43 protein-coding genes and 5 pseudogenes are annotated in these 44,550 nt (G+C 71.7%); 16 read left to right on the top strand and 32 right to left on the bottom strand.

Going from position 1 to position 44,550, the window contains the following annotated elements:
* Nucleotides 1–132 precede the first annotated feature (132 nt).
* Nucleotides 133–510 (top strand): MerR family transcriptional regulator, encoded by a 378-nt coding sequence (locus tag KBY47_RS31795; protein ID WP_210927310.1) that lies wholly within the window; start codon nucleotides 133–135, stop codon nucleotides 508–510.
* Nucleotides 511–681: 171 nt separating this feature from the next.
* On the opposite strand, the gene secD is transcribed toward KBY47_RS31795, so the two are convergent.
* From secD to KBY47_RS31775, 4 genes are all read right to left on the bottom strand, one after another.
* The gene (gene secD / locus KBY47_RS31790) at nucleotides 682–2,937 is read right to left on the bottom strand and encodes a protein translocase subunit SecD (protein ID WP_210927308.1); all 2,256 of its coding nucleotides are present in this window, start codon (nucleotides 2,935–2,937) and stop codon (nucleotides 682–684) included.
* Nucleotides 2,938–3,015: 78 nt separating this feature from the next.
* Nucleotides 3,016–3,426 carry a hypothetical protein gene (locus KBY47_RS31785; RefSeq protein ID WP_210927306.1) on the bottom strand — a complete coding sequence of 137 codons (411 nt, stop codon included), beginning with the start codon at nucleotides 3,424–3,426 and terminating at the stop codon, nucleotides 3,016–3,018.
* Nucleotides 3,427–3,498: 72 nt separating this feature from the next.
* A complete protein-coding gene (locus tag KBY47_RS31780) occupies nucleotides 3,499–4,182 on the bottom strand; it encodes a response regulator transcription factor (RefSeq protein WP_210927304.1) in 684 nt (227 codons plus the stop codon).
* A gap of 2 nt (nucleotides 4,183–4,184) precedes the next feature.
* Nucleotides 4,185–5,138: a sensor histidine kinase gene (locus tag KBY47_RS31775; RefSeq protein WP_210927302.1), complete on the bottom strand. Its 954-nt coding sequence runs from the start codon at nucleotides 5,136–5,138 to the stop codon at nucleotides 4,185–4,187.
* Nucleotides 5,139–5,517: 379 nt separating this feature from the next.
* Between KBY47_RS31775 and KBY47_RS31770 the strand changes: the two genes are divergently transcribed.
* The 4 genes from KBY47_RS31770 (at nucleotide 5,518) to KBY47_RS31755 (ending at nucleotide 7,760) form a co-directional block, all read left to right on the top strand.
* Entirely contained in the window at nucleotides 5,518–5,829 is a 312-nt protein-coding gene (locus tag KBY47_RS31770; protein ID WP_210927300.1) for a TraR/DksA C4-type zinc finger protein, read from the top strand.
* A gap of 46 nt (nucleotides 5,830–5,875) precedes the next feature.
* Nucleotides 5,876–6,250 (top strand): TraR/DksA C4-type zinc finger protein, encoded by a 375-nt coding sequence (locus tag KBY47_RS31765; RefSeq protein ID WP_210927298.1) that lies wholly within the window; start codon nucleotides 5,876–5,878, stop codon nucleotides 6,248–6,250.
* Entirely contained in the window at nucleotides 6,247–7,065 is an 819-nt protein-coding gene (locus tag KBY47_RS31760) for a rod shape-determining protein (protein WP_210927296.1), read from the top strand. Before KBY47_RS31765 ends, KBY47_RS31760 begins: the two co-directional genes overlap by 4 nt.
* A gap of 125 nt (nucleotides 7,066–7,190) precedes the next feature.
* On the top strand, nucleotides 7,191–7,760 hold the full coding sequence (locus KBY47_RS31755; protein ID WP_210927294.1) for a hypothetical protein: 570 nt from the start codon (nucleotides 7,191–7,193) through the stop codon (nucleotides 7,758–7,760).
* A 57-nt stretch (nucleotides 7,761–7,817) separates the two neighbouring features.
* Here the strand turns inward: KBY47_RS31755 and KBY47_RS31750 are convergent, their stop codons facing one another.
* Complete coding sequence (locus KBY47_RS31750) at nucleotides 7,818–8,705, bottom strand: NAD(P)H-binding protein (protein WP_308405366.1); 888 nt, start codon at nucleotides 8,703–8,705, stop codon at nucleotides 7,818–7,820.
* A 62-nt stretch (nucleotides 8,706–8,767) separates the two neighbouring features.
* Between KBY47_RS31750 and KBY47_RS31745 the strand changes: the two genes are divergently transcribed.
* Entirely contained in the window at nucleotides 8,768–9,364 is a 597-nt protein-coding gene (locus tag KBY47_RS31745; protein ID WP_210927292.1) for a TetR/AcrR family transcriptional regulator, read from the top strand.
* Nucleotides 9,365–9,384: 20 nt separating this feature from the next.
* Here the strand turns inward: KBY47_RS31745 and KBY47_RS37290 are convergent.
* The 5 genes and pseudogenes from KBY47_RS37290 to KBY47_RS31720 form a co-directional block, all read right to left on the bottom strand.
* A pseudogene (locus KBY47_RS37290) lies at nucleotides 9,385–9,600 on the bottom strand (pyridine nucleotide-disulfide oxidoreductase); the annotation flags it as partial.
* 592 nt (nucleotides 9,601–10,192) lie between these two features.
* The gene (locus tag KBY47_RS31735; RefSeq protein ID WP_210927290.1) at nucleotides 10,193–11,035 is read right to left on the bottom strand and encodes a carbohydrate ABC transporter permease; all 843 of its coding nucleotides are present in this window, start codon (nucleotides 11,033–11,035) and stop codon (nucleotides 10,193–10,195) included.
* Between the two features lie 7 nt (nucleotides 11,036–11,042).
* Nucleotides 11,043–12,035 (bottom strand): carbohydrate ABC transporter permease, encoded by a 993-nt coding sequence (locus KBY47_RS31730; RefSeq protein ID WP_210927288.1) that lies wholly within the window; start codon nucleotides 12,033–12,035, stop codon nucleotides 11,043–11,045.
* An 82-nt stretch (nucleotides 12,036–12,117) separates the two neighbouring features.
* On the bottom strand, nucleotides 12,118–13,461 hold the full coding sequence (locus KBY47_RS31725; protein WP_210927286.1) for a sugar ABC transporter substrate-binding protein: 1,344 nt from the start codon (nucleotides 13,459–13,461) through the stop codon (nucleotides 12,118–12,120).
* Nucleotides 13,462–13,558: 97 nt separating this feature from the next.
* The gene (locus tag KBY47_RS31720) at nucleotides 13,559–14,578 is read right to left on the bottom strand and encodes a LacI family DNA-binding transcriptional regulator (RefSeq protein WP_210927284.1); all 1,020 of its coding nucleotides are present in this window, start codon (nucleotides 14,576–14,578) and stop codon (nucleotides 13,559–13,561) included.
* A gap of 207 nt (nucleotides 14,579–14,785) precedes the next feature.
* Between KBY47_RS31720 and KBY47_RS31715 the strand changes: the two genes are divergently transcribed.
* Nucleotides 14,786–16,159 (top strand): mucin-1, encoded by a 1,374-nt coding sequence (locus tag KBY47_RS31715; protein WP_210927282.1) that lies wholly within the window; start codon nucleotides 14,786–14,788, stop codon nucleotides 16,157–16,159.
* Between the two features lie 472 nt (nucleotides 16,160–16,631).
* Here KBY47_RS31715 and KBY47_RS31710 read toward each other — a convergent pair whose 3' ends face one another.
* On the bottom strand, nucleotides 16,632–16,838 hold the full coding sequence (locus KBY47_RS31710; RefSeq protein ID WP_210927280.1) for a DUF5988 family protein: 207 nt from the start codon (nucleotides 16,836–16,838) through the stop codon (nucleotides 16,632–16,634).
* Between the two features lie 185 nt (nucleotides 16,839–17,023).
* Here KBY47_RS31710 and KBY47_RS31705 point away from each other — a divergent pair.
* Nucleotides 17,024–17,571 (top strand): annotated as a pseudogene (locus tag KBY47_RS31705) (GNAT family N-acetyltransferase).
* A 120-nt stretch (nucleotides 17,572–17,691) separates the two neighbouring features.
* Here KBY47_RS31705 and KBY47_RS37425 read toward each other — a convergent pair.
* On the bottom strand, nucleotides 17,692–18,186 hold the full coding sequence (locus KBY47_RS37425) for a HEAT repeat domain-containing protein (RefSeq protein ID WP_210927278.1): 495 nt from the start codon (nucleotides 18,184–18,186) through the stop codon (nucleotides 17,692–17,694).
* A gap of 452 nt (nucleotides 18,187–18,638) precedes the next feature.
* Here KBY47_RS37425 and KBY47_RS31695 point away from each other — a divergent pair, with 452 nt between their 5' ends.
* Nucleotides 18,639–20,801, top strand: a complete 2,163-nt coding sequence (locus KBY47_RS31695) for a SpoIIE family protein phosphatase (protein WP_210927276.1) — start codon at nucleotides 18,639–18,641, stop codon at nucleotides 20,799–20,801.
* Nucleotides 20,802–20,914: 113 nt separating this feature from the next.
* On the opposite strand, the gene KBY47_RS31690 is transcribed toward KBY47_RS31695, so the two are convergent.
* Both KBY47_RS31690 and KBY47_RS31685 read right to left on the bottom strand, forming a co-directional pair.
* Nucleotides 20,915–22,099 carry a type III polyketide synthase gene (locus tag KBY47_RS31690; RefSeq protein ID WP_210927274.1) on the bottom strand — a complete coding sequence of 395 codons (1,185 nt, stop codon included), beginning with the start codon at nucleotides 22,097–22,099 and terminating at the stop codon, nucleotides 20,915–20,917.
* Nucleotides 22,100–22,376: 277 nt separating this feature from the next.
* A complete protein-coding gene (locus KBY47_RS31685; RefSeq protein ID WP_210927273.1) occupies nucleotides 22,377–22,958 on the bottom strand; it encodes a hypothetical protein in 582 nt (193 codons plus the stop codon).
* A 140-nt stretch (nucleotides 22,959–23,098) separates the two neighbouring features.
* Here KBY47_RS31685 and KBY47_RS31680 point away from each other — a divergent pair, with 140 nt between their 5' ends.
* Nucleotides 23,099–23,365 carry a hypothetical protein gene (locus tag KBY47_RS31680; RefSeq protein WP_210927271.1) on the top strand — a complete coding sequence of 89 codons (267 nt, stop codon included), beginning with the start codon at nucleotides 23,099–23,101 and terminating at the stop codon, nucleotides 23,363–23,365.
* Between the two features lie 11 nt (nucleotides 23,366–23,376).
* On the opposite strand, the gene KBY47_RS31675 is transcribed toward KBY47_RS31680, so the two are convergent.
* Nucleotides 23,377–24,051 carry a TetR/AcrR family transcriptional regulator gene (locus KBY47_RS31675; protein WP_210927269.1) on the bottom strand — a complete coding sequence of 225 codons (675 nt, stop codon included), beginning with the start codon at nucleotides 24,049–24,051 and terminating at the stop codon, nucleotides 23,377–23,379.
* A gap of 130 nt (nucleotides 24,052–24,181) precedes the next feature.
* On the opposite strand from KBY47_RS31675, the gene KBY47_RS31670 reads away from it, so the two are divergent.
* The gene (locus KBY47_RS31670) at nucleotides 24,182–24,925 is read left to right on the top strand and encodes an NAD(P)-dependent oxidoreductase (RefSeq protein WP_374103140.1); all 744 of its coding nucleotides are present in this window, start codon (nucleotides 24,182–24,184) and stop codon (nucleotides 24,923–24,925) included.
* Between the two features lie 91 nt (nucleotides 24,926–25,016).
* Entirely contained in the window at nucleotides 25,017–26,027 is a 1,011-nt protein-coding gene (locus tag KBY47_RS31665; RefSeq protein WP_210927267.1) for a helix-turn-helix domain-containing protein, read from the top strand.
* A 284-nt stretch (nucleotides 26,028–26,311) separates the two neighbouring features.
* Here KBY47_RS31665 and KBY47_RS31660 read toward each other — a convergent pair whose 3' ends face one another.
* The 6 genes from KBY47_RS31660 to KBY47_RS31635 form a co-directional block, all read right to left on the bottom strand.
* Nucleotides 26,312–26,743: an ankyrin repeat domain-containing protein gene (locus KBY47_RS31660; RefSeq protein ID WP_210927265.1), complete on the bottom strand. Its 432-nt coding sequence runs from the start codon at nucleotides 26,741–26,743 to the stop codon at nucleotides 26,312–26,314.
* A gap of 35 nt (nucleotides 26,744–26,778) precedes the next feature.
* The gene (locus KBY47_RS31655) at nucleotides 26,779–27,606 is read right to left on the bottom strand and encodes an aldo/keto reductase (RefSeq protein WP_210927263.1); all 828 of its coding nucleotides are present in this window, start codon (nucleotides 27,604–27,606) and stop codon (nucleotides 26,779–26,781) included.
* 38 nt (nucleotides 27,607–27,644) lie between these two features.
* Nucleotides 27,645–28,856, bottom strand: a complete 1,212-nt coding sequence (locus KBY47_RS31650; protein WP_210927261.1) for an MFS transporter — start codon at nucleotides 28,854–28,856, stop codon at nucleotides 27,645–27,647.
* Between the two features lie 170 nt (nucleotides 28,857–29,026).
* Entirely contained in the window at nucleotides 29,027–29,485 is a 459-nt protein-coding gene (locus KBY47_RS31645) for a MarR family winged helix-turn-helix transcriptional regulator (RefSeq protein WP_210927259.1), read from the bottom strand.
* Nucleotides 29,486–29,591: 106 nt separating this feature from the next.
* Complete coding sequence (locus KBY47_RS31640) at nucleotides 29,592–31,799, bottom strand: PI-PLC domain-containing protein (protein ID WP_210927257.1); 2,208 nt, start codon at nucleotides 31,797–31,799, stop codon at nucleotides 29,592–29,594.
* Between the two features lie 115 nt (nucleotides 31,800–31,914).
* Nucleotides 31,915–32,799, bottom strand: a complete 885-nt coding sequence (locus KBY47_RS31635; protein ID WP_210927255.1) for an NAD(P)-dependent oxidoreductase — start codon at nucleotides 32,797–32,799, stop codon at nucleotides 31,915–31,917.
* Nucleotides 32,800–32,924: 125 nt separating this feature from the next.
* On the opposite strand from KBY47_RS31635, the gene KBY47_RS31630 reads away from it, so the two are divergent.
* From KBY47_RS31630 to KBY47_RS31620, 3 genes are all read left to right on the top strand, one after another.
* Nucleotides 32,925–33,521 (top strand): TetR/AcrR family transcriptional regulator, encoded by a 597-nt coding sequence (locus KBY47_RS31630; RefSeq protein WP_210927253.1) that lies wholly within the window; start codon nucleotides 32,925–32,927, stop codon nucleotides 33,519–33,521.
* Nucleotides 33,522–33,602: 81 nt separating this feature from the next.
* A complete protein-coding gene (locus KBY47_RS31625) occupies nucleotides 33,603–33,788 on the top strand; it encodes a hypothetical protein (RefSeq protein ID WP_210927251.1) in 186 nt (61 codons plus the stop codon).
* The gene (locus KBY47_RS31620; protein WP_210927249.1) at nucleotides 33,785–34,096 is read left to right on the top strand and encodes a type II toxin-antitoxin system PemK/MazF family toxin; all 312 of its coding nucleotides are present in this window, start codon (nucleotides 33,785–33,787) and stop codon (nucleotides 34,094–34,096) included. Before KBY47_RS31625 ends, KBY47_RS31620 begins: the two co-directional genes overlap by 4 nt.
* 21 nt (nucleotides 34,097–34,117) lie before the next feature.
* Here the strand turns inward: KBY47_RS31620 and KBY47_RS31615 are convergent.
* The 10 genes and pseudogenes from KBY47_RS31615 to KBY47_RS31575 form a co-directional block, all read right to left on the bottom strand.
* A pseudogene (locus KBY47_RS31615) lies at nucleotides 34,118–34,539 on the bottom strand (cytidine deaminase).
* Nucleotides 34,540–34,640: 101 nt separating this feature from the next.
* Nucleotides 34,641–35,615, bottom strand: coding sequence for a BadF/BadG/BcrA/BcrD ATPase family protein (locus KBY47_RS31610; protein WP_210927247.1), 975 nt, complete (start codon nucleotides 35,613–35,615; stop codon nucleotides 34,641–34,643).
* Nucleotides 35,606–36,871, bottom strand: coding sequence for a 6-phospho-beta-glucosidase (locus KBY47_RS31605; RefSeq protein WP_210927245.1), 1,266 nt, complete (start codon nucleotides 36,869–36,871; stop codon nucleotides 35,606–35,608). The genes KBY47_RS31610 and KBY47_RS31605 overlap by 10 nt, the downstream gene beginning before the upstream one ends.
* Before the next feature lie 10 nt (nucleotides 36,872–36,881).
* A complete protein-coding gene (locus KBY47_RS31600; protein WP_374103139.1) occupies nucleotides 36,882–37,778 on the bottom strand; it encodes a carbohydrate ABC transporter permease in 897 nt (298 codons plus the stop codon).
* Nucleotides 37,775–38,773 (bottom strand): carbohydrate ABC transporter permease, encoded by a 999-nt coding sequence (locus tag KBY47_RS31595; protein ID WP_210927242.1) that lies wholly within the window; start codon nucleotides 38,771–38,773, stop codon nucleotides 37,775–37,777. Before KBY47_RS31595 ends, KBY47_RS31600 begins: the two co-directional genes overlap by 4 nt.
* Before the next feature lie 17 nt (nucleotides 38,774–38,790).
* A complete protein-coding gene (locus KBY47_RS31590; RefSeq protein ID WP_210927240.1) occupies nucleotides 38,791–40,128 on the bottom strand; it encodes an ABC transporter substrate-binding protein in 1,338 nt (445 codons plus the stop codon).
* A 129-nt stretch (nucleotides 40,129–40,257) separates the two neighbouring features.
* Nucleotides 40,258–41,481, bottom strand: coding sequence for an ROK family transcriptional regulator (locus KBY47_RS31585; RefSeq protein WP_210927238.1), 1,224 nt, complete (start codon nucleotides 41,479–41,481; stop codon nucleotides 40,258–40,260).
* A gap of 209 nt (nucleotides 41,482–41,690) precedes the next feature.
* Entirely contained in the window at nucleotides 41,691–42,956 is a 1,266-nt protein-coding gene (locus KBY47_RS31580) for a cellulase family glycosylhydrolase (RefSeq protein WP_374103138.1), read from the bottom strand.
* A gap of 3 nt (nucleotides 42,957–42,959) precedes the next feature.
* Nucleotides 42,960–43,229: pseudogene (locus tag KBY47_RS37420) on the bottom strand (carbohydrate-binding protein); the annotation flags it as partial.
* 131 nt (nucleotides 43,230–43,360) lie between these two features.
* On the bottom strand, nucleotides 43,361–43,810 hold the full coding sequence (locus KBY47_RS31575; protein ID WP_210927234.1) for a helix-turn-helix domain-containing protein: 450 nt from the start codon (nucleotides 43,808–43,810) through the stop codon (nucleotides 43,361–43,363).
* A gap of 107 nt (nucleotides 43,811–43,917) precedes the next feature.
* On the opposite strand from KBY47_RS31575, the gene KBY47_RS31570 reads away from it, so the two are divergent.
* Nucleotides 43,918–44,280, top strand: a complete 363-nt coding sequence (locus tag KBY47_RS31570; RefSeq protein WP_210927231.1) for a DUF4180 domain-containing protein — start codon at nucleotides 43,918–43,920, stop codon at nucleotides 44,278–44,280.
* 169 nt (nucleotides 44,281–44,449) lie between these two features.
* Here KBY47_RS31570 and KBY47_RS36820 read toward each other — a convergent pair.
* Nucleotides 44,450–44,550: pseudogene (locus KBY47_RS36820) on the bottom strand (IS5/IS1182 family transposase); the annotation flags it as partial.

Raw genomic sequence — 44,550 nt, 5'->3', positions numbered from 1 at the left:
GACCGCAGTTCTCAATCAGCAGTCGGAGCGTCCCGGAGGACCGGGCGGCCATTCCTTCCGAGCCACAAGCGGCAGACCACCATCAGCCACACCCGGTCCTCCCGGACCGCCTCACATTCTTAGGGAATCACCATGGCCGTCCCGCAGACCGCGGCCGAGCGGCTGATCCGCATCGGCGAGGTGGCGCGAGGCGCCGGCGTCTCGGTACGCGCCGTGCGCTACTACGAGCAGCAGGGACTGCTCACCGCGGAGCGCAGCCCGTCCGGCCAGCGCCTCTACCGGCAGGACGCCATCGCCCTGGTGCGCTTCTTCCAGCAGATGTACGCCGCCGGCCTGACCAGCCGAAGAATCGCCGAACTCCTTCCGTGCTGGGACTCCGGACACACCGATGCCGAGCAGCGAGCCATGCTGCGCGCCGAGCGCGACCGCATCCAGGCCAAGGTCGACGACATGCAGGCCGCCCTGGACCGCCTCGACGAAGTCATCAGGATCACGGACGCCCACCCGTAGACGCCGGTCGGACACCGCACCGGCGATCTGCGGTCACGCTCACCGGGTTTCGCGGTCTGCCCGGTGGGTTCTCGAATGCGACGCGCCTGCTCTCGCTTGGCAGTGCGAGAGGGACGCGAGGTGGTTCCGGACGGCGTGGACCTCATCGACCTCGGCTCTCGCCTCCTCGTATCAGGGGCGCCGGGGTCCGCGGATCCCGGCGCCGCGGTGGTGGAGTTCCAGGGCCACCGGCGTTGCCGTGAAGACGGACGAGTACGTGCCGACGGCGAGGCCGATGAGGAGGGCCAGGGCGAAGTCGGTGAGTGAGGAGCCGCCGAGCACGGCGAGGGCGGCGAGGATGAAGGCGGCGCCCACGCCGGTGTTCACCGTGCGGGGCAGGGTCTGGAGGAACGCCTGGTTGGCGATGCCGGGCAGGGGCGCCCTGGGCGACTTGCGGGCCAGTTCCCTGACGCGGTCGAAGAGGACCACGGAGTCGTTGACCGAGTAGCCGATGACGGTGAGCAGGGCCGCCAGGAACACCCCGTCGACGGGCTTGCCGAGCCAGGCGAAGACACCGACGAGGATGACCACGTCATGGGTGAGGGCGACGACCGCGGCGGTACCGAACACCCAGCGGAAGCGCGCCGCGAGGTACACGAACTGCGCGCCGAGGGCCACGGCGAGCGCGATCAGGGCACCCCGGCGCAGCTCCTCGCCGAGGCTGGGGCCGATCAGTTCGTCGCGGACCTTGTCCGCACCGCCGGCGAGGTCGCGCACGACGCCGGTGACCTCGGTTTCCTCGGCGTTGGTCAGCGGTTCGGTGCGTACTGTCAGACCGCTGTCGCCGGAGGACTGCACGACGGCGCGGGGGAACCCGGCGTCGGCGAGCGCGGTGCGGGCCCGGTCGGGGTCGACGGGGGTGGTGACGGCGTACTCGATGAGGCGGCCACCGGTGAACTCCACGCCGAGGTCGACGCCGCGCACCGCGACGCCCGAGCCCGCCAGCACGAGCACGGCGGCGGAGGTGGCCAGCAAGCGGCGCGGGCGGCGCATCAGCTGGGGGTTGCGGCGGGTGAGGCGGTCGCGGACGGCGCCCGTGGTCGCGATGCCGGTGAGGCGGGGGCGGCGGCGTACCCGGGGGCGGCTCGTGGCGTACTCGGCGAGCACCCGGGTGACGACCAGGGCGCTGAACATCGAGGCGAGTACGCCGATGCCGAGGGTGACGCCGAAGCCCCGCACCGGCCCGGAGGCGAGGAAGAACAGCAGGGCGGCCGCGATCAGCGTGGTGATGTTGGAGTCGGCGATCGCGCTGAAGGCGTTGCGGAATCCGGCCGCCAGCGCCGAGCGGGGGCTGGGGCTTCGGCGGGCCGCGTGCTCCTCGCGGGCCCGTTCGAAGACCAGCACGTTGGCGTCCACGGCCATGCCGATCGCCAGAACGAAACCGGCCAGGCCCGGCAGGGTCAGGGTGGCGCCGAGCGCGGCCAGGGCGGCGTAGGAGACAAGGCCGTAGCAGGCCAGGGCCACGACGGCCAGGCCGCCCATCAGCCGGTAGACGACGATGATGAACAGCGCGGTCAGCGCGGTGCCGATGGCTGCCGACCAGGCGCTCGCGGTGATGGCCTGCGCCCCGAGGGTCGGGCCGACCGTGCGCTGTTCCACCGTCTCGACGGGGACGGGCAGGGCACCGCCGTTGACGAGCAGAGAGAGTTCGCGGGCTTCCTCCGGGCCGAAGGAGCCCGTGATCTGGGTGGCGCCGTCGCGGATGCCGGTGCCGCAGGCGACGGAGGGGTCGACCTGGGGCGAGGAGATGACCTTGTCGTCGAGGACGATGGCGACCCGCCGCGCAGGATCGCCCGCCGGGTGACAGGCTGCCTCGCCGGTCAGCCGGGCCCATCCGTCACGGCCGGTGCCCTCGAAGTCGACGGTGACATGCCATCCGGCGCCGCCCTGCTGGTCGAACCGGGCGGCGGCTTCCTCGACGTGCTCGCCGGTCAGGGCCGCGGTCCCCAGGCGCAGCGGCGTGCCGGACTCGTCGGGCAGGACCCGCTCGCGGGGCCGCTTCGGCAACGGGCGGGAGGTGCTGTCGGTGCTGTCGGCGGTGCCGAGCACCGCGTGGAAGGAGAGCTGCGCGGTACGGCCCAGGACGTCGGCGGCCTCCTTCGGGTCCTGCACACCGGGCAGTTCGACGATGATCCGGTTGTCGCCGGAGCGGACGAGGGTGGGTTCGGCGACGCCGAGCGCGTCGATTCGGCCGCGCAGGACCTCCAGGGTGCGATCGGTGGCCTCACTGTCGGCGTCGGCGGTGGCTGTGGAGCGGGTCTCGAGCACGATCTGTGTGCCACCGCGCAGGTCGAGCCCGAGGCGGACCGGCACGGTGACGGCGATGAACAGGGATACGGCGATCACGACAAGGGCGCACAGCGCCCTCACCCGGGCGGAACGGGTCACAGAAAGCCTCCGGCAGGCGCACCAGGACCACCGCGGGAGCGGTCCGGATGCTTCGAGGAGAGGGAAGAGGGTGGTGTATCAGGTGCCGGAGGTGTGAGGTGGTGCCCGCCCGCGGTCATGGGATGCGCGGGGCTCTGAGGCCGAGGTGTGTCCGGTCCGCGTCGAGAGCCGTGCCGGGCCGGGCGGGGTGACGGCCGTGCCCTGGCCGCAGGTGACGGGGTGGCAGCGAGGGGCGGGACGCTCCGGGTGCGGCTCCTGTCGCGTCGTGGCGCGGACGGTGCAGGTGGTGCCACATCCGTCGTCGGCGCGTGGGACGGTGTCGCGGTGGTGGCCCGCCGCTGCCGCCAGGTCGGCCGTTGGGCCGCCCGTCCCCGCGGGTCCGGCGAGGCCGAGCGCGGTCAGGAGCGTCAGGACGACGGCCGCCAGCATGGCGACGCCGGGGTGCCGGACGCCGCTGGTGCCGGGGGTGGTGCGCGCGGTGTGGTGCATGCACCGTCCCCCTTCATCGTCGTATGCGGTGCCGGCTTCCATCCCTCGGGGCGCCGTTGTCGGGCCGGGAGGTCAGGGTTCGATCAGGCCGACGCGGATGGCGTAGCGGGTGAGTTCCAGACGGTCCCGCAGGCCGAGTTTCTGAAGCAGGTTGGCGCGGTGCCGCTGGACCGTCTTGATGCTGATGAACAGCAGGTCGGCGATCTCCTTGGAGGAGTGGCCCTCGGCGACCAGCTTCAGGACCTCCTCCTCGCGCGGGGTGAGGATCTGGTCGGGGGTCTCCTCGCCGTGGCGGGCCCGGGTGAGGTAGTTGCGGATCAAGGCGGTGACCGCGCCCGGATAGAGGAAGGGCTCGTCCCGCATGGCGGCCCGGCAGGCGGCGACCAGGTCCCGGTCGGCGACGGACTTCAGCACGTACCCACTGGCCCCTGCCTTCAGAGCCTGGAAGAAGTACTGCTCGTTGTCGTGCATGGTGAGCATCAGGATCCGCAGGCCCGGCTTGAGGGCGGCGAGTTCGCGGGCGGCCTGGAGTCCGGTGAGGCGTGGCATGGCGATGTCGAGGACGGCCAGGTCGACGTCGTGGGTGCGGGCCAGCTCGATGGCCTCGGCACCGTCACCCGCCTCGGCGACCACCTCGAGGTCGGCTTCCTGGTCGAGGATGAGCCGCACACCGCGGCGGACCAGCGCGTGGTCGTCGGCGAGCAGAATGCGGATCGTGCTCGTCCCCGGCCCGGCGGGCGTGGTCGTCTCAGGCATGGTCAGGGCTGCTTCCTGGGAACGGGTGCGGTGAGCTGGACCCGGGTGCCGGCGCTGGGCGCCGGGGTGATGTCGAGGCTGCCCCCGATGAGCAGGGCCCGTTCGCGCATGCCGCGGATGCCGGCGCCTTCGCGGGGGGCCTTGATGCCGGAGCCGTCGTCGGTGACCGTCAGCACCACGCGGTCGTCGGTGTGCCGCAGGGCGACGGTGACCCGCTGGGCGTTCGCGTGCCGGGCGACGTTGGTCAGGGACTCCTGAGCGACCCGGTAGAGGACCAGTTCCGTCTCCGGCGCGAGGACCGGCAGGTCGGCGTCGAAGCGGCGGGCGACCCGCAGCCCGGTGTGGACGGCGAAGTCCTCGGTGAGCGAGGTCAGCGCGCTGACCAGACCCAGGTCGTCCAGCACGCCCGGCCGCAGCCTGCGCACCAGGCGGCGGACCTCGTCCAGGCTCTCCCGGGTGATCTCCCGCACCTCCTGGATCTCCTCGCGCAGGGGCGCCGGAGCGTCGTCCGCGGCGCGTTTGAGTCCCAGCAGGATCGCGGTCATGGTCTGGCCGACCTCGTCGTGCAGTTCCTGGGCGATACGGCGGCGCTCGGCCTCCTGGGCCAGCAGCGCCCGGGCACTGCTGGTGGCCCTCTCCTGCTCCAGCCGGTCCAGCATGGCGTTGAACGTGCGGATCACCTCGGCGACCTCGCCGCCGCCGGAAGCGGGCAGGCGCTGCCCCGGACGCAGCAGGTCCACCGTGGTCATCAGCTTCGTGAGCCGGTCCAGCGGGGCCAGGCCGAACCGCAGCAGTGCGGCGTTGGCGACCAGCATCACGGCCAGACCGGCGACCAGGATGACCGCCTCGGTGAGCAGCACCGGTACGGAGACGGTCACCGGAGCCCACAGCAGCAGCGCCGTGGCCGTGCCCAGCACCACCGCGTTGAGGGCGAAGATCCGCCAGAACAAGGACACCGGCCGTGCGCCTTCCCTTCTACAACCTCGGTTCACCTCCACCGTCGGGCACCGCGCAGCCCACCGCGTCCACGGCGCCGGGACGCTCCAGTGGGCCTGCGACCAGCCTGCCCCGCCCCGAGTACGCCGTCGATGGGACCCAGAACCCATTTCCCGGCGCGCGCGGCACCCACGGCGTCGTCGCATGGATCCTATGGCCCCGCGTAAATGGGGCCCGTGCCCGATAGGTATTCGCCGCCCGTCCGGCCACCGTGGAAGACACCGGACCGGTCGGCCGACGGGCGGCCCGCCAACGCCGCCAGGCAGCTCGCCGTCCGTCGCCCACCGCACGACGCCGCGCAAGCGGCATGTACGTACGTTCTTCAGGAGGGGACTGACCATGTCGCTCGACACCACCCGCGCCGAACCCCACCCGCATGAGGCGCGCCAGCGCCTGGAACACGCCCGCCGCTCCCGGCTGGCGCAGCTGGAGGCACTCAAGGAGACCGGCCAGACCGCGGACGACCACCTGCTGTCCGAGCAGAGGACCGCGATGGAGCGAGCCCTCAAGGAGATCGAGGAAGCCTTCGCCCGCGTCGAGGACGGCACCTACGGGACCTGCCTGGGCTGCGCCAAGCCGATCCCCGCGGAACGGCTGGAGATCCTCCCGTACACCCGCTTCTGCGTGGCCTGCCAACGCCGCGCCACCTGACCACCGCACGTTTCGACCACCCGCGCGTTGCCCTCAAAGGGGTGAAGTGGTGAACCACCAGACCATCAGCCAGAGCACGGCACAGTTGTCGGCCGAGGACCTCGCCGCCCTGCGCGAGAACCTGCACGAGCAGCGCCTGTTCCGTCAGGAGCAGCTGCGGCAGCTCGCCGGACCGGTCACCTCCCGCACCGGGGACCGGCTCCAGCAGCGGGCCGCCTCCCAGATCGAGGTGCACACCAAGCTCGCCGCCTCCGCCCGCATGGTCCTCAGCGACGTAGAAGCGGCCCTCGCCCGCATGGACGACGGCTCGTACGGCATCTGCCACCTGTGCCGACGCCCCGTCGACCGGGAGCGGCTGATGATCGTGCCGCAGGCCCGCTACTGCGCCCGCTGCCAGCAGGTCAAGGAGGCGCTCCCATGACCGGCGCGTCCCACCCTCACCCCGCCGCTCCGCACCGGCCCTGGCCGATGTGCCGACGCTGCTGCGGCATCGCCCTGGACATGGGAGGCGCCCGCACCCGCGCCTGGATCTCCGGCGAGGGCGTGGTGGTCGACGTGCCCACGGTGACCTTCCCCGGCACCGGCGCGCTGTACCCCGTCCAGCGCGGCACCATCGACACCCCGGGGTGCGCCCGCATGCTGCAACGCCTGCTCGGCAACCGCCTGCCCCGTCTCACCCGCCCCATGGTCATCGTCACGGTTCCCGTCCTGGGCGGCGTCGCCTACCGCACCCGGGCCCGCACCGCGGTCGACGTGCTGCGGCCGCGCGGCGTCCTGACCGTGCCCAGCGCCCGGGCCGTCGCCGTGGCGGCCGGTGCGGACCTGTCCCGTCCACTGATGGTGGTGGACATCGGCGCCCACCTCACCGAAGTGGTACTGCTGTCCGACGGCACCGTCACCGACGCCCGCCGCACCGCACTGGGCACCAGCGACCTGGACGGTACGACCACTCCCGAGCAGATCGCCGGGACGGTGGCCACGATGCTGACGGCGATGCTCCGCCAGGACCGCACCACGCTCACCGTCGACGCCCTGCACCGCGGCATCCTCCTGGCCGGGGGAGGCGCACTTCGTCCCGAGATCACCCACCACCTCACCGGCCGACTGCACACGCCGGTGCGCGTGGTCCCGGCGCCGCACACCGCAGCCGTCCGCGGCGCGGCCAAACTCCTGCACACCGCCCACACGCACCCCTCCGCCACCGGCCGGCGCCCGCCGGCTGTCCACCCTCACTAGGCCGCGCCGTCGTCACCGCTCTCCTCGGCACTCCGCGCCCCCTGCGTCCCTCGCCGAAAGGAGGACACGTGCCCGGCCGCGTACCCCCGTCCCCACCTCCGCCTCCACAGGAGCTGCCCCGGGTCATGCTCTGGCGCCTACGGCGCAACCCCCTGCGCCGCCGCAGCGACCTGCTCCAGGCATGGCTCGGCCTTGGCCTGCTGCTGACCGCACTGGCAGTGACCCCCCTCGCCATGCTCCTGGTCGGCGACGCGACCCACGACCACTACAGCCGCACCGCCCAACACCAGGCCAAAACCCGCCACCACACCACCGCGGTCCTCGTCGAGGACGCCCTACGCCACCCCGAACCGGGCTCCGCCGAAGCCAAGGAGACCCGCTACCCGACCAAGGTCCGCTTCACCGACCCCGACGGGCACACCCACACCGCCACCGCCGACGTCCCACCCGCACTGCCAGAGGGCAGCACCATCCGCGTCTGGGCCAGCACCGACGGAAGGATCACCGGCCCGCCCCTGACGCCCAACCAGATCCGCGACCGCGCCGTGGGCTCAGCCATCCTCTCCGCCCTCGGCGTCCATGCCACGGCAGCCACCGCCTACGGCACGGCCAGCCACCTCATCCACCGGCGCAACCTCACCGCATGGGACACCGCTTGGGCCGAGACAGCACGCCGCTGGGCGGCGTCGCCCTGAGCTGGTTCCTTGAAGAACCAGCGGCGCAGCGAGCGCACAGGCTGCGCGTTGAGGACGTTACGAGCCCTCGGGGCCCTCAGTGAACGCGGTGGCGTGGTCGGCGGCCCACTGGCGGAACGTTCGCGGCCCCGTCCCGAGAACGTCGGCCACCGCAGTGGTGACGTGCGCGGGCTGTCCGACCGCCGCGCGCCACGCCGAGAGCAGCATGTCGACGACCGAACTGGGCGCCGTACCCTCCCACAGCCTGCGGAACTCGTCCGGCGCGACCTCCTCGAAGGGGATCCGGCGTCCCAGGGTGTCCCCGATGACATCCACCTGCGCGGCCTGGGTCAGTGACTCGGGGCCGGTGAGGACGTAGTCGCCTCCGACGTACCCCTCCTGCCAGAGCGTCCGTGCCGCGACGGCTGCGACATCGCGGTCGTCGACCGGCGCCCACTCGGCGGCGCCGTAGGGCCATCGGACGGCCTCGCGGGTCCGGACCGCGGGGCCCCACCAGGCGAGGGAGTTCGAGGAGAACATCCCCGGCCGGATGATCGTCGCCTCGATTCCGGTGGCCGCGATGAGCCGCTCGATGCCGGCGTGCAGCACCGCCATGGGATTGGGCTGCTGGAAGAAGGGGTGCGGCGTCTGGTGCGGGGAGGAGAGGAAGACGACCCGCCGCACGCGGTCTGCCAGCCGCTCGACGACTGCCGCGGCGGTCTGAGGCGGGGCCGTCCACACGAGGAAGACAGCACCGGCGCCGTTCAGTGCCGGGTCGAGCGACTCGGGCACCGTGAGGTCGCCGGTGAAGACCTCCACCTTCGTCGGCAGCGTTGCCGCCGTCTCGGCGCGGCGTGTGAGGGCGCGGACCGGAACGCCCGCGTCGAGGAGTTGGTCGATGACGAGGCGGCCGATCCGGCCCGTCGCCCCGGTGACGAGCACGGGAGGAATGTCTGTCTGATGCACGCCGCCATGAAAACGTTACTCGGTAAAAAATGCAACCTGGTTATGAATGTTACGGTGGTTGGGTGAGCGAGTCGACGGGACTGCGGGCCCGCAAGAAGGAGCGGACGCGCGAAGCCATCGGCGACGTGGCCGTCTCGCTGTTCCTGGAGCGCGGCTTCGACCGCGTCTCGGTCAACGACATCGCCGCGGCGGCCGAGATCTCCAAGCCGACCCTCTTCCGGTACTTCCCGACCAAGGAAGACCTGGTGCTGCACCGGTTCGCGGACCACCAGGGCGAGGCGGCACGCGTCGTACGTGGCCGCAGGTCCGGCATCGAGCCGGTGACGGCGCTGCACCGGCACTTCCGCGCCGGTCTCGACCGGTACGACCCCGTCACCGGCCTCAACGATCACCCCGAGGTCGTGGCGTTCCACCGGCTGGTGTTCACCACACCGAGCCTCGCGGCACGGCTCACGCGGTACCAGCTCGAGGACGAGGAGGCACTGGCGGACGCCCTCGGCGAAGGCATCCAGGCACGCCTGCGAGCCGCCCAGGTGCTCGCTGTCCAACGGGTGCTCGCCCGGACCAACTGGCAGCGGATCGCCGACGGCCGGACCGCCCGCGACGTGCACCCCGAGGCCGTAGCCGATGCGGACCAGGCGTTCGGCCAACTGCGGTGACAGACGACGTGCCGGTAGCTGCTGATCGTCGGAAAGGCGGGCACGGCGTGCCACAGACGCTCGTCGACCAGGATGCGGGCCTTGCCCCGGCAGCCCTCGGCGTACTGGTGGGCTCCCGAGACATGAGTCAGGCCGTAGTCGACCCCATGGACGCTCCGTCCGGACTGTTCGGCCTCCCGTGTGGTCAGGCCGACGGATGCCACCTCTGGGTCGGCGAGGACGACCTGCGGGACGGCCTACGGCCGACTGCTGGAGCAGTGGCACGACCACCCGTGGAGTGGCCGGAGCCGGCCGTGAATCGCCCGGGCCCTGATGATGCCGGTCTCCCGGCCGGGGCCGCTGGGCCCGCGGGGACTCGTACGACGACACGCCCGCGGTCCGGGCGGGAGGCGCGGCCGGAAGCACCCGCGCCCGCACCGTCGGCGCGCGAGACGACCGGTCAGCCCCCGTGGAGCCGGCGCGGCCACCGGCCGAGTCGGAGCGGCCCGCGTCCCGGATGCCGGGCTGCGTGGAACGCGGGCTCCACTCCCGTCTCGCGCGCCGTCCGCCGCCTGTGGCCGGAGGCCGACGTGCCGACAGAACAGGGCTGCTGCGGCGCGCCGCAGGCGCACAGTGGTGACTCGGAGGCCTGAGCGAAGGACGGCATGCCCGACTGCTCGGCTCGGGCGTACCAGCGTCGACGCGGGGAGAGACGGAGGAGTGCGACTCCTTCTCACATCGGCTCCGTGGGCGCGGAGTCAGACCCGGGACATCTCGGAAGGGTTGGTCGGCCGCGCTCCGGTTGGCCAGGTCTGACCGCCGCCCGGCCGCCCCCGCGCGGCACCGCGGTCAGCCCTTGACCGCGGAACTGGCGACCCCTTGGACGAACCAGCGCTGGAAGAAGGCGAAGACGACGAGGACCGGCAGGACCAGCAGCACGCCGAAGGCGAGGATCTGGCCCCAGTCGGGGGGCTGCTGCCCCTGGAAGACGCTCATCTCCAGGGGGAGGGGACGCACCGACGGGTCGGACACCATCAGCACCGGCCACAGGAAGGAGCCCCACTGGATGAGGAAGGTGAGGATCGCGACCGAGGCGAACACCGGCCGGGACATCGGCACGATGATCGCGAAGAAGGTGCGCCAGGGCCCCGCGCCGTCCAGCCGGGCCGCTTCCTCGATGCTCGGCGGGATCTTCCGGAAGAACGTGTGGAACTGGTAGATCGCGAAGGCGTTGGCGATGAACGGCAGGGCCTGGATGAACAGGGTGTTGCGCTGGCCGTTGAACATATAGAACAGCGGCACCGCCACCGACTCGAACGGGATCAGCATGAGCAGTAGTACGAGGGTGAACACCGCTTTCTGCCCACGCCACTTCAGCCGGGTGAGCCCGTACGCCGCCATCGAGTTGACGATCAGCCCGCCCGTGACCACCACGAACGCCAGCAGCACCGACACGCCCATGAACTGCCAGAAGTAGCCGGTGCTCTCCGAGTTCAGGCTGTCGAGGACGGCGGCGTAGTTGTCGAAGGAGAGGTGGGTGGGCAGGAAGCCGGACAGGCCGTTCAGGACCTCGTCGGACGGCTTCAGACTGCCGAGGAAGAGGTAGAGCGCGGGCAGGGCGAAGACGAACGCCAGGACGCTCAGGACGGTGTAGTCGAGCACGCGGCGCACGGGGGTAGGTGTCATGGCCATGGTTCAGTCAGTCCTCGTTGTCGGGCCGGACGACGCGGCGCTGGACGATGGTCAGGGCGACCACGATCAGGAAGAACACCACCGTGACGGCCGAGGCCTGGCCGATGTCGTTCTGGTCGAACGCGGTGGTGACGGCCTGGTACATCACCGTGCGGGTGGCGTCCTCGTCCAGGCCGCCGCCGCGGATGAGGATGTACACCTGGTCGAAGACGCGGAAGGACAGCACCGAGGTCAGCATCGCGACGAACACCAGGGTGCCGCGGATGCCGGGCAGGGTGACGTGCCGGAACCGCTGCCAGCGCGAGGCCCGGTCCAGCGCGGCGGCCTCGTAGAGTTCGCCCGGGATCTGCTGGAGCCCGGCCAGCAGGATGACCATCTGGAAGCCGACGCCCTGCCACACCGACAGCACGATGATCGAGCCCATCGCGGTGAGACCGTCACCGAGCCAGTCGAAGGCGCCCCAGTTGCCGAAGGTCACCGCGTCGAGCGCGGAGTTGAGCATGCCCTGCTCGCCGCGGGCGAGGATCAGCCGCCAGATCACGGCGACCAGCGCCATCGGGAAGACGACCGGCATGAAGAAGAAGGACCGGAACAGGCCGATGGCCTTCAGCTTACGGTTGAGCAGGATCGCCAGCGCCAGCGCGAGGCTGGTCTGGAGCGGTACGACGACCACGGCGAAGGTCAGGTTGTTCAGCAGTGCCCGCAGGAACGGGCCGGACAGGTCGGGGTCGGTGAACAGCCGCCGGTAGTGCTCCACGCCGAAGAAGGCGGGCTCCAGCGGGGAGCCGAGGCGGACGTTGTAGAAGGAGAGCACGACGGCGTAGCCGAACGGGATGCCGACGAAGGTGATCAGCCCGCCGACGGCCGGGGCGGACATCAGCAGCCCGTGCAGCCGGTCGCGGTTGCCGCGCGGGCGGCGCGAGGGGCTCGCGGGGGGCATGGACGAGGCGGCCGGCGTACGGTGTGAGGTCGCGGCGTGTGCGGGTTCCACGGTTTTCACGGGAGGTTCCTGTTCCCGGCCCGGGCGGGCCCGCCGGCGTGTCGCCGACGGCGGGCCCGCCCGGGCCGATGCGTCCTGCGGGCTACGGGATCTCGTAGCCGGCGTTGTCGGCGAAGTCCCGGTCGATGGCGCGGGCGGCCTTGCGCAGGGCCTCCTGCGGGTCGGCACCGCCGTAGATCGAGTTCAGGGCCGTGTGGAACTTGGCGGTGACCGTGGGGTACCCGGCGGTCACCGGACGGGTGACGGCGACACAGGAGTCGTCGACGGCGCTGTCGCCGCAGGACCGGGCGAGCTGGTCGGCGAAGAGCTGGAGAGGCCCGCCCTCCCGGTACAGCTCGCTCTTGGCGAGCGCGGTCCTGGTGGCGGGCACCGCGCCGTTGGCCTTCGTCATCGCGCCGACGTTGGTGTCGTTGAGGAGGTAGTCCAGGAAAGTGCCCGCGGCCTTGCCGTTCTCGCTGTGGGCGCCGATGCCCCAGGCCCACGAACCCTGCCCGGTCCTGGGACCGTTGCCGAAGTCCGGCAGCGGCAGGACGACGAGGTCGTCACCGAGGGCCTCGCCGTAGGCGGGGTACATCCAGTGGCCGACCCAGCTCAGCGCCACCTTGCCGTTGGTGAAGGCGTTGCCGTCGGTGTTGGGGTCGACGTACGCCTTCCAGGACTGGAAGGTCTTCATCGCGGAGACGACCTTGGGACTGTCGAGGGCGCCCTCCGCCTTGCCGTCCTTGAGCAGGGCACCGCCGGCCGACCACACGATCGGGGAGAAGCCGTAGGTGCCCCACTCGGTGGCCAGGCCGTACTGCTCCGATATGTCGAGGACCTTCCCGTCGGGGTCCTCGGCCTTCAGCGCCTTCAGCGCCTGGCCGAACTCCTCGGCCGTCCAGGCGTCCTCCACACTCTTCGGATACGTCACACCGGCCGCGTCCAGCTGTTTCTTGTTGGCGTACAGACCGAGCCCGGAATCGAACATGCCCAGGCCGTAGTGCTTGCCGTCGATCTCGCCCTGCGCCTTGACGGCGTCGGTGGCGTTGCCGAGGGTCCGGGTGGAGACGTGGTCGTCGACCGGGGCGAGCTTGCCGTTGTAGACGAAGTTCGCCATCGTCGGGCCGTCGAACTCCAGCACGTCCGGCAGTTCGGAGGCGTCGGTGGCGGTGATGGTCTTCGTGTAGTCGTTCTCGGGGATCAGCTTCAGCTCGGCCTTGATGTCGCTCTGCGAGGAGTTGAAGGACTTCACCGCGTTCTGCAACGCGGCTGTCTCGCTCGCCTGACCCTGGTGGGCCCAGATGCTGATCGTGCCCTTGCCGCTGCCCTCCTCGGCCGAGGTGTCGCCCGTGCCGCCCCCGCCGCCGCAGGCGGCCAGCGCGGCCAGCGGCAGGAGGGCGAGGGCCGTCAGGCCTGTCCGGCGGTGTCTTCCGGGTGCGTTGGTCATGGTGGTACCTCCGAGCGGTGTGCGGTGGGTGCGTGGACGGTGGAGCCGGGGGCGGATCGGCCCTCCGGGAACGGATGGTTGACGAGGCGTGCGCGGGTTACCGCTGCCGCCGGCTGTGCGGCGGAGCGGTGGTCTCGCGGAGGACGAGGCGGATGGGCATCTCGACGGGAGCCGCCGGCCCGGCGTCCGGGTCGTCGAGCTGGGCCAGCAGCAGCCGGGCCGCCTCCCGGCCCTGGGCGGCGACCGGCTGGGCCACGGTGGTCAGTCCGACGACCTCGGACAGCTCGTGATCGTCGAAGCCCACGACGGACACGTCGTCCGGCACCCTCAGCCGGTGTCGGCGCAGGGCGCGCAGCGCACCCATCGCCATCTCGTCGGACTGGGCGAACACGGCGGTCGGCGGGTGACGCAGCGCCAGGAGCTCGGTCATGGCCCGCTCGCCACCCTCGACGGTGTATCCGCCGTCCGCCTCCAGGCCGCTGTCGTGCTCGATCCCGGCGTCGGCCAGCACGTCCAGGTAGCCCTGGCGGCGGTCCAGGGGAGTGGTCCAGTGCAGCGGCTCGCTGGCCCCGGAGATGATGCCCACCCGGCGGTGGCCGAGGTTCACCAGGTGCCGTACGGCGCTCTCCGCCCCGCCCCGGTCGTCGATGCCGACCACCGTGAAGCCGGGTCGGGCGCCGCCGACCGTGGTCGCCAGCGGGACGTCCAAGGAGCGCAGGGCGGCTGCCTCCTGCGGGTCCGGGATCAGCAGGGACAGCACGGCGTCGACCCGCTTGCGGATCGGGAGCTTGGTGAAGAAGCGCTTGCGTACCTCCGGTGAGCCGAGGTTGTAGAGCAGGACGTCGTAGCCGGCGGCGCTGAACACCTTCTCGGCCGCGTCCAGGACGGTGCCGAAGAACCAGCGGCCTACGTACGGGACGACGACGCCGATGGTGTAGGTGCGCCCGCTGGCCAGGCTGGACGCCGAGCGGGACGCGGTGTAGCCCAGGTCGGCGGCGACCGCGACGATCCGGGCCCGCATCTCCTCCGACACTCCGGGGCGCCCACGCAGAGCGCGGGACACGGTGGACGCCGAGACACCGGTGGCCTCGGCGACATCGGTGATGCTGACCGTCACGGGACGCTCCTTGTTCTGGTACGCGCCGCGTGGCCGGGGTCCGGCAGCACGTCGGCGTGAGGGGGAGTGACGAGACCGTAGACCCGCCCCAGCAGTTGCGCAAGCGTTTGCGTTCGGATTTACTGCGGCTGGTCACCAGAGGAACTCTCACCAGCTAGAGCACAGCGCACACGCTTGAGTGCCGCTGTCGGCAGACAGGACCCGTCCATGCGATACGCGCCGCCCGGCCTCTGCGTGAACGATTTCGACCTCCTGCGCCACGGGGACGGCACCTACACCGTGCTGCACCTGCAGGGCCCGTGGACGGCCGAGTTCGACCACCTGCGCATGGAGACCTCCTACGGCCGGGCCACCTCCGCCGACCTGGTCCACTGGGAGCCGCAGGGCACCGCCTTCGGCAACGGCCTGCCGGGCCGCTTCGACCAGCAGGCGGTGTGGACCATGCACGCCTTCCCGCACGGCCCCGGTATGGCGATGCTCTACACCGCCGTCTCGGGACTCACCCCCGATGGTTGGCCCCTGCAGTCGGTGGGCCTGGCGTACTCCGACCGCACCGACGGCACCGGCTGGCGCCGCCACGGCACGGGGCCGGTCGTCGAGGCCGACCCGCGCTGGTACCGCACGGGTGAACGCATGGGCTGGCGCGACCCCTTCGTCGTACGCGACGACGAGTCCGACGGCTGGGTCATGGTGCTCTGCGCCGCCGACGCCGCCCTGCCCGCCGACGTCAGCGGCTGCGTGGCATGGGCGACCTCCGACGACCTGGAGGACTGGACCGTCCAGCCTCCGCTCGTCTCCCCGGGAGACGTCGACGAGTTGGAGTGCCCCGTGCTCGAACGCCTCGACGACGGCAGTTGGCTGCTGCTCGGTTCCATCGGCGCGACCCGGGGTTTCGAGGCGTGGACCGCGCCCCGCCTGCGTGGCCCGTGGACGCGTCGCGGCCCGCTCGGCCCGACGGGCGCGTACGCCCCGCGTGTCGTCGCCGCCCCCGACGGCTCCCGCGTCGTGCTGCACACCACGCCGCGCCGCGTCGGCCTCACCGACACTGGTGACCGCTGCCGCGGCATGCTCGCGCAGCCCAAGAAGCTCGTCGCCCTGCCGGGCGAGGCGCCGCACCTCGCGTGGTGGCCGGGCCTGGAGCCCTGGCTCCGGGAGGAGAGCCACGATCCCGCGCTGCACGCGGTCGGCGACGTCGAGGTCAGCGACCGCGTCGAGGTCGTGCTACGCGCTGAACATCCCGGCGACGACCGCGTCGCCCTCGCCGTGGTCTGCGACGGCACCGATCTCCGGATCACCGGGCCCGGGGGAGAGGCGCTGGCCTGGACCGCTCTGCCGAGCCTCCCCGCCACGCTGCGCATCCTCACGGTCGGTGAGTACGTCGAGGTCTACGCCGACGACACCTTCGCACTGACCGCTCTGAGCTATTCCGGCCGGCCCGTCCCCTGGACGGCGGTCACCGGCGAGGGTGCCAGTCCGGTCCCGGTCCGCCCGATCCGCTTGCCCGACCCGTTCCGGGACGACGCCTCCGCGGTGTGGCCCGGTGTGACGGCAACGCCCGTGGACGCCGCTGGTCGGAGGTGACCTCCGGCGACCGTGTGCCTGAGCTGCTCCTGAGTCCGACCTCCGTGCCACCGAAGAGTGTGATGTCCGCCCGGGGCGGGCCTGCGGCAGCGTCGACGGCGGGGTTCACCTCAGTGAACCCGGCGGGTGTGGCGACATCGCGTCGAAGACCCGCCAACGCTCCGGCCGTTGGCACCGTGAGGCCGTCCGGCTATCGGCGGCTGCCCCGGCCTCCAGCACGTGACTCCAGCGTCACGGCGACCATGCCCTCGACCTGGTGGGGCAGTTGAGCCTGACTCCTTCTTGCCTGTGCCGACCCGCATGCGGCTCGCCCGCGAGTCCGGCCGTCCGCCGGTCGGCCAACCCCGAGCGCCACTTCCTCGCCGTATCCGCGGATACCGTGGGCTCCGCAGCCACACGACTTCGGCGGTACCAGGACCCGAGACACGAGAACAGGCTACGGACTTGGGCCCGGGATCTCCGGCGCACGACACTAGCCCGGCATCTCCGTCCGCTCCCACCACTCGTAGACGGGGAGGCGGCCCTCGGGCGTGTCCGCCTGGCGCGCCGTCGGCCTGAAGTGCTCGTAGCCGTTGCGCAGCTCGATTTTCACGTCCGGCCCGGTGGACGGGGCCAGGACGATCCGGTCGGGCAGGTCATCGGGGCCACCCTCGAGAAACACCTTCGACGTGTCGTTCATGAGTTCACCGGTTCCCCTCGTCAGAAGCCTGTGTCCCACGCCGTGCGCAGGATCAGCCGGGTGGGCGATCCGACCGGCCGGTTCCCGTCGGTCCGGCGTCCGCCGCCGTCCACGGATCAGCGTATGGCCGGCTTCCGTCCCCCGCCCTCCGTCCGCCGGTGACGGCGGATACTGGTCGAACGACCATGGCCGCGTCCGCCGTCACCCCGCGTACCGCGCACACCGCCGACCTGGTCGCCGCCGAACTACGAGAGGTGCGCGCCCGGTTGGACGACGCTCTCGACGTCGACTTCGCCGACGAGGACTAAGATCAGGGCCTCGGTGGCATGCACGTCCTCATGCACGGCGGCGGCCGGCTCCTCGCGCACGGCGCGGTGGTCGTGCGGCGCATCCGGTACCGGGACCGTCGGCTGTGGGTCGGCCACGTGGCGGCGGTCGCCGTACGGTCCGACGCGCGCCGCTCGGGGCTCGGCGGTCGGGCGATGGCGGAGCTGGAGCGGGTGATCGACCGGCCCTATGACGCGGGGATGCTGTCCGCTACCGACGTGGGGCCGCGCTGTACGCCGCCCGCGGCTGGAGGGTGTGGGGCGGGCGGGTCTGCGCGCTGGGCCCGCAGGGCATCGTGCGGCTGTCCGGAGAGGAGGAGGGCCTGTTCGTGCGGCCCGCCCTCGCCGGTCTGCTCGACCTCGCGTCCGAGCTGGTCTTCGACTGGTGGGACGGGGACGTGCTCTGACGGTTCGAGGGGTTCCGCACCGTGGCCCAGCGGTTCGTCCGCAGATCATCAAGCCCCAGGCGCGGGGCGTCGTCACGACGGGCCGAATCGAATATGGGGCAGGGCTCCGGCGGCGGGCGCTCAGCGAGGGCGCGTTCGGCCTTGGCCTGGACGGACAGCGGGTAGGGCGGGTGTGCCAGCTGGGCCAGGACTGTGGCGGGCCCCGGCCCTGGCCGGGAGGGGCGGCTGCCGGGGGCCGATGCGCGCCAGGGAGTCGACTGCCGCCTCTGCGGTCTTCGGTTCCGCGTCCGCCGCCAGGTCTGTGAGGGCGGTGATCACTTCCTCCGTGCGGAAGCTGACGAGTGTTTCGGCTGCCCGCAGTCGGAGCGTCTCGGAGTTCGACCGGGCCGCGCCCAGCAGCACCGGGATGGCTTCCCCGCCGCCGATCCGTCCCAGTGCCGTGACCGCGCGCCCGCAGGGGGGTGGCTCTTCCTCGTCCCCGGCCAAGGTCACGAGAGCTGGGACGGCTGGGAGGTGACCGAGCGGGCCCAGCGCCTCGACGGCGGCGCGGCGCAGGGCGGGCGGCTCGTCGGGTGTGAGGGCGGCGAGCAGCCCGGGGCGGCGCCCTCGTGCCACAGCGGGCCGAGCGCGACAGCCACGTCCCGCCGGGACACCGGAGCACCCTCGTATCCGCGCCCGCCGCCCGGCCGGTCCTCGTTCCGTCGAGCAGCCGCAGCTCCGGCATGGCCACGTACAACGGCCTCCCGACCACGACGCAGCCGATACAGCGACGGCAGCCACGAATGCCCCACCCGCCCCAGCTCCGGCGCCGCACACGGCATGGCGGGGCTCGCCTCGCCCCCCGTCGGCATCTCCTTCAGCGACATCTCCAGCCGTCGCCGAGCCGGCGACTCTGAGTCACGCCATCATCCATCACTGAGGGTGACCATCCGTGGCTGTCCGCTCTCGTCGTGTGATCAGCTCGTGTGGGCGAAGCCGCCCGGGTGTTATTGAATGAGGTGTGCGGTCAGGAATGCCGGGACCCTGTCGCCGAGGTTCCGGTACGGCGAGCGAGATGAGAGAGCCGCATGGAGTCCACGCCTTCCGCCTCGTCCGGGTCGCCGTTCGACATGGTCAGCGGCGCGTTGGGGCGGTACATCCCGCGCGGTGCGGCGGCACGGGCCGCCGGCTCCTCCGACTCGCAGGGAGAGGGCCCCGGCCGTCACCGGGTACCCGCCGGTTCGACCCCCGGCAGCGCGGAGCAGATCCTGGGCGCGGTCAATCTGGACCGGGACCTGAAGATCACCCGTTCGAATCTGGAGGCGCCCGTCTTCGCGGGGGTGGAGGTCGCGATCGGGAGCCCTTTCGTCGATCTTCTGCCGCCCTGGGACGTACCGACGGTCACTCGGCGGTTGCGGCAGGTACTGGAGACCGGTGAGCCGCATGTCGCCCGGGTCCAGCGCCTGCGGCGCGCCGACGGCTCGGAGCTGGTGGTCTCGATGAGCATCCTGCCCGCCGCGGCGCCGTTGGAGGGCCTGACCGTCTCGCTGATCGCCATGGCCAAGAGGCTGCACCTGTACGCGGCCGAGACGGCGATCGGCACCTCGCTGGACATCGGCGAGACCGCGCAGTCGCTGGCGGAGTCCCTGCTGGCCTGGGGAGACGTGGCCGCCATCGATCTCGACCTCGCCGTGTGGACCGGTGAGGTGGTCACCGAGCAGCCGCGGCGGCGCATCCGGCTGCGGCGAGCGGCCCTGGTCCCGGACCGCGTGTGGCCCGACGGCTACGTGACCCCGGGTGACGATCTTCCCAGTGACGCGAGTCGTCTTCTGTCGCAGGCGGTACGGCGTGACGATGTCGCGCGGGCCATCGTGCTGCCCGACCGGGCGGCGATCGAGCGGGTGTTCGCCAGCGCGCGCCTGGTACGTGCCCTGGTGCCCGGTGACCGGGCGGCGAGTGTGGCGTACATACCTCTGGTCCTGGACGGCGCGCCGCCTGTCGTACTGGGAGTGGCGGAGGTCTGGCGGCGTTCGGGCCGTCCCTTCGACGACAGTGAGCTGCTCGACTTGCAGGAGCTGGTCGCCAGGACCTCCCACCACGTGGACCTGGCCCGGCAGCACCAGCGCGAGCACACGCAGGTGCTGGCGTTGCAGCGCCGGCTGCTGCCGCGGTCCAGCGGCGACACCATCGAGACCGCCAGCATCTACCAGCCCACCACCCCCGACAGCGCGGGCGTCGGCGGTGACTGGGTGAACAGCTTTCCGCTGCCGGACGGCCGTACCGCGCTGGTGGTCGGCGATGTCGTCGGACACGGCCTGGGGGCCGCCGCCACCATGGGACAGCTGAGCATGGAGGCCCGCGCGCTGCTGTCCGCGGGGCTGGGGCCCGACGAGGTGCTGGAGCACCTGGACGCGACGGTGACGTTGCTGGACGACGCGGAGTCCGGGCTGGCGGCCGGGTACAGCGCCCTCGGGTCGACCTGCTGCATCACCGTCTACGACCCGGTCAGCCACCACATCGCCCTGTCCAGCGCGGGTCACCTCCCCCCGATCCTGGTGCCCCCGGACAGGCCGGGCGGACCGGTCGCGGCACGTCCCCACCCCGGGCTCGGTGCCGAGTTCGCGCTGCGGGAGCCGTTCGACGTGCACACGTTCGCCGCGCCCCCGGGCTCGCTGCTCGCCCTGTACACCGACGGCCTGGTGGAGGACCCCGCCCTGTCGATCGACGAGGGCATCGGCCGGCTGTCGGACGCCGTGTCCGCGGTGCACCCCTGGGACGCACTGGACCAGGCCGCGCGGCGCGTGGTCAGCGCGCTGGCGCCTGCGCGGCACCGCGACGACATGACCCTGCTGCTGGCGCGCATGATCGGGTACCGCAAGGAGGACACCGCGACCTGGCGGCTACCTGCCCGCGCTGACGCGGCGGCCCGCGCCCGCGCGGTGGTGTCCGGGCTCCTGGGGCAGTGGCGCGTCAGGGACGACACCAGGGTCAGCGTGCTGCTGGTGGTCAGTGAGCTGGTCGCCAACGCGGTCCGCTTCGCGACCGGCCCCATCACCGTACGGCTGATCAGGACCGGGCAGGGACTGCTCTGCGAGGTGGGTGACACCGGCAACGGCAGGCCGCGGCTGGGCCGCGACGGGCTGCTCGGGGACAGCGGTCGTGGCCTGCACGTCGTGCACGGGCTCACCACCCGGTGGGGGGTGCGGTGGACGGACACCGGCAAGGTGGTGTGGGCATCGGTCGGGAGGTGACGCGGCTGCCGGTGGGGGCGGTGTGCGCACGTCCGGCGGCGCCACCGGCGGTACGGCGGCGACCGCGGGCATGGCGGTGATCGTGGGGACGGTTGGCAGGAGCCCGGCCCGCCCTACAGCCACTCACCCTCCAGGGCGGTGGCCGTGAGGCCCGGGGCCGCCGCGTAGAGGACGGCGCGGCTGCCCGGTTCCTGGCCGGCGTCGTGCGCCCTGCGCATGATGTCGAACACGGCGGCGCCGCCGCGGTTGCCGGTGGTGTAGCTGTCCCGGCTGAAGTCCAGCAGCCCCGACGGCCAGGCCTCGGGCATCGTCTGCTCCATGTACTCCAGCACGCGCGTCCCGCCGGGGTGCGCGAGCAGCACGTCGGGGTGCCAGGCGCTGGGGTCGTCCTGGTAACGGGCGTGCAGCCACTCCCACATGGCGGTGACCGTCTCCTGCACGGCGCGCGGTCCACGCCGGTCCATCACGAAGTGGGTGCCGTCCGCCTGCGTCTCCAGGCGGTGCAGCGCCTGGGTGCCGGGCAGGGTGTGGTTCCAGGCGGCGTCCAGGCGCAGCACCGACTCGGGCCTCGGGCGGCCGGTGACCACGGCGGCGACCGCGGTGTCCGCGAACAGCAGGCGGACGATCAAGGACTCCAGGGTGTCGTCCGCGGGCTGGTAGGTGGTGCTCAGCGCCTCCGCGATCACGACCAGGACGACCCGGTCGGGGTCCGCGGCCACGAGATCCGCCGCCAGTGCCAGGGAGCGGGTCCCGGCGATGCAGGCCCACTGCGTGGCCGGGAGCAGCAGTACGTCGCTGCGGAGCGGGAGCTTGTTGGCCAGGCTGACGTCCAGCCCGGGCAGTGCCGGAGTGGTGGAGTTGCTGGTGATCAAGCAGTCGACGTCCGAGGTGTCCAGCCCGGCGATCTGGAGGGCCCCGCGTGCCGCGCGCTCACCGTAGGACTGTACGGCTGCCCAGGCCGGGGCGGTGCGTTCCTGGACGGTCTGCGGCGCGGGTATGGACTCCAGGGCGGCGATGACGCGATCCACGTCCTGCTCGGAGAACCCGTCGTCGGCCAGCGCCTCTCGGGTCGGCCCGATGCCGGCGGTCGGCAGGCCGTTCCCGGCGCCGGGCGCGACGGCGGTCTCCAACGGCACCATCCAGCCGCGGGTCTCGATGCCCGTGCTGGCCGCGATGCCGTCAATCCGCGGCGCCCAGGCCGCGTTCGGGTGCCGGTCGCGTACGTCCGTGACGATCTGGCTGGTCTTGACGGTGTTCTCGCCGTGGATCACGGCGGGCGGGCACAGGTAAGCGGGCATGGTGGGCACCTTTCGATGGGAACGCGGAAGACCGTCATGAACGCTGTGTCATGGGTCACTTCGGCAGGCACGTCCAAGTCAATGCCGGTGCGCTCTGCTTCGGACTTCTGTATCCGCATCGAGCATGGGCCATAAACGGGCATTTAAGCTGTGACCTGGGCAACGCGGGCAACTACTCATATGCGTGACATCGCGCACACTGCTGCGGGAAGCTCGACCGGGCGCCGTGCCGACCTGCCACACCGTCAGTCCGGTTCAGGTGACGACCATTTCCGGATCAGTGCCCCGTGGGCGACAGCGCCAGACCGAAGAGTGACCCCACGGCCTTCGCGAGGCCGGACGCGCAGGGCTCGGCCGACTCCGTGGGGACGGACAGCCGTCGCAGCGCACCGCACAGCGCGTCCTCCAGCAGCGCGACCTGGCCGCCCAGCATCCGGGCGCCCGGCGCGGCGCCGCGCTCGCGCCGCGCCAGGTAGGTGAGGACCTCCTGCGCGTCGGACTGGAGGTCCTGGAGCACCTGCCACTCCCGGGCCGCCGTCTTCTGCCGGTTCAGCACCTCGGGCAGCCGCTGGATCAGCTGCCCGTGCCACAGGGCCAGCGTCCCCTCCATCTCCGCCCGGAGCCCGTCGAGGCAGATCCGCAGGACCAGCGCACCGGTCGCCACACCGACCACCGCGGTGCCCGCTCTGACGGTCGTGGGCGCCGGTCTCCCCGCGCCCAGGTAGTTGCGCAGCACCACCGGCATGACCTCGGCCTCGCCCGGAGCGCCGTGGGCGTCGGGCACCAGCGCCGAGCAGACCGGGGTGAGGCAGTGCGCGGCCTGCTCGGCCGCCGTGTGGCATGCGTAGTCCGTGGGCACGATGAGGAGTTCCTTTCCCAGGCGCTGCCTGGCCGCGGCCGGTCTCTGACGGGTTGCACGCCGTGCACGGCCTTTCGGTTCACCGCCGTGGGGTGTGGATCACGGGCCCGTTGTCAGTGGTGGCTGTGATCCTCTCCGGTATGGACGAGCTGGAATTCATGCGGGGCCGGGTCTACGGCGCCGACCATGACGACCCCGCCCCCCGCTCCGGACGCCGTTACGCGGAACTGGTCGGAGGCCCGCTGGACGGCCTGCTCCTGGACGTCACCGACCGTACCGCGCCCGAACTGGACGACGGTGTCGTCCTGCCGACCGAGATAGGCAGCCACGGACCGGGCGGCAGCGCGGTCTACGTGCCGCGCACGCCCGGCGCCCGGCATTTCGACTGGCGGGGTGACGTGCCCTGATGGCCGGTGCGTCAGTCCTCGTCCGGGTGCAGGGCGTCGAGGATGAGCGCGAGGCCGAAGGCGAACTCGTCGCCGTAGTCGTAGCCCGGTTTGAGCGCGTGCTCGGTGGCGAGTTCGGTGAGGTGGGGGTAGGCGTCGGCGGGCATGTCGCGCAGGATGGCGCCCGCGACCTCGTCCAGCTCCGCCGAGTCGCTGAACGGCAGGGTGAGTTCCTGGAGTACGAAGCCGTAGAGGTAGCTGTCGATCAGTGAGATGGCGTGCGCCGCCATCGGCACCGAGAAGCCCGCCCCGCGCAACGCGCCGAGCACGGCGTCGTGGTGGCGCAGGGTGGCCGGGCCGGGCCGGGTGCGGGAGTCCATCAGGCCCACCGCCCACGGGTGACGCCGGAGCGCGGCACGGGCGGAGTTCGCTCGCTGTCGCATGGCGCTCTTCCAGTCCATGTCGCGCGGCGGCAGTTCGATCTCGCCGAACACCGCGTCCACCATGCCGTCGAGGATGTCCTCCCGGCCCGCGACATGGTGGTAGAGCGACATCGCCTCCACGCCCAGCGGCGCGGCGATGGCCCGCATGGTCAGCGCGGCCGAGCCCTTCTCGTCCGCCACCGCCATCGCCGTACGGATCACCCGCTCACGACTCAGCGGAACGCGCGCCGACGCGCTCCGACGGCCCCTGCCTTTCTCGGGCATCCACCCTCCCTCGTAGCGCCCTTGACCGCCTTACGGCATAAGGCTAGCTTGCCTTACACCATAAGGTGAAACCGGTCGGCGAGGGGGCTGTGCCATGGACAGGGAAACGGGCACGGAGATGGGCGGGGACATGAGCGGGGGAACAGGCGGGGGAGCGGGCGCGGAGCGGATGCGGAAGGTGTGCGTCGTGGGGGCCTCGGGCAAGCTCGGCCAGTACATGGTCCGGCACGCGCTGGAGCGTGGCTACGAGGTGGTCGGTGTCTGCCGCGAACGCAGCGTGCCGAAACTGGCCGCGTTCCAGGGCCGGATGACGATCGTCCCCGGATTCACGAACGACCCGGAGGTCATACGGCGGGCGGTCGCCGGGTGCGACGGGGTGCTGACGGTGCTGGTGCCGTGGGGAGTGCGACAGTACGCGTCCGGCACGGCGCAGGCGGTGCTCGACCACGCCCGCCCAGGCGCCCGCCTCGTCTTCTCCTGCGGCTGGCACATCACCCGCGACGGCAAGGACACCTACTCACGGTGGTTCAAGGCGGGCGTCTGGCTCGCCGCCCGGCTGGGCAGGCTCTTCCGCGCCGTCGAGATCGACGACCAGGTGGAGGCATGCCGCCGGGTGTTCGCCAGTGACACCCGCTGGACCGTCGTACGCGGCAGCAGCCTGGAGGAGGGCAAGAGCCAGGGCCTGCCCGTGTGGAGCGGCCACGTGGGCGACCCGGTCCTCGGCAGCAACCTCACCCGCCGTGTCGACTTCGCCCTGTTCATGGTGGCCGCCCTCGCCGACGACACCCTCGTCCGGCAGGCCCCGGCGATCGTCGGCCGCCTCACCCCGAGCGCGCTCGCCCACGCCGGGGGCCTCGACGTGCCGCGGGACTGACGGGCGCACGGACGTGGCCGGTGAGGCGCTTGCCGCCCGGGGTGCCCGTCTGGTCACCTGATCCTCGCCCTACGGCTCAAAGGGGGACGGGGTGGCGTTCCGGCTGCACTTCACGCGTGACGACCTGCTGCGGGTGTCCCTCGCACCGGGACCCGATCCGCTGCACGAGACGGTGATCAGCCTGCGCACCCTGCAACGACGCCGACCGGGCGCCGCCTTCGGCCCCTGGCAACGGTGGGCGCGTACGCGGATCCCGCGCTCGGTCCACCAACTGCGCTCCCTGGTGCCGCCCGAGAAGTTCTGTCCGGACTTCCTGATCCCGCCGAACACCGGCGATCTCGACACGGGCCTGGACGAACTGCTGTACACGCCGAAGTCGTTCCTGCGCAGGGACCTGGAGACCTTCGCCCGGTTCGGTGACGGACCGTTCCCGGCCTGGGCCCGATCGCTCGCCGACGGCTCCCCGCGGGCGCTGGAGACCGTCGGCCGCGCGGTGCGCGACTGGCACCGGACGGCGATCGCGCCCGTTCAGCGGCATCTGTACACCCGCGCCGAGGCGGCCCGTTCCGCCGCCGCGCGCACCCTGCTGGACGAGGGACTCGACGCCATGCTGTCCCGTCTGCACCCCTCCATCCGCTGGACACCCCCCGTGCTCGAACTCGCCCGCCCCGACCTGAACGAGGACTTCCCTCTGGACGGGCGTGGTCTGCGGCTGATGCCGTCCCTGTTCTGCGGCAACGCGCCCGTCGTCTCGCTGAACCCGCTGCACACCAGCCCGCCGGTGCTGGCCTTCCCCGTCGCCCACGACACCGTATGGACGCCGGAGCCAGGCCTCGGAACACCGGCCGCCCCCGGCACGCTCGCCGCGCTCCTGGGCCGTACCCGCGCCACCGTGCTCCAGGCCATCACCACCGGCTACGGCATCACCACGACGGACCTCGCCCGCCACACCGGCATCTCCCCGGCCACGGTCTCCCATCACACCAGTGCCCTGCGCGAAGCACATCTCATCATCACGCACCGCACGGGCCCGCACGCCCACCACCTCCCCACGGCGCTCGGCACCCAACTCGTCAACGGGGCACCGAGCCCGTCCCAGTGACCGCACTCGGACGCCCGACCAGCACCGTTCGAGCACGGTCGAAGCGAGTAGGAGACGGCGGGCGGGGCGCCCACCATGAGGTGTGTCCGACCGGGCGGGTCCCGGCGACCGATCCGGTGACACCGAACGACACCATCACACCGAAGGAGTGACCCAGTGATCAACCTCAGGCTCACCACCGCACTGACCGCGATGGGGTTCACCGTTCTGACCATGTCCGTGGTCCCCGGCAGCGCACAGGCGGCGGAAAGCGACCGCGAGTACGTGCTGAGCCGCGCGGCGGATCACCCGGCCGGGGCAGACGGCCGGGCGCCCGCGGCGCGCAGTACGGCGACCGTCTCGGGGTAGAGCCCGGCCATCGCCCACTCCAGCGGCGTACGGCCCACACCGTGGTCCTCCCGCAGGTCGGGATCGGCGCCGTGGTCGAGCAGCGCCCGCACCGTCTCGGTGTGCCCCCAACAGGCCGCCGCACACAGTGGAGTTCCCTCCGAGCCGTGCCCGCTCTCGGTGTCGGGCAGCGCCCCGGCCGCCAGCAGGCACCGGACGGTGTCGGCGGCGCCCTGGACGGCGGCGGCGTACAGCGGCGTCGTGCCGTCCTGGTCGCTCGCCTCCGGCGGTGCCCCGGCCCGCAGCAGCGCGGTGACCCGGGAAGGGTCACCGGACATCGCCGCCGCGACCAGGCGCTTCGTCAGTTTCTTCCGCCGCCGCCTGTTCATGACGGCTGAGCCTAGCGAAGTGCCTCCTGGTGCCCTCAGTTGAGGGTGTCGGGGTCCGGGCCGGTGCGCAGTCCGCGGTCGAGGGCGGCGATCGCGGACATCTCCTCCTCGGACAGCGTGAAGTCGAGGACGTCGATGTTCTCCCGGATACGGGCGGGCGTGACCGACTTCGGGATCACCACGTTGCCGAGCTGGAGGTGCCAGCGCAGCACCACCTGCGCCGGGGACCTGCCGTGCCGGCCGGCGATCGCGGTGATCGCGTCGTCACCGAGCACGGCACCCTGGGCGAGCGGGCTCCACGCCTCGGTGACGATGCCCAACTCGGCGTGCAGGGCGCGCAGTCCGGCCTGCTGGAGGCCGGGGTGCAGCTCGATCTGGTTGACGGCGGGGACCAGTGAGGTGTCGTCCAGCAGCCGCCGCAGATGCGCGGGCTGGAAGTTGGAGACACCGGCGCTGCGCACCCGGCCCTCGGCCACGAGCCGCTCGATGGCCTTCCAGGACTCCCGGTACAGATCGCGGGCCGGGGTCGGCCAGTGGATCAGGTACAGGTCGACGTAGTCCAGGCCGAGCTTGGCCAGGCTGGCGTCGAAGGCGCGCAGGGTGGCGTCGTGTCCCTGGTCGGCGTTCCACAGTTTGGTGGTGACGAACAGGTCCTCGCGGGGCGTGTCCGAGGCGGCGAGCGCCTTGCCGACACCGGCCTCGTTGCCGTAGACCGCGGCGGTGTCGATCGAGCGGTAGCCCGCCCGGAGCGCCTCGGTCACGGCGGCGGTGGTCTCGGCGTCCGGGACCTGGAAGACACCGAAGCCGAGCTGGGGGATCTCGACGCCGTTGTTGAGGGTGACGGTGGGGACGGAGGAGGTCATGTGGGGTTCCTTGCTGGTGGTACGGGTTCTGGATCGGTTCAGTGGTGTACGGCGGGCTGCCGCTCGACCGGCGGCACGGCGCCGGCGACGACGCGTCCCGGGGCGCGGTTGCGGCGGTCGAGGAAGGCGGCGAGGAAGGACAGCAGCAGCGCGGTGCCGGACAGCAGGGCGCCCACCCAGTTCGGGGCGGTGTAGCCGAGGCCCGCGGCGATGACGATCCCGCCGAGCCAGGCGGCCAGGGCGTTGCCGAGGTTGAAGGCGCCGATGTTGGCGGCGGAGGCCAGGGTGGGGGCGGCGGAGGCCTGGTCGAGCACCCACTTCTGGAGCGGGGGCACGGTGGCGAAGCCGAGCGCGCCGATCAGGGTGAGCGTGATCGCGGCGAGGACCTTGTCGTGGGCGGTCGCCGTGAACAGCAGCAGTGCCGCGGTGAGGGCCGCGAGGGTGGCGAACAGCATCGGCATCAGGGCGCGGTCGGCGAAGCGCCCGCCGAGCAGGTTGCCGAGGAACATGCCGATGCCGAACAGTACGAGCAGCCAGGTGACGGCGGCCTCGGTGTACCCGGCGACCTCGGTCATCATCGGCGTGATGTAGGTGATCGCGGCGAACACACCGCCGTAGCCGAGGACGGTCATCGCCATGGCGAGCCAGACCTGGACGTTCCTGAAGGCGGCGAACTCGGTGCGCACGGTCTGCGCCTTCGGCCGTCCGGCGTCGGGGACCAGCCTCGCGACGCCGAGGAAGCCGATGACGCCGAGCGCGGCGACGAGCGTGAACGTGACGCGCCAGCCCGCGGCCTGCCCGATGGAGGTGCCGCCGGGGACACCGACGATGTTGGCGACCGTCAGGCCCATGAACATCAGGGAGATGGCCGAGGCCTTCCGCTCCGGGGCGACGAGATCGGCGGCGACGACGGAACCGATGCCGAAGAACGCGCCGTGCGCGAGCGAGGCCACCACCCGGCCGACGAGCATGAGGCCGAAGGTCGGGGCGACAGCGGAGAGCGCGTTGCCGACGACGAACAGCGCCATCAGGAACATCAGCATCTTCTTGCGGGACACCTTGGTGCCCAGGACGGTGAGGAGCGGCGCACCGACGACGACACCGAGGGCGTAGCCGGAGACCAGCCAGCCTGCGGTCGGGATGGTGACCCCGAAGTCGTCCGCGACCTGGGGCAGCACACCCATGATCACGAACTCGGTGGTGCCGATCCCGAAGGCCCCGATGGCCAGGGCCAGGAGCGCGAGGGGCATGGACGTACCTTCCAGATGATTGCGTGAGGCGCTTACAGCCCAAGACAATAGTTGCAAGCGCGGGATAATTGCAAACGCTGGATATGCTGGCGTGCATGTCTGTGGGCGGGCATGCCGAAGACCGGCTCCCCTGGGAGCCGGTGGTGGGGTCACTGGGGGCTGAGCGGGTCTCAGGCGGGGATCGTGCCCGACTCCACGACCTTCACCAGCGGCGCAAGCTCGGGCCGCTCGCTCGCCTCGTCGAGTGCCTGCCGCAGCGCGGAGTCATTGGTCGGCCGCGCCTCCTCCAGAAGCTTCAGGCCGGCATCGGTGACATCGGTGTAGATGCCCCGGCGATCCGTCGGACACAGGTAGCGGGAGAGCAGTCCGCGGTCCTCCAGCCGGGTGACCAGGCGGGTCGTGGCGCTCTGGCTGAGGACTACGGCGTCGGCGACCTGCTTCATCTGGAGGTGGCCGCCCTCGCCGTTGTGCTGGCGGCTCAGCACGTCGAGCAGGGAGTACTCGCGCACGCTCAGGTCGTGCTTGGCCTGGAGGGCGCGCTCGATGTGCGCCTCGATCCTCCCGTGCAGCAGGGAGAGGGCGCACCAGCCCTGGGCGAGGGCGGTGAGAGCCGGGTCTGTGGCGGTCATGGGGTCTGGAACCTCCGGGTGCGGGCGGCTGTGGTCCAGGATAGGTCATGTGTGAAATTGTCAGCGAGTGCATGTATAGCGCGCTTGCAATTAACTCCGCGGGTCCTCACGGGGTGACCGCGGCGTCGCCGTCGTCCCGGAGCCGTTCGGTGTTGAGGGCGTCCACGGCCGCTCGCGCGTCCCCGATGGTCGCGTAGTCGACCGCGATGAAGTTCACCGGCCTGCCGCGCTGCTGTTCGCAGGCGTGGGCGCGGTCCAGCACGAAATCGCGTGCGTTGACGGTGCCCGCTTCCAGGCGCCGGCCACCGCCCGCCGTGACGAAGTGGTTGAGCAGGAACAGCCGCTTGTCCGTGCCGCCGCGGTTGGGCGCGCAGGTCATCTCCTCGGGGCTGCGGACCGCGAAGGGGGTCTCCATGCCGTAGCGGTAGAAGTTCCGGTACCACGGGGCGGGTCCGTCCGCCTTCTCCGCGAAGACGACGAGGCGCCTGCCGCTGTCGATCATCTCCTCCAGCCGCGGCCAGGCCTGGTCCGCGTCCTGGTCCGGTTCGTACAGCAGCTCGGTGAGGCCCGCCCGCTCGAAGGCGCGCTGGGTCTCCGGCGCGCCGACGCCGTCCTGGAGGATCAGGGTGACGATCTCCGAGGGGTGCGCGCGCAGCCAGTCGCCGATCTGCCGCAGCGTGGCCTCCAGTTCCAGGGCTCCGGCACCGCACACCGAATGGCACAGCCACAGCCCCGGCCGGTGCGGATCGAGACGGGTCAGGGCGTCGGTGAGCTGGCGGCGCAGCTCCGGTGAGAACTCGGAGTCGGCCAGACGGTCCGTGATCTCCGCGGGCCGCTCCCACCGATGGGTGTCGAGCAGCAGCACACGCACCCCCGCGTTCAACTGGCCGACGATGTCGGGGTCCTGGAGGGGGCCGATGAACCGGTCCGTCGTCGTGGCCATCGCGTTGTGCGCGGCGAGTTGGGCCAGCTCGTCGTAGCGGACGTCGCACAGCCGGGAGCTGCCCTGGCAGACCCGAGGGGCGGGCCCGGTCAGCGCCACCGGCGCCAGGGTCGCCCCCACGAGCGCGGACGCCGACACCGCGGCGGCCAGGACGAGACCGTGCCGTGCCTCCACGCGGGTCTGGAGTGTGGGTGCGGTCGTCCGCCGGGCCCAGCCGAGGCCGACCAGCAGCGCCCCCGCCACCAGCAGGATCAGCGCGACGACGGTGGCGGTGTGCAGCACCCGGTCGACCGCGTTGGCCTGGAGATCGTCGAGGAGGCGTGCCGCCGCCGGGGGCCAGGAGGACGGCGGACGGTACGGCCGCTCGCCCACCAGGACCCGCAGGAGGAACACCGCCAGCGCCGTCAGCGTCGCCGCTCCGGCCAGCGCCCAGCCCAGCGGGACCAGCCGCCGAGTGGCGGGCAGGGGAGTGGCGTGCCACAGCAGGACCAGCGCGGCCACGGAGAGTACGGCCGCCGCGGGCTCGACGACCTCGTGGAACAGCCGGGTGACGGAGCGGATCCGGTCGACCGCCGAGACGGTGTCCGAGGGGCCGAGATCGGCGCGGATCACCCAGGTACGGCCCCCTGCCTCCCGCAACAGCTCCGCGACCGCCGCCCCCACCCCGTCCGAGACGGCCACCGGCGCCACCGCCGCCAGCGCCGACGCCGCGTCCCCGTCCTCCAGCGCGGCTTCGACCTCCGGCCGCAGCTGGGCACGCTCCGCCTGCGGCACCAGACGCAGCAGCATGGTCGTGGCGGCGCGCGCCTGCTCCTGGGAGAGCGCCAGCGTCGGCAGCTCCCCGCGCGGTACCTCGCCCGCGACGAGACGGACGGCCAGATCGGCCAGATTCTGCCGGAAGACGTCGAAGTCCGGCTCGGAGCGCTGCTGGAGCGAGGCGACGGCGGTGCCGAAGTAGATCTGGCTGAGCCGGTCGATGTTCGCCAGCACCGGCCTGAGATCGACGGCGAGCCGCAGCCTGGCACGGTCCCCCTCCAGATAGCGGACCACCTCGGTGATCTGCCGGTCGCCGATGGCCCGCAGCGTCTCCGGCGGGAGGACGACCTTGACGTTCGAGGTGACCGTGGACTGCGGGACGGGCAGTCGGCCCAGCAGGTCATGGAGGACCGGAGCGAGCCGCGGATCGACCAGCACCTCGTCGTAGACCCGGTGATAGGCCCGCTCCTCGTCGAGCACCCGGCCGTGGAAACCGGGGTTCAGCGCGGTACTGCGCAGCACGGCGGCAGCGGCGAGCACGGTCAGACTGAGCACGGCCAGAACCCAGGCCACGACCTGGACCCACCGCGGCTGCCCTACGGGTGGTGCCTCCATGGCCCCATTGTCGATCGTCGCGGACGGTTCCCCGCGCGACGGACACCACGACCGGGAAGCCGATGAGTTCGGCCGTGCCCTTCGCGGTAGGTCCGGCGACCTGACTGGAAGCCGGTCAGCCGGCGGCCGGCTGCCCGCTCCGGGACTCCAGCGCCCGTACGACGGCGGTCATGTCCTCGCCGCCGTGGCCCAGCTCCACCGTCTCGCCGTAGAGGGCGTGGCACACGTCGAGGAGGGGGGAGGGCAGGTCGGCCTTGCGGGCGGCCTCCGCGATCAGGCGGTTGTTCTTGAGGACGTCCGCGGAGGCCGCCTGGACGGTGAAGTCACGGGACAGCAGCTTGGCGCCCTTGGCGCGGGAGACGGCGCTCGCCATGGGGCCCGCGTCCAGGACGTCCCGGAGCAGGCGCTGGTCGAGGCCGTGCCGGTCGGCGAAGTGGAAGGCCTCGGCGAGTCCGGTGACCAGGGTGATCAGGAACAGGTTCACCGAGAACTTCATCAGCAGCGCGCCCGGTACCGGGCCGCACTCGAACGTCTCCGCGCACACCGGGGCGAGCACGGGCCGTACGGCGCGCACGGCGTCGTCCTCGCCCGCCAGCATGCCCACCAGTTCGCCGCGTTCGGCGGGCACCCGGGAACCGGAGACCGGCGCCTCGACGTACCGGCCGCCCGCCGACCGGACGTCGTCCTGGAGTCCGGCCGAGTACTCGGCGGAGGTCGTGCCCATGTGGACGACGGTGTGTCCGGAGACGAGGGAGGCGAAGTCGGCGGTGCCACGGGCCAGCACCGCGTCCATGGCGGCCTCGTCGGCCAGCATGAGCATCACGGTCCGGGCCCGTTCGAACACCTCGGCCGGCCCTGCCGCGACCTCGGCCCCGGCTGCGCGCAGGCTCTCGCTCCGCCCCGGGGTGCGGTTCCACACCACGACAGGTGTCCCGGCGCGGGCGAGGTTGAGCGCCATGGGCTGCCCCATGACACCGAGGCCGATGAAACCGACGTACATGACCTACCACCCGCCACTTCCGGCCCGCGTCCTGGCTATGACGGTCGTCATAGTAGCCCCGGCTATGACGACCGTCATAGCCTGAGGGCGCTAAGTGCAAGGCGCAGGAGGAAGGAAAGGCGGAGATGGCCGTGTCCGAACGAGGGCCGCGTGAGCGGATGGTCTTCAGCGCGGCCCAGCTCATCCGGCGTGACGGGGTCGCCGCCACGGGAATGCGGGACGTGGCCGCGCACGCCGGTGCGCCGCGCGGATCGCTCCAGCACTACTTCCCCGGCGGCAAGGAACAGCTCGTCAACGAGGCGGTCGGCTGGGCGGGACGGTACGCGGGGCGCCGCGTGGCACGGTTCCTCGCCGCGTTGGACGAGCCGACGCCCAGCGGACTGTTCGCCGAGATGGCGCGGCAGTGGACTGACGAGTACGAGGCCGTGGGCTTCGGCGGCGGATGCCCCGTCGCCGCCGCCACCGTGGACTGCGCCGAGTCCACCGCGTCCACCCGGGAAGCCGCGGCCGCAGCCTTCGCCACCTGGACCGGGCCGGTGTCCCGGGCGCTGGCCGACATGGGCGTCCCCAAGGAGCGGACCGGTCCGCTCGCCACCCTCATGATCAGCTCCCTGGAAGGGGCCATCCTCATCGCCCGCGCCGAACGGGACGTCCGCGCCCTGACGGTCGTGGTGGGGGAACTCGGGCCCCTTCTCGACGCGGCGGTTGAGCGGAAGGGCTGACCGGGGTGCCCCGTCCCCCTGATACGGGAGTCCACGTCCCCGCCCTGTGCCGGTGCCACTCCAGCCACTACATTTGGTGGCATGACTGCCATCACCCTCCGCATCCCCGACGCCATGGACGGCCCCCTGCGCGCCGCCGCGGCCGACGCCCCCTCGCTGAACGACTACATCCTGCGCGCCGTCCGCCGCCAGATGACCCTCGACGCCGCCCGCAAGCTCGCCCCCGCCGCCCGCCTCGGACTCGAGGGCGAAGGCGACGCCCTGTGACGATCCGCAAGGGCGACGTCTGGGACGTCGACACCGGCAAGGGCGTCCGTACGGTCCTGGTCGTCAGCCTGGACGGACTCGCCGAGGCGTACGGCGCCGTCGTCGTCCTCGTGCTGCACGCCCCCGCGCAGCACCCCGACACGGCGATGAGCGTGCACCTGAACGAGCCCATCGACGCCTCCGTCGTGGCCGTCAACCTCCTGCAACTGGCCACCACACGCTTCGAGACCGCGACCCGGCACGGCAACATCGGCCCCGAGCAGCAGGAAGCCGTCGACAACGCGCTGCGGGCCGTACTCGATCTCTGAGGCTCGCGCGGGCGGGACGGCTCACTCGGCGTCGAGCTGGTGGTCGGCCCAGACGTAAAACTCTCCGGCAGCAGGCCCGTGATGGGGACCGCGCGGACGGCGTCGGCCGTGCCGACGATGACCTCGATGGCAGGGAAGTAGTCGAGCAGGACCTGACGGCACCGGCCGCACGGAGGGACCACCCCGCGGTCGCGGTCGCCCACGGCGACGATCGTGTCCAGCTCGTAGACGCCCTGGGAGGCCGCCGCGCCGATCAGGACCAGCTCGGCGCACGGCCCTCCGGTGAAGTGGTAGGCGTTCACCGCCGTGACGATCCGGCCGTCCCGGGCGCGGGCGGCGGCGGCCATGGTGTGGTTGTCGCCGCGGCAGCGCGTGCGGGCGACCTCCGCCGCGGCCTGGACGAGTTCGTGGTCGTAGCCGGCACGGTCCGTTGGTGGGGTCATCTTCTCGCCTTCGTGGGATGTGAGACGACGCTGACCCGGAGCGCCGGGGCGCGGCAAGCGAATATCGGTGCCGCGCCCGGCTCCCTCACAAGCTCGCCGCGTCAGCCGCCGTAGTGCGCCCGCAGCCGGTCCGCCGCCTTGGGTCCGGCGCCCGTCGCGTCCAGGGCGAGCAGTCCCGCGCCCAGCACCGGCGGCGCGGTGACGAAACCGATGACCGCCTTCGGCGCACGCTCCGCGAGGAGGCGGGCGATGCGCTCCTCCAACCGCGGGTGCCGCGCGGCGAGGACGCTGCCGCCGAACACGACCGGAACCTCCTCCTCCAGGAGTCCGAGGCGCCCCAGCGCCACCGACGACAGCGCGACGACCTCCTCGGCCAGCCGGTGCACCAGCGCCAGCGCCACCGGGTCGCCCGCCGCGGCCACCCGGAACAGAACCGGCGTCAGTTCATGACGCCGCTCGTCGGGGATCCGCTTCAGATGCAACGCCTCGATCAGCGCGTACATCGTCTCCAGGCCGAAGTGGGCGGGCAGCGCCCGCGCCAGCTCCGTAGGCTCGCCCCGGCCGTCCTCGGCCCGGGCCGCGAACCACAGCGCCTCCTCGGCCAGCCCGCCGCCCCCGCCCCAGTCCCCGGAGATCCTCCCGATCGCCGGGAAGCGCGCGGTCCGCCCGTCCGGCGTCATCCCGACGCAGTTGATGCCCGCCCCGCAGACCACGGCCACGCCCCGCGGCTCGTCCACCCCGGCCCGCAGGATCGCGAAGGTGTCGTTGTGCACCCGCACCGCACGGCTCCAGCCCCGCCCGTACAGCGCCTTCTCCAACTCCGCCTCCTCCACCGGCAGATCGGCGTTGGCGAGACAGGCGGTGACCTGGTCGAACGAGGCCGGGAGCCCGGCGTCCGCGGCCGCCCGGCCCACGATCTCCGCGAGCCCGTCGACCGCCGCCGTCACCCCCACCACCGGTGGCTGGAAACCGCCGCCGCGCGCCGTCCCGAGCACGGCACCGTCCCGGGAGAGCACCGCCGCGTCGGTCTTGCTGTTCCCGGCGTCGATCGCCAGGAGAACCCCGTTCACGCCCACGCGAGGTGCTCCCGGTTGTGCGCGATCAGCCGGTCGGTGAGCCCCTCGGCGTACTCGTACTGCCCGATCAGCGGATGCGCGAGCAGCGCCTTGAAGACCCGGTCCCGGCCGCCGCGCAGCGCCGCGTCCAGGGCCAGGTCCTCGTACGCCGTCACGTTCGCGATCAGCCCCGCGTACAGCGGGTCGACCGGCGCCACCGGCAACGGCACCGCGCCCTTCGCGCCCACCGCCGCCTGCGTCTCGATGACGGCGTCGTCCGGCAGGAACGGCAGCGTGCCGTTGTTGTACGTGTTCACCACCTGGTACGGCGAACCGCCCCCGCCGAGCAGCGCGGCGGCGAGGTCCACGGCGGCCTCGGAGTAGTAGGCACCGCCCCGCCTGGCCAGCAGCGCGGGCTTCTCGTCGAGCGCCGGATCGCCGTACATCTCCAGCAGCTGTTTCTCCATCGCGGCCACCTCGGCGGCCCGCGACGGCCTGGTGCCCAGCTCCCGCACCACCTCGTCGTGCGCGTAGTAATAGCGCAGGTAGTACGACGGGACCACGCCGAGCCGGTCCAGGACGGGGCGCGGCAGCCGGAGGTCGGCGGCGATCGCCTCGCCGTGTTCGGCGAGCAGGCGGGGGAGCACGTCGGTGCCGTCCGGGCCCCCCACGCGTACCGCCCTCTCCCAGGTCAGGTGGTTGAGCCCGACGTGGTCGAGGTGGACCTCGGCCGGGGTCACGTCGAGCAGGTGGGCGAACTTCCGCTGGAGGCCGATGGCCACGTTGCACAGTCCCACCGCCCTGTGCCCGGCGTGCAGCAGCGCGCGCGTGACGATGCCGACGGGGTTGGTGAAGTCGATGATCCAGGCGTCCGGGTTGGCGCGCCGTACCCGTTCGGCGATGTCCAGGACGACCGGGACCGTCCGCAACGCCTTGGCGAGGCCGCCCGCGCCGGTGGTCTCCTGGCCGACGCAGCCGCACTCCAGCGGCCAGGTCTCGTCCCGCTCGCGGGCGGCCTGTCCGCCGATGCGCAGCTGGAGCAGTACGGCGTCGGCGTCCGCGACCCCGGCGTCCAGGTCGCCGGTGGTGACGATCCGTCCCGGGTGGCCCTGGCGGGCGAAGATCCGCCGGGCGAGTCCGGCGACCAGTTCGAGCCGCTCGGCGGCCGGGTCGACGAGGACCAGTTCCGTGATGGGCAGGGTGTCGCGCAGCCGCGCGAAACCGTCGATCAGTTCGGGGGTGTAGGTGGAGCCGCCCCCCACGACAGCGAGCTTCATGATGTGTCCGTCAGCCCTTCACTCCGGTCAGTGTGACTCCCTCGACGAACGCCTTCTGGGCGAAGAAGAACACGAGGATCACGGGGGCCATGACCAGGACGGTCGCGGCCATGGTCAGATTCCAGTCGGTGTGGTGCGCGCCCTTGAAGGATTCCAGGCCGTAGCTCAGGGTCCACGCACCCGGGTTCTCGGAGGCGTAGATCTGTGGCCCGAAGTAGTCGTTCCAGCAGTAGAAGAACTGGAACAGGGCCACGGCGGCGACTCCGGGCTTCGCCATCGGCAGGACCACCCGGACCAGGGTGCGCAGTTCGCCGCAACCGTCGATCCGGGCGGCCTCGACGTACTCGTTCGGGATGGTCAGCAGGAACTGCCGCAGCAGGAAGATGGCGAAGGCGTCACCGAAGGCCATCGGGATGATCAGCGGCCACAGGGTGCCGGACAGGTCGAGCTGCTTCGCCCAGAACAGGTACATCGGGATGATCACCACCTGCGGCGGCAGCATCATCATCGAGATGACGAGCAGCAGCGACAGATGACGGCCGCGGAAGCGGAACTTGGCCAGCGCGTACGCCACGGGGACGGACGACACCACCACCAGGACGGTGCCGAGCCCGGCGTAGAGCAGGGAGTTCTTCCACCAGGTGACGAAGCCGGGGGCGCGGAAGACCTGGACGTAGTTGTCCCAGTGCCAGGAGTCGGGGGTGAGGTCGCGGGTCAGCGCCTGCTGGTTGCTCATCAGCGAGGTCAGCAGGATGAAGACGAAGGGCAGGACGAAGAACAGGGCCGCCGCGAGGGCGAGCGAGTGGACGCCGATCCAGTGCAGCAGCGCCTTGCGCCGGACGCCGGCGGGGGGCCTTCGGCCGTGGACTTCGGCGGGGGCGGAGACAGGTGTGGAGGTCATGGTCAGTCACCCGAGCCGATCAGGCCGCCGCGCCGGCGCATCAGCAGCGCGGTGAAGGTCATGGACAGGGCGAAGAGGACGAGGGCGACGACACAGGCGGCGCCGTAGTCGAAGCGTCCGAATCCGAGGCTGTAGACGAGCTGCGGCAGCGTGAGCGTGGAGTCGTCCGGGTAACCCGGCTCGAACGTCTGGCCGGAGCCGCCGATGACGCCGGAGGCGACCTTGGAGGCCACGATCGGCTGGGTGTAGTACTGCATCGCGCCGATGATCCCGGTGACGACGGCGAAGAGGACGATCGGCGAGATGTTCGGCAGGGTCACGTACCGGAACCGCTGCCAGGCCGAGGCGCCGTCCAGCTCGGCGGCCTCGTACTGCTCCTTGGGGACGTCGAGCAGCGCCGCCATGAAGATCACCATCAGGTCGCCGACGCCCCACACGGCGAGGACCGTCAGCGCGGGCTTGGACCAGTCGGCGTCGTTGAACCAGGAGGGCGCGGGCAGACCGGCCGCCTCCAGGAGGGAGTTGACCGGCCCGGTGCCCGGGTTGAGCAGGAAGACGAAGGCGAGGGTCGCGGCCACCGGCGGGGCCAGATAGGGCAGGTAGAACAGGGTCCGGAAGACGCCGGTCCCCGTCTTGACCTTGGTGATGAGCAGCCCGGTGCCCAGTCCGAAGACGACGCGGCAAGCGACCATGACGACCGCGAGCCACAGCGTGTTCTGCATCGCGGGCCAGAACTTCGGCAAGTCGGTCAGGACGTATGTCCAGTTGTCGAGGCCGCGCCAGGTCGGCGGGTTGAGGCCGTCGTACCTCATCAGCGAGAAGTACACGGTGGAGACGAGCGGATAGGCGAAGAAGACGCCGAACCCGATCAGCCAGGGCGACATGAAGGCCAGGGTGCGCAGCGCCTCCCGGCGGCGTTTGGACCGCAGGGCGCGGCGCCGGGCGGGGGAGGCGGCGGCCGGGGCCACCGCCTCCCGCGCGGGCAGGGTGTCCGTGCTCATGGTGGCCGCTCCGGCCGTCACTTCGCCCGGGCGATGTCACGGTCGATCTGGGCGGCGGTCTCCTCAAGGCCCTTCTTCAGGTCGGTGACCTGGCCCTTCTCGTACTTCTGGGCGAAGTCGGTGAGGGTGTCCTGGTAGGCGGAGCCGTTGACGGCGTTGTCCGAGGTGGTGGACTCGGGGTGCTGGGCGATCTCGAGGAAGACCTTGAACCGGTCGTCGAACTTCAGGTCGGGGGACTTCAGCGCGTCCAGGGTGGAGGGCACGTTGCCGATGGCGTTGGCGAAGCTCACCACCGCGTCCGTGTCCATGGTCATGTACTTGACCAGCTCCCAGGCGGCGTTCTGCTTGTCGCTCCCCGGGGCGATGCCCATGATCGTGCCGGAGAGGTAGCCCTTGCCGTACTCGTCCACCTCGTCGTCGGCGACGGGCAGCGGGGCCACGCCCACCTCGAAGTCGACCCCGGCGTCCTCGATGAAGTTCAGCCGCCACTCGCCGTCGAGCTGCATGGCGACCTGCCCGGTGTGGAAGGGGTGCTCGGCGCCCCACTCGTCCCCGAAGGTGGTGCGGTACTTGTCGAGCTTCCTGAAGCCGCCCAGCTCCTCCACCAGCGACTTCTGATACGTCATCATCTCGGCGAACGCCGGGTCCTCGGCGATCGCCGACTTGCCCTCCTCGTCGAAGTACCGGTGGTCCCACTGGGACATGTAGTGCGACACGACCGTCTCGTAACCGAGGTAGTTCGGCATGAAGCCGAGCTGTTCGTACGAGTCGCCCCTGGTCTTCGTCAGCTTCTTCGCGGCCTCGGTGAACTCCGACCAGGTCTTCGGCGGCGCGCTGATTCCGGCCTCCTCGAAGGCGTCCTTGTTGTAGTAGAGGCCGTACGCGTCGGAGAGCAGCGGCAGCGCGCAGCGCGTGCCCTCGAACTGGGTGTACTCCTGGAGGACCTTCGGGAAGGTCGCGTCCAGGTCGACCCGGTCCTTCTCGAGGAAGGGCTTCAGGTCCGCGAGCGCTCCGGACGCGCAGAACTTGCCGACATTGGCGGTGGTGAACGAGGAGACGACGTCGGGCCCGTTCGAACCGCCCGCCCGCAGCGCCTGGTTGAGCTTGTCGTCGTTGATGTTGCCGACGACCTTCACCTTGATGTTCGGGTGCGCCTTCTCGAAGCGGTCCACGTTGTCCTCGATCGCCTTGACCTCGGACGGCGCCGACCAGCCGTGCCAGAAGGTGATGGTGGTCTCGGCGTCGGGGTCGTCGGTCGCGGCGTTGTTCGCGGAGCCGGTGCAGGCGGAGGCGAACAGGGCGATCGAGGCGGTGGCGGCTATCGCGGCGGCGGTTCTGCGCGGGTGTACGGGCATGGCGGTGTGTCTCCCGGTGGCGAGGACGAACGGCGTGGGGAAGGCGGAACGGACGTGCTGGTCGGGAAAACGGGTGTGCTGGGTCGGACCCCTGGCGCGGCGGCGCCGGGGTCGGGCGGGCGGTGACGGTCAGCGCGAGGTGTCGAAGACCTCGTCGCGGGTGGTGGCGAGGGCGCTCTCGAGCGCCCCGCGCAGGACGGGGGCCTGGGGTACGGCGGTCAGGGCGAGCCGCGGCCGTGACGCCGCGAGGTCGGCCAGCTCGGACTGGAGGCGGGTCCGCAGGGGTTCGCCACCGGCGACGAGCACATCCCCGGAGAGCACGATCAGCTCGGGGTCGAGTACGGCGACGAGTGCGGCGAGTCCGGTGGCGAGCCGCTCCGCGTACCGGTCGAGCAACTCCTCGTACCGGCTGTCGTCGCGGTGGACCTTGGCGGCACGGGCGAGCAGGTCGCTCGCCACGGCCACATAGGGGCGGTCGGGCGTGTCGATGCCGACGTCGCGGGCGAGCCGGGGCACGGCCTGGACACCCGCGAGTTCCTGGAAGCCACCGGAGTTGGCCTTGGTGACCTGGCGGACCAGCGGGGTGCCGGGCACCGGCAGGAAACCCACCTCTCCGGCGCCGCCGGTGAAGCCGCGGTGCAGCCGACCGCCGAGGACGAGGGCGGCGCCGATGCCCGACTCGTTCCACAGCAGTACGAAGTCGGAGTGGCCGCGGGCTGCGCCGAGGCGCTGTTCGGCTACGGCGACGAGATTGACGTCGTTCTCGTACTCGAACGGCATCGGCAGCGCCGCAGCCAGCTCCGTCAGCAGGGTGGGGGAGTGCCAGCCGGGCAGGTGGGAGGCGTACCGCAGGCGTCCGGTGGCCGGGTCGAAGGCACCGGGGGTGCCGATGACCAGGCGCCGCACATCGCCCCGGGTGAGCCCGGCGGCCTTGACCGCGCCGTCGAGGGCGTCGGTGACCTGCCGGACGACACCGACGCCGGTACGGCCGCCGGTGCGCAGTTCGTGCTCGCCGACGACGGTGCCGGTGATGTCGGCGACGGCGGCGCGGATGCGGTGTTCGTTGACGTCGAGTCCGGCGGCGTGGGCGACTTTGGCGTTGAGGGCGTACAGCTGGGCGCCAGGGCCGGGGCGGCCCTCGCTGGTGCCGGTGACGACGACGAGCCCGGCGCCTTCGAGGCGGGCGAGGAGCTGGGAGGCGGTCGGCTTCGACAGGCCGGTGAGCTTGCCGATCCGGGTCCGCGAGAGGCTGCCGTGCTCCAGCAGCAGGTCCAGGGCGGCGCGGTCGTTCATGGCACGCAGCACGCTGGGGGTGCCCGGTGTCCCCGGACTGCCCTGGGTCGTCCCCGCCATGACGGTCGCACCTGCCTTTCGACGCTGGTGGAGTCATTCTGCCGCCTTCGGCGCCAGGCTCCGCCCGCGTACTGTTAGCAAAGTTTCCTATCGGTTGGGGAGGACGGTAGGACGGCCCTCCTACGGCAGTCAATACCCGGTCGCGGGATGCCCCCGTCGGCAACGGAAGCGTTACCGGCGGGGGCGGTCGGGGTGGAGTGCGGCGCGGGTCAGCCCGTGGGGAAGGAGTCCGGCGTCCTGATGCGGTCGCGGACCCAGACACCCGCGGGCTTCAGTGAACTCGTCCCCGCCCAGGGCCCGTTGTTGTTGCAGGTACCGGCCTTGAACACGGCGCCGGAGCGGTGGTCGTCGGAGAAGTTCCAGTTGACCCAGCTGATCTTCTTGGCGCCCATCAGATCGAGGTACTGCTGGGCGCGGGCGAAGTTGTCCGTGCCGTCGCCGGAGGCCTCCTGAGTTCCGAACTCGGTGACGAAGACGGGAATCCGGTCCGACGCCCGGTCGAGCGCGTTCCGGTACTCCTGGCCGTGCGAGGCCGCGTAGAAATGGAACGTGTACATGATGTTGGTCGCCTGGACCGGGTTGTTGATGACGTCGGTCTCGTCCCGGCCGTCGGAGACGCCGAGGGAGCCCCAGCCGTGGGTGCCGATGAGGATGGGGGTGGCCGGGTCCTGGGCGCGGATGACGGGGATGAGCTGCTCGGCGTAGGACTTGACGCGTGACCAGCTCACCCCGTTGGGCTCGTTGGCGATGTCGTAGAGCAGGTTGGTCTTGCCGCGGTGGCGCTGGGCGATCTCGGTGAAGAACGTCTTGGCGCGGTCGAGGTTGTGGTGGGGGTCGCCGGGCGTGAGCTGGTGCCAGTCGACGAGCGCGTACATGCCGCGCGCCGTGGCCATCTCGATGAGCTGGTGCACCCGGTCGGTGAACATCCTCGGGTTGGTCTCGTAGCCGCCCTCCTGCACATACAGGGAGATGCGCAGGACGTCGGCGTTCCAGTCACGGGCGAGGGCGTCCAGGGAGCCGTCGGTGAGGCAGTGGCCGTACCACTGGAGGCCGTGACTGCTCATGCCGCGCAGCTGGATGGGCCTGCCGTACTGGTTGCACAGCTGCACACCGCACACCTTCAGCCGCCCGTTGACCTGGGCGGGGGTGCTGCCCGGTGTCGTCCCGCCCTGGGTGGTGACGGTCACTGGGCCGGAGGCGGACGACGTGTTGCCCGCGGCGTCCCTGGCGCGGACGGCGAAGGTGTGGGCCGTGCCCGGCGCCAGGCCGCCCACGGTGTACGAGGTGCCCGCCGTCGTGGCGATCTGGGAGCCGTCGCGGTACAGCAGGTATCCGGTCACGCCCACATTGTCCGTGGACGCGTTCCAGGCCAGCGACACGGAGGAGGACGTACTGCCGGTGGCGCGCAGGCCGGTCGGTGTCGAGGGGGCCGTGGTGTCCGTGCCCCCGCTGCCGTCGCCGAGGAGCTTCCACAGCGCGGGGGTGCTGGAGGGCTCCCAGCCGGTCAGGGAGGTGTGGCTCTGAAGGCACTCGTAGTCCTTGCCGCCGTACGAGACTCGTGCGCCCACGGCGTATGCGGTGTTCGGCTGCCATGCCGGGTGGGCGGCTATGCGGACGGTGCCGGTGGGGACGGAGGCGGAGGCGGAGGTGGAGGTGGTGGGGGAGGCGGAGGCGGGGGAAGGGGCCAGGCCGAAGCCCAGGGCGGCGATGAGTGCGGCGGTGAGGAGAGTGGACACGGGTCTGCGCATCAGGACCTCGTGGGTGTGGGGGATGTGGGGAGGTGGCGGGCGGCGAGGTGTGGGGCAGGGGATCGCCGCCGTCGAACTGTAAGGAAAGCTTCCTTACGATGCCCGGAGATTAGGGGCTTGATGGTGACCGGTCAAGAGTGTGGGGCGGGTGGGGCCTCGGCCACCATGCTCACGTACTCCAGCAGTCGCGCGGTGTCGGCCGGGCCGCCCAGGACGATGACCTTCATGCGCGCCCGCTCCTCGTCGTAGACCGTCTCCACGCGCAGCGGGGGGCCGCCCGCGTCCCGCCCCGCGGGCGCGGCCGTGAGCAGAGTGGCGATGCGGTGGGCCGTCCCGGTGTCGACCGCGTCGATCTCCACGATGCTGGAGACCTCGACGCGCCGGTGGCGCACGGCGGGCTCCCGCGCGGTCGTGGGCAGGGGGAGCCCGGTGAACGCCTCGACGTCCTCGTGCGTGATCCGGTACTGCTTGCCGATCTTGACCGCCTTGAGTCGGCCCTCGCGCACGTACTTGCGCACGGTCCGCACATGCAGCCCGAGCCGCTCGGCTACCTGCTCCACTGAGTACAGGGGTGATTCCATAAACGCACCTTAACGCGCCCAATATCCAGCCAGCATGGGGAGTGATGCGTAATGAAAGGGAATCTTGGGTAATCCCACGGGCGGTGTACTGCTGTAGCCTGGCGGGCATGACCCACCTGGAGAAGTTCCATGACGTCCCCGTGTTGGTGTGCGCCGCCGAGGGGGCGGCCATCGGTGGTGAACGTGACGCGTTGGACCTGATCGGCGACGCCGGTTACCAGGGCGCCCAGTGGGTCGTCGTCCCGGCCGAGCGTTTCGCTGACGACTTCTTCCAGCTGCGTACGCGCGTCGCCGGGTACGTCGTCCAGAAGTTCGCCCAGTACGGGGTGGGCCTGGTGGTGCTCGGGGACATCTCGCGGCACCTTGCAGCGAGTTCGGCGCTGGAGGACTTCGTGCGGGAGAGCAATGGCGGGCGTCAGCTCTGGTTCCTGCGGGACAGGGAACAGCTCGCGGAGCGTCTGCGGGGCTGACGGCCCGTTCGTGGCGGCGCACGGCCATGGGGAGGGGTGACCGGCAGGCCGACTGGGGGAACTGGTGGCGGGAGAGGGCGACTTGGAGGACGCTCTCCGGCTGTGGCCCAGGAGTACCTGGACGCGCTGGCCCCCGATGGCCGTCTAGGGCCTGTTGTGAAAGTGCTGGTCACAGCCACTCGTTGATGGCTGCGATCAGCACGGTCGCTTCGTAGCGGACGGCGAGTTTGTCGTAGCGGGTGGCGACGGCCCGGTGGCGCTTGAGCCGGT

It is taken from the genome of Streptomyces sp. B93 (genome assembly GCF_018070565.1).
Classification (GTDB): Bacteria; Actinomycetota; Actinomycetes; order Streptomycetales; family Streptomycetaceae; genus Streptomyces.
This window is presented reverse-complemented; position numbering and strand designations above follow the sequence as displayed.

Bases quoted from the DNA above. Each gene is read 5' to 3' on its own strand.
- KBY47_RS31795 (WP_210927310.1), top strand. From the start codon at position 133: ATGGCCGTCCCGCAGACCGCGGCCGAGCGGCTGATCCGCATCGGCGAG.
- KBY47_RS31785 (WP_210927306.1), bottom strand. From the start codon at position 3,426: ATGCACCACACCGCGCGCACCACCCCCGGCACCAGCGGCGTCCGGCAC.
- KBY47_RS31780 (WP_210927304.1), bottom strand. From the start codon at position 4,182: ATGCCTGAGACGACCACGCCCGCCGGGCCGGGGACGAGCACGATCCGC.
- KBY47_RS31770 (WP_210927300.1), top strand. From the start codon at position 5,518: ATGTCGCTCGACACCACCCGCGCCGAACCCCACCCGCATGAGGCGCGC.
- KBY47_RS31760 (WP_210927296.1), top strand. From the start codon at position 6,247: ATGACCGGCGCGTCCCACCCTCACCCCGCCGCTCCGCACCGGCCCTGG.
- KBY47_RS31755 (WP_210927294.1), top strand. From the start codon at position 7,191: ATGCTCTGGCGCCTACGGCGCAACCCCCTGCGCCGCCGCAGCGACCTG.
- KBY47_RS31735 (WP_210927290.1), bottom strand. From the start codon at position 11,035: ATGGCCATGACACCTACCCCCGTGCGCCGCGTGCTCGACTACACCGTC.
- KBY47_RS31725 (WP_210927286.1), bottom strand. From the start codon at position 13,461: ATGACCAACGCACCCGGAAGACACCGCCGGACAGGCCTGACGGCCCTC.
- KBY47_RS31715 (WP_210927282.1), top strand. From the start codon at position 14,786: ATGCGATACGCGCCGCCCGGCCTCTGCGTGAACGATTTCGACCTCCTG.
- KBY47_RS31710 (WP_210927280.1), bottom strand. From the start codon at position 16,838: ATGAACGACACGTCGAAGGTGTTTCTCGAGGGTGGCCCCGATGACCTG.
- KBY47_RS31695 (WP_210927276.1), top strand. From the start codon at position 18,639: ATGGAGTCCACGCCTTCCGCCTCGTCCGGGTCGCCGTTCGACATGGTC.
- KBY47_RS31690 (WP_210927274.1), bottom strand. From the start codon at position 22,099: ATGCCCGCTTACCTGTGCCCGCCCGCCGTGATCCACGGCGAGAACACC.
- KBY47_RS31680 (WP_210927271.1), top strand. From the start codon at position 23,099: ATGGACGAGCTGGAATTCATGCGGGGCCGGGTCTACGGCGCCGACCAT.
- KBY47_RS31675 (WP_210927269.1), bottom strand. From the start codon at position 24,051: ATGCCCGAGAAAGGCAGGGGCCGTCGGAGCGCGTCGGCGCGCGTTCCG.
- KBY47_RS31670 (WP_374103140.1), top strand. From the start codon at position 24,182: ATGAGCGGGGGAACAGGCGGGGGAGCGGGCGCGGAGCGGATGCGGAAG.
- KBY47_RS31660 (WP_210927265.1), bottom strand. From the start codon at position 26,743: ATGAACAGGCGGCGGCGGAAGAAACTGACGAAGCGCCTGGTCGCGGCG.
- KBY47_RS31655 (WP_210927263.1), bottom strand. From the start codon at position 27,606: ATGACCTCCTCCGTCCCCACCGTCACCCTCAACAACGGCGTCGAGATC.
- KBY47_RS31650 (WP_210927261.1), bottom strand. From the start codon at position 28,856: ATGCCCCTCGCGCTCCTGGCCCTGGCCATCGGGGCCTTCGGGATCGGC.
- KBY47_RS31645 (WP_210927259.1), bottom strand. From the start codon at position 29,485: ATGACCGCCACAGACCCGGCTCTCACCGCCCTCGCCCAGGGCTGGTGC.
- KBY47_RS31640 (WP_210927257.1), bottom strand. From the start codon at position 31,799: ATGGAGGCACCACCCGTAGGGCAGCCGCGGTGGGTCCAGGTCGTGGCC.
- KBY47_RS31635 (WP_210927255.1), bottom strand. From the start codon at position 32,799: ATGTACGTCGGTTTCATCGGCCTCGGTGTCATGGGGCAGCCCATGGCG.
- KBY47_RS31630 (WP_210927253.1), top strand. From the start codon at position 32,925: ATGGCCGTGTCCGAACGAGGGCCGCGTGAGCGGATGGTCTTCAGCGCG.
- KBY47_RS31625 (WP_210927251.1), top strand. From the start codon at position 33,603: ATGACTGCCATCACCCTCCGCATCCCCGACGCCATGGACGGCCCCCTG.
- KBY47_RS31605 (WP_210927245.1), bottom strand. From the start codon at position 36,871: ATGAAGCTCGCTGTCGTGGGGGGCGGCTCCACCTACACCCCCGAACTG.
- KBY47_RS31595 (WP_210927242.1), bottom strand. From the start codon at position 38,773: ATGAGCACGGACACCCTGCCCGCGCGGGAGGCGGTGGCCCCGGCCGCC.
- KBY47_RS31590 (WP_210927240.1), bottom strand. From the start codon at position 40,128: ATGCCCGTACACCCGCGCAGAACCGCCGCCGCGATAGCCGCCACCGCC.
- KBY47_RS31585 (WP_210927238.1), bottom strand. From the start codon at position 41,481: ATGGCGGGGACGACCCAGGGCAGTCCGGGGACACCGGGCACCCCCAGC.
- KBY47_RS31575 (WP_210927234.1), bottom strand. From the start codon at position 43,810: ATGGAATCACCCCTGTACTCAGTGGAGCAGGTAGCCGAGCGGCTCGGG.
- KBY47_RS31570 (WP_210927231.1), top strand. From the start codon at position 43,918: ATGACCCACCTGGAGAAGTTCCATGACGTCCCCGTGTTGGTGTGCGCC.